Consider the following 57,671-nt stretch of genomic DNA (forward strand, 5'->3'; position numbering starts at 1 on the left):
CACTTTTCATTTGTCATCGACACACCACTGAATACTGACAATGTATCTTTTCCGTATTTACTTTGAAGCTCCGCGAACTTCTTAGCAATTAAGCTGTAGGCTTCATCCCAGCTGGCTTCACGAAAGCCCTCTTTTGTACCCTTAAGTGATGCATCATCGCGGATTAATGGTTTTAAAATCCGATCATCATGGTTGGTTTGCTGGTAAGCTGTAACCCCTTTAGGGCACATTTTTCCGACGTTAACCGGCCAATCATACCGTGGTTCCACACCGATGATTTTATTTGTTTTTGTATTGACACGCAGGTTCATTCCACATTGCATCCCACAGTAGCTGCAGTGAGTTTTTACGAGCGTTTCATTTGGATGACGAAGATTTTCTATTTCTTTGAAAAATTTATCCCTTTGCATTCTGGTTTGCCTCCTTGACCTTAACTTGATGTGTTGCGAAGCCTGAGAATCTTGAGATTCTATATTTTCTGCGGCAAGGCAGACATAGTTCTGCAAGATTAAAACCATCCTGCATATTAAATTCCATTTCATTGACACCTAAAACTTGAATGACATCATTTGATTGTTCAACTGATACAAAATGGTCGCCGCATACTTTACATTCCTTCATATGCTGTTCTCCATAATGTTCACGGTAATTTCTTGCAAATACACTCATTGGACGGAAAGGAATATGAGCAAGTTTTCCGAATGGCAGGTAAATGAGTGTCACAATCACTGAAAATTGATGAATCAGTGACATTTGCGGCTGCATCCAGCCATGCAAGAATACGTTTTGAACTGTTAATAAAAGGCCAGTAACGGAAATAAACAATAATAGATAAAGCGGTAAGAAATCGTACATAAACTTCTGTTCGGCTCTGGCTTGCATGTTTTTTAAGCGGCGGTTTAGAGCCATGCTTACTCCTGCTGTAACCATGATTGCAGCAATATTAAGTGCATTATAGGATAACCAAGCGATGATTCCATCTGCTTTCACGTTCATTACATTCATTCCAAATAACACGATGGTATAGTAGCCATTGTCTTCCATTGTAAAATACATCCAGCTGAACACGAGCGGGAAAGTCACCAAGCACGCAAGGACACATCCCCAACCGATTAAAATGTGCTGCACCCAGCGGTACATTCCACGATTCCGGATGAAATCATAAATAGCCAAATGATTTACAGCAGTTTTAGGTGTACTTTTTCGAAATAATAGTTTTAAGCCTTTTTTGATAAAAATTTTGGTAGGCGGTCTTTCTCCCCAGGCAATAAAGCGGTAGAAAAATCCCCCGATAAATACAATGGTTCCTACCATATATCCATAAAGATTCAAGTCAACATGTGTAAACATTCTTGTACCGATAAACGTTAAGATCGCAAGTCCAACAACCGTCAGAAACATTGATTTAGCAAAATGAGATGCAAATGCATCATTGACTGATCTCTCTTGTTTTTTAGTCATTGAAATATTAGCTTCCATTGGAGTTCCTCCTAAATAAAAATAACACTGCCGTTTTTTCATACTCTAATTGTAAGAAAAAAAGCAGTGTTATATATATCAGGGATTCCCCCTATTATGGGGGAAAAAAACCCCTAGAAACGTTATTTTAGACAAATGTCTGTCACAAATGTCTTAATATCCTCGAAGATACTTTTTTCTCCAAGAATATAAGAGTACACCAAAACCAAAGGTTATTTGCAATGAGAAAAGTAAAGCATCCCAAAATGGAAAAGTGGCAGGGCCTTCTAAAAAACCAGGTAAAACCTTTTTAAAAGCAAACCATAATTGTGGAATATAGAAGATTGCATAGACAGCAAAAGTCAAAATTACTCCAATAAAATAGAAAATGGAATACAAAAGAATAGTCCTTTGCTCTCCCGGGAATACATCATTTTCTGATACATTTGATTTTACAAACCTTAACCTCTTGAATATCAAGTGCTGAGCATTCTCCATTAAGTTATAGCATCCTGATACATTTTCAAAAACATAATACAAATCAGTCTTCATATACACACAGAATTGATAAAACAACCGGATAAATGTGTCCAATACAACAAGATTCATGATCCCCTGAAAGATCCCTAGCCCATCTGATACAAAAAGCTGACTAATCAAGGCAATAGAAAGGACCACTGTATCAAAACAAGTTCCCGCTAAAAATAAAACATTCCGATCTTTTGATGATAATTTCCAAACAGAGGACATATCCGTTTCAAGAACAACTAAAAATAAACGATGGCCTATCTCTAATTTAGTCGGGAGATTATGGGCTCTCATAGCTAAAATATGTCCAAACTCATGAATTAACACTAAACAAAATGTTATACCAAGCCATGCGGGAATATTAAAAACCATATATTTAAAAATAAATAGGTCCTTATATTGAGGAACAAGGCTAGGATGAGATAATAAAAGAGTTAAATTGAGAATGAATACTCCTACATAGAAAAACAACGCGGCCTTATTAAAAAAGAATTTCCCCATCTTAGGTGAAATCCATAAATATCCTAATCTTTCTTTATTCATTTCTTTTGAAGAAACCACTTCACCGTCAATTTCAGCAATCAAATTTAAATCTAGAAGCTGTTCAGCAAAAAGAATTAAATTAACTTCTTCATTAGGATATTTGTCTCTCAGTTGCCTTTCGATTACCTCTAATGACTCTCCATTGTTGAGAAGATGAATTGCAGCAACAGAAACCTCTGGCATCTCAAAAAACTCACCTGTAGTTTTATCTTCAATGATGTAATGTTTTTTATCCTTGCGAATAAAGATTGGAACCAATAATAGTCTTGAGGTGAGGGTAACACTCATTTGAACACCCTTAATCTTGTGAATTTTTATAAAAGAAGGATGCATAGTTTTCCACTAGCATCCCCACTCAATTCTAGATATTTATAAAAACCAGCACCACCAACAAGATCCGGTCGCTTTAACTTTTTTAAGTTTACGAATTTTCATCTTCGTGCCTCCTTTGTATTAGCTTAAAGCCTCATTTATTTTGATATGGCCTATTCCTAGGTCTTGGTTGGATGTATTATGAATTTTACTCCATTTAGGAAATACTTTTTGAAACTCTTTTACAAGGTCCGGATCAAACTGATTTCCTTTACCCTCCAAAATTCGCTTATAAGCTTCATCAATGGTCAATGCCGATCTGTAGGATCTAGTCGAGGTCATTGCATCAAATGCATCAGCTATTGCTGCTATTCTTGCAAGATATGGTATTTCTTCACCCTTTAGTTGATCAGGATACCCTCTACCATCCCACCTTTCATGATGAGAACGAATTACCTCAATACTGTTATCTAACCCAACTACTTTCGAGACTGCTTCTGCACCCACGTTTGTGTGAGACTTGATGATTTCATATTCTTCTTTTGTAAGACTTGTCGGCTTCATCAATATCTGGTCTGGGATATGAATTTTACCAATATCATGCAATAAACAAGCATAGTTAAATGACTTTAACTCTTCGTCTCTAAATTTCCCTGTTTCTTTTGCCAGCACTAATGCATAACTTGCTACTCTTTCACTATGTCCTCGAGTATACGGATCCTTCAACTCAAGAGTAGCAATAACACCCTTAACTATACCTATTAACTGTTGATCATAAGAAGTTTTCACTGCTTTAACATATGATTTGAATCTGTATAGCAAGATAAAAGAAAAAATTGAAAGTATAGCTACCAAAACAATTCCTAATAATACAATAGGTGCTTTAATGATTAAACCTACAGCAACATATTTTATTATCAACCCTATTGAAACAACCTTTACAAATCTTGTGCTTACAAATATAGGTGATAATAAAAGCCAATAGATTTCAACTGCATTACCACTCTGATAATCATTCGGAATACCATAAAATGTAAAAACATCATTAAGAAATGTTAGTGTAGTATAACTAATAAAATAAATATATTTTATCAAATGTTGTTTTTGTTTTTTATTTAAATAAATCGCTGCTGGTATTAAAGCAAACATGAACAGGTATACCCAGAAAAGGAATCTATCTGGCGTATCATTTTTTAATTCGGGAATATAACGCGCAATAGCTTTATAAATAATATCGAAGGAAATTGATATTATATAAAATAATATTAAAAACCATTTTAACGTTCGACTTTCTTCATTTCTTATATTAGGATCAACTAGTTGTTTTTTCATAATTTCTACCTCATACAAAGGATAAATAGCTTCTTTTTCGACAACATATTCGAAATTTTATAAAGGACCGCCAATTATTCCACAAAAAACATCATTTCTTTAATTATAAATCATTTAGTTTAATAGAAATAGATAAAAGAAGAATCATTTATGTATAAAAAAGAAATATTTTTGAAATAAAATGTTGAATGTGATTTACTTTCTTTGTCGATGGATTATTGGTAAAATCACTTCTACCCTAGTCCCTTTTCCTAGTTTACTACTGATATTAAGCTCACCTAAATGCTCGTTGATGATCTGATTGGTGACCATTAAACCTAGACCAGTTCCACTTGATTTCGTAGTAAAAAAAGGTTCGCCTATATTAAGGATGTTTTCATCAGGAATGCCACATCCTTCATCTTTAATTGAAACAGACATTTTTGTTTTTTCTAAAACATTAACTTTTATTTTTATCCTTCCACTTTCATGCATTGATTCAATGGCATTTTTAATTAGATTAATAAATACCTGCTTCAATTGTTTTTCATCGCAATCCAGAGGTGGGAGCGGCCCTGCCATTGTAGTTTCAACAATTACTCCTTGTCTCTCTGCTTGTTGTTGAGTAATAGATAATGTATATGCAATGATTTCCTCAATACTTGCTTTTTCAAAATGGATAACCCGTGGTTTCCCAATGTACATCAAGTCATTAACAATGGAATTAATCCGATCAATTTCCTGAATCATAATTGGGTAATAATCATTTGTGTTTGGGTACCGCTCTTGCTGTAATTGTGTAAATCCACGTAATGAAGATAAAGGATTACGAATTTCATGACCAATTGCTGCAGCCATTTGCCCAATGACAGCAAGCTTCTCTTTCTGACGAAGCTCATCGTAAACCTTTGTTAAAGAATTAATATAAGAATAAAAACGGATTAATAAAATATAGGCTAATCCCGAGATAGTAATATAGATAAGGACTGGCATTAAAACATTTAGGTCGCCTAATATCAGCCCTAATAGTAAATCCTTACCAATCAAACCTATGGTAACTGTCCAAAAGTATCTTTTATTCACAAAAATTGGAGTAAAGAGAATTAATAAAACTTCGACTATATTTCCTGTTGCAAAATGTTCGGTAGACCCCATATACCTCACTAGATTGTCCATAATATCAATAATTAGAAAACTAATAATGTATAAATATTTTACAATATAGATGTTCCCTGCTTTTATATAATAAATAGCTAGAATTAAAACTCCTACTAATAGTAAATACACCCATATTCCTAGCCCACCCCTCAAATCATTAAGAGATGCTCCATTGAAATAAGGACGAAAATAATAATAGAATATATCCCAAGAAAAAAATATTAAATTAAACAACCATAAAAATAGAATAGTTGCCTTCTTTTCTTCAAAAATGAGCTTAGTAGTCTGGATGCCTTCTTTCATGTCGTTTCTCCTTAAATAAGTTCACATCTATTTTATCATCTTTCTATCACTTAATTATCATCAATTTTGTAAAATCGATAAATTTCGACATATTTCGATAGGAACCTCATAAAAAAAGGACTTACTCTTGGTAAGCCCTTCTACTTTTTATCTTTAGCTAACTTTTTTCATTTGTTCTACAGTCTTATTCAAAGTTGAATGTTTACGTCCATATCCAAAATAGACGAATAATCCAATCACAAGCCATACTCCAAAACTAATCCACGTTGTTTTTGGTAACTGAAGCGCTAAGTATCCACAGAATACAAAGGCTAGAATCGGAATATATGGTACAAACGGAACACGGAATCCAGTTTTTGGTGCTTGCTTGTTTTTCCGGAGAAATAGAATTCCTACTGCCACCGTCATAAAGGCAAATAACGTTCCGATGTTTGTTAACTCTGCCAGTTTATTCAATGGAATGAATCCAGCAAAAATCGAAACTAGTAAACAAGTAATCCATGAATTCGCCATTGGTGTCTTCTTCTTCTTATCAACCTTAGAAAATACTTTTGGTAAGAGGCCATCACGGCTGATTGCATAAAATAAACGAGATTGTCCATAAAGCATAACCAATAATACAGTGGTGATACCTGCAATCGCACCTAATGAAATAAAACCTGCTACCCAATCCTGATGAATATAATTAAGGGCAAATGCTACAGGATTTTTCACACCTAATTCTTGATACGGAACAATACCAGTTAAAATTCCAGAAACAATGATATATAACACGGTACAAACTAGTAAGGATGCAATAATTCCGATTGGCATATTCTTTTGCGGATTTTTTACTTCTTCAGCTGCAGTCGCAACAGCATCAAAACCGATATAAGCAAAAAATACAGTTGCTGCACCAGCTGTCACACCTGAGAAACCAAATGGCATAAATGGTGTCCAGTTTGCAGGCTTTACATACCATGCACCTACACCAATAAACAATAACACTACTGCTAGTTTAATAATTACCATTATCGTATTAAATCGTGCGGATTTCTTAACACCCTGTGTAAGTAGTAATGTAAGAATTAGTACGATGAGGATGGCCGGGACATCGATAAATGTCCCGTTTGCCGGATCATACGCACTAGTTAATGCTTTAGGAAAATGAATACCAAACCCTTCGAGCAAACCTTGTAAATAGCCGGACCATCCACTGGCAACCGCAGAGCAAGCTAATCCATATTCTAAGATTAAATCCCATCCCAATATCCAGGCAATGATCTCACCAAATGTTGCATAACTATAGGTATATGCACTTCCCGATACTGGAACCGCAGAAGCAAATTCCGCATAACAAAGGGCGGCAAAGACACAAGCTAGTCCTGATAAGATAAAAGATAAAATAAGTGCTGGCCCTGCATGTTCTGCGGCAGCAACCCCTGTTAGTACAAATATTCCTGTTCCTATAATAGCCCCAATTCCAAGCATGGATAAATCAAATGCCCCTAAATCTTTCTTTAAGACTACATCTTTTTGTCCAGCTTCTTGAATGAGGTCCTGAATTGATTTTTTTCTAAATAAATTCATTAGCTAAACCTCCATATTTTATATCAGAATGTTCTGAAAAAATATTCCGCATAAGATTGTGTATCAAAATATAAAAATTATATATCGAAATAATATAATTAATTTTGTAAAAAAGCAATATTTTTTGAAAAATATAATTATTTGAAAATAATACCATGTGAAATACAACGCTTCCTTCCCTATTTTTATATCAGAGCTAAAAGTTTCTACTATACAGATATAATAAATTAAATTTCCTTCTTCTTTATTTACACAAAAAAACCGATGACTTCGTAATTTTACGAATTCATCGGTTTGATTTTGTTTAAGCAATCTTACTTTCCAGCTTGGTTCGAGGTGAATTCCACATACTAATCCATTTCTTTATAGCCGTGATCATAATAATCATACCCAGCAATAACATAATGATCGACAATACCCCATTTAAAACACTATAACCCGCGGCTGCCTGATTGAGATAAACATTTTTCACCATCCAGTAACCAGCATAGTTTACAGTAACAAAGAGATACGCTAACGGGATTAAGCAAGTAAGCATATAACGGCGTTTATCTGCAATACTCAATATCACTGTCGCACCGACAATTAGACCAATCGATGCCATTAGTTGATTGGAAACACCAAATAATGCCCAAACAGAACCAATATCCCCTGAGAAAAGCAGGTATCCCCACATAAAACAGGCTAACGCACTAGCAAATATAGATCCTGGCAGCCAATCTGTCTTCTTCAGTGGCTTATAGAACTCCCCGAAAAAGTCTTGGATTAAATAACGAGCAACACGAGTTCCTGAGTCGATGGCAGTTAGAATAAATACCGCTTCGAACATAATAACAAACTGGAAGAAGTATGATGATAGTTTTGCAAACCACGGAATGCCCGTGAAGATATACGTCATACCTACCGCTAAGGTTACGGCACCACCTGTTCGGCCTTCAAGATTAATCCCAATTTCATCAGCAAGTTTTGGCAGTTCCTGTACCTGCATACCAAGTGTCTTAAATACTTCTGGTGTCGAGTTAATGGCAAAGTAATCTGCCGGCTGAAGAGCTGTTGCCGCAATCAAAGCCATAATACCAACCACACACTCTACTAGCATCGCACCAAAACCAACAACCTTAATATCAGACCAACGATCAAGCATTTTTGGTGTAGTTCCCGAACCTACGAAAGCATGGAAACCAGAGATCGCCCCACAAGCAATTGTGATGGAGATAAACGGCCAAACAGGTCCGCCTAGTACTGGTCCGCCGCCTGATGTAAATTTTGTGAAAGCTGGCATCTCAATTGCGGGATTAATAATAAATACCCCGATGATTAAGGCAATAAATACACCAATTTTCATAAAGCTGCTTAAGTAATCACGTGGTGCCAGTAATAACCATACTGGTAAGGCTGCTGCAAAAAACGCATAAATCGGTAGAATAATAGCTAATGTTTTTGTATCTAACGTCAGCCAATCACCTAATACCGTACCTTGAATGGACGGACCAACAAATACCCCAACCATTACGAGAATAAATCCGACGGTGGATGTTAATTTTAAGTTGCCAGTTTTTTTATAAGCAATTCCTACCAACATCGCAATTGGAATGGTTATTCCCACTGAGAATGTTCCCCATGGATTGTGTTCAAGTGCATGAAGAACAACCATAGAAAGACCTGCCATTGTGATCGTAATGATAAAAAGCATCGCAAGTCCCGTACAAAAACCCGCCACAGGCCCCAGTTCGTCTTTCGCAACTTCAGATAAGGATTTTCCCTTTTTCCTCATCGATGCAAATAGGACAACGGCATCATGGACTGCTCCGCCAATCACTGCCCCAATTAAAAGCCATAATAAACCAGGCAAGTATCCAAATTGTGCTGCAAGGATGGGACCAACAAGTGGTCCTGCTGCAGCGATGGCGGCAAAGTGATGACCAAATGTTACCCACTTATTGGTTGGAACATAGTCCTTTCCGTCGTTTAATTCATGTGCCGGTGTCGGCTTTGAATCATCTAATTTTAATACCTTTGCTGCCATGAATGTTCCGTATAAGCGATAGGCAATCATTAAAATACAAATGGAGCCGATTACAATTGAAACCGCATTCATTTAATTTCATCCCCCTACATCCTTTTTCTCTTATCACCATCATACCGAAAGAAAACGTTAACATATGGTTTTCATCCTAAAATGCAAGTTTTTAAGGCTGAAAAACAAGAATAATAGAATGAAATGCAAAAAACAGCTTCTTAAAAACCAAGAAGCTGCTTTAACTCTTTTGTATAGGTTCTGCTTACTGGAACCTTTTCTCCATCCTTCATAATTAAATTGTAGGTAGAATTAAACCATGGCTCAATCTCGACAATGGCATCGACATTAACTAAATAAGCGCGGTGGACACGAATGATGGATGAATGCTTCAACTTCCTTTCGAAAGTGACCAGCGAATCACTGACAGAGTATTTTGTATTCTCTATTGCAATGACTGTTTTCCCCTCATTTGTACCAATATAGTGTATGTCACTAATGTTTACGATTACAATTTTTTCATCAATTGTAATCGCGAGCTTTTCTGGCCTTTCGTTTCCAAAATTTTGTCTCTGAGTAAAAATAGGAATTGCTTGTTTGTGATTTTCTATTAGCTTATACAACTTCTCAATCGTTTGTAAGACTCTCTTTTCTTCAAAAGGTTTTAAGATATAGTCAACAGCATTTAACTCAAAAGCTTGCAGGGCATATTCGTCAAATGCCGTCGCAAAGACAATGAATGGAGGATGATCAAGTCTATTTATATGGGCAGCAATTTCGATACCACTTTCATCAGCGAGCTGGATATCTAAAAATATCACATCCAGGTCGAGGTTACTTATTTTTTCTAACGCGCTTTCAACACCATCCGATTCCCCAACGATCTCAATTTGTTTACTTCGTTTGAGAAGATAGACCAATTCATCTCTTGCTAACGGTTCATCATCCACAACAAAGGCCTTTAACAACATCCTCACCCCTCTTTTTGTTGTTGTGTTAACGGTAGTGTAATTGATACTTTCGTTCCTAAATTCAAGTTGCTTTCTATTTGAAAGGAAGCAGTTTGACCATAAATTTCTTCGATTCGTTTTTTGATATTCCAAAGTGCTGTTCCTGTTCCAGCCGAAGAATCTACTGTTTGGTTTCCCAGGGTACCAAGCAGTTCTGCTGAGATTCCTTTCCCATTATCTTCAGTAAGCAGGACCATGTTCTCCCCTTCCTGAAAGGCTCGGACCAGTACTGTTCCGTTCTTTGCTTTTGGAAATGCATAACGAATTGCATTTTCCACTAATGGCTGAAGAGTAAATGGTGGAACGAGCACCCTTTTTAATGCTGGTGCAATATCTAATTCAACATGATAACGGTCTGGAAAGCGTGCTTGTTCAATCGTTAGGTAAGCTTCAACATGTTCAAGTTCCTTTTCAAGCGGTATGAGCATTTGCCTAGCCCCCTGAAGATTACTTCGGAAGAAGGTACTAAGTTTGATTAATAAACTCCTGGCTTTATCCGCATCTGTTCGAATTAGGCTTGAAATGGTATTAATGGCGTTAAATAAGAAATGTGGATGGACTTGTGCTTGCAATGCCTTGATTTCCGCATCTTTTAATAATCTTCTCTGTATTTCCAAATCAGCCATTTCTAATTGGACTGAAAATAGGTTGCTCAAACCCTCTGCCAGCTCTTGTTCAACCCGGTCAAGTTTACTAGAATCAGTGAAATACAACTTCAAAGTCCCTACTGTTTTACCATGAACCTTAAGTGGTAATACAATAGCAGCCTGCAAAGGGCAGTGTGGATCAAAACATTGAATTTCGTGCGCAGACTTTGCAATCGTGATTCTACCTTGTTCCAGCACCGTTTTAGTTAATTCCGTCGCCATGTTTCCTGAAGGAATATGATGATCTGAGCCTGTACCCACATGGGCAAGGACATGGGTCTGGTCTGTAATTGAAATGGCATCGGCATTGGTCCAATTAAGAATAATCTCAGCTGCCTTTGTACACGAATCTACATTTAAGCCCTGTCTGAAGAAGGGTAGTGTTTGATTAGCAATATACAATGCTTTATGTGTTTGAAGTGCTCTCATTCGCTCTTGCTCTTGGAGAATCTCCTGTATAATTAGTACAAAAAGAAGGGTCCCGAAGCCATTAATCGCAATCATTGGGAGGGCAATAACCTCAACTAGATTCACAGCCTCGTTAATGGGGCGTGCTATTAAAAGAATAATTCCCATTTGGGCACATTCCATGAATATTCCCATGATTACGGCCTTCCAGGGAGAATTTCCTTCTTGAATCTTAAAACGTTTGCTTAAAAAGCCTGTGACAACTCCCGCCATAAGCGTAGATAAGGCACATGCCTCAGCTGTAAACCCTCCTAAAGTCAAACGATGGATGCCAGCAATTAAGCCGACCCCAATACCAACAATCGGTCCGCCAAGTAATCCACCAATTGTCACTCCCATAATTCTGGTATTAGCAATGGCACTTTCATTATCCATATTTGTCAGCCAGTCCTGGGAGGTAATCGTCCCATGTCCTATCTCTACACCTGTATAGTTGCTTATGACTCCGAAAGCACCGAAAATTGCAATCATCGCTGCTTTAGGGGCAAGTCCATGTTCATTATTTATAATTTGACGGAATGATTTCATCCGTGAGAGAAGAAACGCTACTATGATAAGAATACCAACACGTTCAAGCATGAGAGGCAATAATTCGATCATGGTACCTCACCTTTCATCAATACTTCCCTACTACTATACCAAAAAATAAACCAATCTTCTCTATCGTGTTTTCCCCGTAAAACTCCCATAATAAATATAACATTTTCGATCTTCATCGATCTCTCTTGAATCTAGGTTGAATTCCAACCATTTTCCATCTCTTTGGATGTAAATAAAATCGGAATGAAGAAGAGTCAGCACTTCTTCATGATTCCACACTTCCTTTTGCTCGATAAGAACGGACCCGGTTCTTTGAAGCTCCCTCACCTCAAAACCTATATGTGAATAATTTTTCTCCGTGACATCCGTATAGGCATTTTCTTTTTTTACATAAAGGACAGTCGTTCCATCAGGATCGATGGCAGTGGCTGTCACCAGATACGTTTCACCTTCTTTCACAAAGTATTCACACGACATTCTTGCTACAGCTTCACTCACCGTCAAGTGTTGATAATTCCAAAGGGCAGGAAACTTTTGATATTCGTCATCCTTTCGGTATTCCAACCTCAAATTTCATCACGCTTTCTTTTTCTTTTCATTTTACCATTGTTTTGCCAAGGTTTGCTTTTATAATTAGATTATCAATTAAAAGAGGAGCGTGAAAAAGTGAAGAAAACCCAATGGTTAGTGAACGGTGTCATCACTTCCCTCATAGCCGGCACCCTTTCTGGCTGCTCAAGCGATCGCCCGCCCAAGCCAGACGATAGCACTTGCCGAGACTGGGACTGGGACGATGATCAAGGAGTTTGGGAATGTGATGATACCCATTCGTCCCATTATGGTCATTATTTTTATGGAGGAAGTTATTTTCGCAATAAATCATCACTCTTGAAATCATCTGCGTATAAGTCCTACAAATCCTCATCAAGCTTTAAAGGTGGTTTCGGAAGTGGTTCTAAGGGTGGATTTGGAGGATAAATATGTCGCAGTATTCACTGAAAAGAAGAAGTTTTTATTCGCATTTTCCTACCTTTTGGTCTGATTTATACGAAGGCGAGTACAGCTTATATCACATTTATTCTATTTCTGATGAGACCACGAAGCTTTTACATGAGGCGACGGAGCGAATGGGCCACGTTTATTTCAAAACAGCCCAACTATTACGGCGTCTAACAGATGAACAGCTCCTTGAATTTGGATTTCCTCCGGCCAGTCTCCCATATTTGAGGTTAAAAAATCTCTATCCTGAAACGGTTATTGGCAGATTCGACTTTGTGTTGACCGAGGATGGCTTGAAATTATTGGAATTCAACAGTGATACACCGACGTTTATTGTCGAATGTTTTCATATGAACAGACATGTGTGCAAAGAATTTGGTTACTTAGAGCCAAATGGCGGCGGAGAGCGACTGCTTTCGTCTGGAATTACACGTGCAGTGCTTGAAGCATCGAAAGAAAAACGGAACCCAAACATTGTGTTCACAGCCCATTCCGACCACATCGAGGACTGGAATACCACTCAATATTTAAGCAAATTATGTCAGGTTTCTAATCAGACTATACCATTGTCAGCGCTGCGGATAATGGATGGAATTCTTGTTGATGAGGAGGGGATTCCAATTGATGTGTTGTATCGCCAAACCTATCCACTTGAACATCTGATTAACGATCGGGATCCAAGAACAGGAGATTCAGTTGGAATTGAATTGTTACAATTGGTAAAAAACAGGAAATTATCTTTATTAAATCCTGTTTCTGCCTTTTTGTTGCAGCCCAAGTCAATCCAATGCTTAATTTGGGGGCTAGCAGAACAGGGAGCCTATTTTACACCGGAAGAGCAGGCTTGGATTAAGGAATATATGCTTCCGACGTACTTTGAAGCAGAGGCATTTTTCGGGCAGAGCGCTTATGTTCAAAAACCGACGTTCGGCAGAGAAGGCGACACGGTAACGATATGGGACCAACATGCCAATGTTACTGCTCAAAACTCATTCCAAACCTATAAAGAGGAAGTTTCAGTTTTTCAACAATATGTCCCTCTCCCTACTGTTACTTTGGAAACAGAAAAGGGAATCGAGGAACTTTCATTAGTATTCGGATCTTTTCTAATTGCTGGTAAAGCCAGTTGTATCGGTATTCGGGCTGGCGGAAAAATTACAGGAAATGAATCTTACTTTTTACCAGTAGGAATTCAAAAACAGGGGGAATGTAAATGACAAATTTCTTATTATATTTAGCCGTCTCAATTGGTCTTTTATTCGTAGGACTGATTCTTATGGAAGTAACCACCAAGGTTAAGGAGTTTTCCTTAATGGCAAAGGGAAATAAGGCAGCAAGTTATGTCCTTGGGGGAAGACTTCTTGGGCTTGCTATTGTCTTGTATTCTACTGCTGCTAATTCCATTTCACTTATGGATATGGCGGTATGGGGAGGAATCGGAATTCTGGCCCAGATTGTGGTCTTTTACTTGGCTGAATGGCTGACACCTCGATTTAATGTCAGTCAAAGCATCGAGGATGATAATCAGGCAGTTGGACTTTTCCTCATGCTACTCTCTGTATCGATTGGTATCGTTATTGCTGGATGTCTAACCTATTAATAAAACGCATCTCGAGGATGCGTTTTTCATTATTCCCTTTAACAAAAACAGTTGACAATAACTACATATTACTGTAATATAAATATTTGTGCTTCACATTTATGTAACTTGTAATTTATTTGATAACGCAAAGTAAGAATTTTTTTCTGGCATTCTGCTTATGTTTTTAAATAAAAACTTATTCACACTGGATCGGCTTCGGAGCCGTTAGGATGTAAGAGAGGTAGGGCTTACGTCGTTTAGGTATAAAACCTTCAGGTGGAAAAATAACCGCGGCAAACTTGTTTTTATAAACAATGATTATTATATAAGTTTTTACTTGCGATGTTGACAACATGAAGTGCAACCAATCACAAGTTACGATAAGAATTCTTTAATGAATTCAACAAAGAAGGCAGAGGGATATTCATTCCTCTGCCTTCGACCATTTTAATAAAAAGTCCATGAAAAAAGACCTAATTCCAAATCAGGCCCTTATTTTTTGATAACAATCGCTTGTTTCCCCATTTGCTCCCAAGCTTTAATAAAACTCGTTCGATTTAATTTCTGATTTTTTTCCCCATACGGATTGTTAATATAAATATACTTTTCATCGTATCCCGTAATTACAACACTATGCTCACTAAAGGTTATATTGATTTTCCCCTGCGGAGTATGCCATGTCTGAAAAACAGACACAGGTGCAAAGCTTGATGTCGTGATAATCCAGACTGGTAACCCTTGACCTACTTCTTCTAAAACTTCATCAAATGAATGATTAGTTAAATTAACTGCCCGATCACCAACGTATTTCTGCGCAACGTCAAAAACGGGACCATTATAAACCCCTAGTCCTGGACCATTCGCCATATCGCCGACAAACCCTGCATTAGGATTCCCCTTTTTCCCGTTACTATAAGTTAATGGGACAGTTTTAACCCTATTAGCTAACTCATTTTTTGTCACTTGTATTCCGTGATAGTTAAGAATCATCGCCAAACTGGTTATTTCACAGCCATTATATAGTTTCGGTGCGTCCATTTGATTGATTAACGGCACATCCAGTTGGATACTATCAGGCACTTTCGGAGCCTCTTTGGCAAAGAGTGCTAGTGTCCTTGTTTTTAATGATGCAGCCTGGGTAACTTGTGCTATGGCTGGACGGTCAAACTTTACCTTAAATATCGTTATGCCACTAATCACTATGATGCAGACAACGATTAAAGAAATTACAATTTTTTTCATAAATGAATGTACCATTCCTTGTATTAGTCTTTGCTGGTGATTCTTGTAATATACTATTATATTACCTACTAAAATAGTTCAACGCAAGAAAGGAAAACATTTTCCAATTTATGATATCCATTGAATCTTAATTTTTTCTTAAATAAAATCCCCTTTAGTTTATAACTAAAAGGGAATTTATTTAGGCTTTCACCCTATGCTGTCTAAATTTTTTCGTTATTTGATTAATTACCTCAGAGAAAACTAATCCGAAGGCGATTGCCCCTGCAAGCATGAAAACTTTTGCAGCCAATGTAATCGCTGAGTAATAATCATTCTCCACAAAATTCCGCATCGCATCATAAGCCAGACCTCCAGGTACGAGCGGAATAATTCCAGCTACACTAAAAATGATTACTGGCGTTTTATAAAACTTTGCTAATTCCTGACTGAGTACAGCTATAAAAATAGTCGCAGCTAATGTAGCTAAAATGGCGTTATCTGAGTAGTCTTCTAGAAGAAAATAAATTAACCATCCACCCATTCCGATCAGCCCGCACTTTATTAGTGATTCCTTCGGGGCATTAAAAAGAATCCCAAAGGCGCCTGTTGCAATAAAACTGGTGATTGCTTGTGCAAGAACAGCCATGGTAAATTCACCTCACTTCACAAAAAAGATAATACGACGGCAATCCCTGCTCCAATCGCAAACGCGGTCAGAAATGCTTCCGCACCCTTTGATAACCCCGAAACTAGATGACCCGCCATTAAATCTCGGATGGCATTGGTAACTAGGAGACCTGGAACTAATGACATCACAGAGCCGATAATGATTTTATCTAATTGTTGACCAACTCCCAATTGGACAAACAAAAAAGAAAGTAATCCAATCACAAACGATGCTAAAAACTCCGAGAAGAACTTGATCGGGACAAATCGATGAAAATTGACGAAACTAAGGTAACCCATTCCTCCTGAAATCATCGAAGGAATAAAATCATTCCACCCGCCTTCAAACATGATCATAAAACAACCGCTTGCTAATGAGGCGGCAGCCACTTGAATCATAAATGGAAAGGTTACATTGAGAGAATCAACTTCCCTTAACTGCTCCCAAGCTTCTTTCAAATTTATTTCACCACTGCTAATTCTTCTTGATATGCTATTTACTATCGAGACTTTTTTTAAGTCTGTTGACCGCTCAGAGATTCGAATCAACTTGGTTTTCGTCGGTTCAGCCCCCTCTGCTGAAAAAATGATTCCCGTTGGGGTTACATAACTATGCGTATGTTCAATACCAAAGGCAGCCGCCATTCGCATCATAGTATCCTCGACACGATAAGTTTCGGCGCCGCTTTGGAGCATGATTTTCCCCGCCAGTAAACAGACCTCCATAATTTCATATGTTTGTTCTATCTGATTTCCCATTTCCACCACACACACTTTTACATTTTTACTTAGTTTAAATGAAAATAATCGTTTAATCAAAATTAACTGAACCAAACCTTTTAGCTATATAGAACGAAATTATCCAAAACCTTATAAATATGATAAATGTTTCAATTCTCCACTATACACTTAGCATGGATTCATTATATAATATTATATAATGACCTATTTGCTTGAAAGGAATTTTACAAAATGAAATTAAACAACTCTAGTTCAACACCTTTATATGACCAGTTAAAACAAATTCTGAAGGAAGCCATTGATCAAGGGGAATATAAATCAGGAGATAGACTGCCTAATGAATCGGAATTATGCGATTTGTATGGTGTCAGCCGAATTACCGTAAGAAGAGCGATTCAAGATTTAGCTGATGAAGGTTTTTTAGAGCGAAAGCAAGGCAAGGGAACTTTTGTAACAAGAACCAAAATCACAAGGGAATTGGTTTCTATTGATGGATTCACTGATTTCAGTAAACAAATTGGAAAAAATCCATCCAAGCGAATTCTTGCTTGCGAAGAGCTGAAAGCAACTCCGGAAATTGCCAAAGCACTACAAATCAGCATTGATTCTCCTGTTTTAAGGTTGGTCAGGATCATGTCGATTGATCAACAGCCATTTGTACTTGATATAGCTCATTACTCTTTAGAACGCTTTCCAAACTTAATGACACACTTCACTGAACATGAATCAACATATGAAGTTTTGAAAAATATTTACCATATCAATATTAAATCTGGTTCCAGCAAAAAAATTATTACGGTTATACCAGCTTCTGTATTGGAGGCAGAATATCTGGACTGTGAAATCGGGGAGACATTATTCAATATTGATAAGACTGTTTTCGATGAAACTGGAGTCCCGATACATACTTCAAATTTCAAGACTCCAACAAATATGATAGCACTCACAATCACTACCTAAAAAAATTGGCTCTGTTAAACTGGCCTGTTGATTTCTGCTCCAGGCACTTCGCTCCAATCAACAGGGTGCCAAAATAAACAATAAGCTTTAACACAGCTAAAAAATTAAAAGGAATGCTTGGGCTTTAACCAAATCCCAAGCATTCCTTTTTCAGCCTAAAAAGTTAACTGTTTTCCATGTCCAAATGCTCCATTTACTTCACATGTTCTAGCAGCAATTTGTGCAGCTGCCTTTAAGGATTCTTTAATGGACACCCCATTAAAGTAATTAGTTAAAAAACCAGCGATGAACGAATCCCCTGCACCTAATGTATCAATAACATTTGCTTCTTCAATTCCCTGTTGGTAACGTTTGTTATTATGGGACATAATTACACCTTTTGAACCTCTGGTGATTATGATAAACGGGGTTCCCATTCCATGTATTTTAAGAAAGAACTCTTCTAGTTCAACCTCTGTAAAATCACTTCCTGAAATAAATGCAAATTGGATATGCGGGCAAACCTTTTCTAATAATTCATTTGTAAAATGATTAGAGAAATCATAAGAAATAGGTAAATGCAGTTTAAGAAGAGGTAATTCTTCATCTAAATGACTGTATAGACTTGTATGTACTAAATCAAACGATTTAATATATTCATAGTCATCCTCCGCTAAATTCAGCTTGAGTTTAGCTTGTACACCACCTTTATTGGATTTGACAAAGATTCGGTCTCCATCCACATTTAGGTCAACATACGCCTTCCCACTTTCACCAACCGCTCTTCTCACATAACTGGTATCTACTAAGTTCTTGGTTAAAGAATCTAAGATATGGTCACCTTCAACATCCGTTCCAATTATCCCAATATAAGCAGCGGCCTCCGCTCCACTTTGTTTGGCTAAAACGGCAACATTTAAAGCATTTCCACCAGGAAACATTTCGTTCCGATCCTGATAAATGTCAACAACACTATCACCTATTCCAATAATCTTCATTATTTCCTCTCCTCCTTATCCTTTCACACTACCTGATGATAACCCTCGAATAAAATACTTCTGCATGAACATAAATAAGAGAATAATAGGCAAAGCGGAAATCATTAAGCCTGCCATCAGAACTCCCCAATTGGTTTGAAGCGCATCTCGGAATTGCATCAATCCTGCAGGAATGGTTTTCAGCGCATCAGAATCCACAAAAATTAAGACAAACATAAACTCATTCCAGGTATAATACGCGGTTAGCACAACCGCCGTAAGTAGAATTGGCTTATTTAAAGGAACAAAGATTTTTGTGAAAATGGACCATGTATTACATCCATCCAGAAAGGCGGATTCTTCCAGCTCTTTAGGTACCTCAAGAAAAGCAGCACGGATCAGAAGGATCGTAATTGGAATGCGATAGGCTACATAGGGAAAGATCATCGCAAAATACGTATCATGAATTCCTAATAATTGAATGAGTTTGTATAGAGGTACTAAACTTACTTGCGGGGAGAGCATCATTCCGCCCATACAGATCACTAACAGGATATTCTTCCCTTTAAATTCAAACCTCGATAAACTATAAGCGCCAAGTGCACTAATTAATACTGTTAGAAAGCAGGTAGTAGCTGTAACAATTAAACTATTAACAAAATAGCCAGATATCCCTGTGTTCCATGCCTCTGTATAATTAGAAAACATCCATTCCTTAGGTAGTGCCCAACTGCTGGAGAAGATCTCTGAAGTTGATTTAAATGAGTTAATTACCATCCAAAAAAGCGGATAAGCTATAACCACAAAATACAGAATCAGGATTGTAAAGATTGGCAGTCCTTTAACAACATTCTTTTGCTTCCTATATTTAGATGTAATTGGAATCGAATGATGGTAGTCCATTACTTTGCTTGTCTCCACTCTAAACATCCTTTCCTGTTTTGAATACTTTCAACTGAACCAAGGATACAATTAAGGTAATAATCAAAATCACGGTAGCCACAGCCGATGCATAACCCATTTGGTCTTTTCCAAATGCGGAATGATAGAGTAATGTTCCTAAAACTTCACTTGAATTACCAGGTCCACCGCCCGTCAAAATATACGGCTCATTAAACACCGTGAAAGCACCTGTTAACGTAATTAGTGTAGTAACAAAGAACATCTCTTTTACTTGAGGAACAGTAATTGAAAAGAATTTTCTGATTTTACCAGCTCCATCAATATCAGCGGCCTCATACAATTCTTGAGGGATATTTTGAATGGCAACAATAAATAACATCATAATGTAACCAATACTTTGCCATTGAGATACAGCGATCACAGCGAAAATCGCCGTTTCAGATTCTCCCAGCCAAGCTCTTGTTAAATTTTCAAGACCTAACATATTTAATAGCCCATTTAAGATTCCGATATCCGGATTATAAACAAATGTGAACAGTAACGCGATAACCGTCATTGATATGACAACTGGAAGGAAAAATACGGTCCGAAACAATCCACTTACGAGCCGGATCAGTTTATCTTCAAGGATCGCTGCTAGAATCAATCCGCCAAACACTTGAAATATAATAGAAATCAATGCATACCAAAGATTATTTTTTAACGCTATATAAAAAACTTCATCTTTAAAAAGATTAAGGAAATTTTCGAATCCAACAAAAGTCTTTTCTACTGAAAAAGCTGAGAAATCATAGAAACTATAAAAAAAGTTTTCAACAATCGGATAGTAAACAAAAAGGGCCAAAAAGATTAAGCAAGGTGCAATATAAAGGTATGGTAACCACTTGTTTGTATTTTGCATAATAACTCCCCTTTTTTAAAAGGCGTATCTTTGGAAAAAAGGTGGTCAATTTTTCAACCACCTTTCTGGCTTCCTATTATTTTGCAGACGCCTTCACTTCGTTTGCTGCTGCTCTGACATCTTTCATTACATCTTCTGGACTTTTCTTTCCGTCTAACATTAGCTGAGTCCCATTTAAATAAGCATCGACGATTTTAATATCTACTGCTGTATCAAACCATAAATACGTTTGCTCAGCATTAACAATTAAATTGATCGCTTCTTGTTGAAGTTTAGATGCATTCGCTTCAGTTGTTGTTCCTTTCACTGCACTGTATTCACTAACTTCTTTTAATTGTTCTGTACCTTTTTCCTTTGAAGTTAAGAATTTAACAAATTCCATGGCTTCTTTCGGATGCTTTGTTTTAGAAGAAATCATAATTCCTTCTGGTGCTGCTGTGATGGAGTTAGCATTTCCTTCTCCGCCTTCTACGCCTGGTACATTAAATACACCTAAATCTTCTTTTAATGATGGTTCAATTAACCCAATTTCTGCAAGTTGGAAGAATCCAATTGCTGCTTTACCACTATTAAATAACTCACGTGAATATTCATGGTCTACAGAGTTTACTCCTTTATTGAAGTAAGGTTTAAGCTCCATGAACTTTTCTAAAGCCTTTACGTATCCTGGGTGTGAGAAGTCACCCTCAGGATTTTTTGGATCATAATCTTTATCAATAACCTCCTGCGGTACCATTAATTGATTCAATGTTCCAATATAATGGGAAATCGTCCAAGGTGCTTTACTACCAAAAGTGATTGGAGTCAATCCAGCGGCCTTTACCTTTTTAGAGACATCAAGGAGTTTGGACCAAGTTGTCGGAACTTCTAGATTTAAATCTTTGAAAATTTTCTTATTATAAAAGAATGCTTTACCATCAGTGGACCATGGAATCCCATAAATTTTACCATCTAGGGTGAAGGCATTGAACTGGGAAGCGATGATTTGATCCGACCACGCCTTATCCTCATTAACATAGTTAGTTAAATCAAGCGATTGTCCTTGACGTGCAAAGTTATAAGCAAATTCTCCACTCCAAGAAAAGTAAACATCTGGAGGGGTGCTTGATCCTAAAACGACACGAATCTTTTCTTTATAAGAATCGTTTAAAACGGCTTCTGTTTTAATTTTAATGTTTGGATGTGCATTCTCAAACTCTTTTACTGCCTTTTCGAAGTATTGCTTTTTAGGTTGATTCGGCCAGCGGTGGAAGAATTTAAGCTCGACGACATCTTTTCCATTCGTTGAACTAGAACTCTTAGAACAGCCAGCAAAAAAGGATAGAAAAAGGATAGAAATAATACTTAAAATCAATAACTTCTTCATTAAGCTTCCCCTCCAGAAGAGATCCGTTTCTATGATTTATGCAGAATATTTGTTATTTCAATTTGATTAGTATTCAACAGTCCACATATATCTTCTTTTTGATAGCGGATGGTTTCGGGCTTCAGCCAACTGATCCGCATATTTTCTTAAAACATAATTTAAGACTAACGGTGCAATATATCCTTGAACTTCCTCTGCCACTCCTGTGAAATCAAAGTCTTTTGCATCAAGGACAACCAATTTCTTTCCATAACGCTTAGAGAATTCTAGTGCTCTTTCTTCTAATGGTCTTGTTTCATCTAATCCAAGTAAGATAATGAATGGTGTTTCTTCATCAATAATCTCGAATGGTCCATGGAAGTACTCTCCTGCATGGATAGCGTGTGAATGAACCCATTGCATTTCCATCAGGATACAAATCGCATAAGAGTAGGCAACACCGTAGTTTACACCGCTGGCCATTGTATAGATAATTTTTTCATCTTTATAATCTTTTCCAAATGCTTCAGCTTTCGATTGATAGAGAGCTGCCGCTTTTTCATAAACATTCTGTAAATTCTCAAGACTTTCTTCTACTATACTAGCTTTTTCATTATTTTCAACGACTTTTAGTACACCAAATACTAGTTGATATAGTACCGAATAATTAGTGGTAAAAGCGTTTGCTTTTTCGCCCCATTGATACTTCAATACGACATCTGAAGCTTGTGCCAATGGTGATCCTTCCTCATTTGTTAAAGAAACAGCCAATGCCCCTTTTGACCTAGCAAATTTTGCTGCCTCCACTGTTTCTGGTGTGGTACCTGAATGAGAGCACAGGATAACCAAGGAACCGCTTCCAAGTTTCGCATGATTGCGATGGATGAATTCATTTGCACTATACAGGTGGGAATCAAGAACTTTCGCTTCACGGTCAATGACATACTTGCTTGGATACATGATTGCAGAAGAGCCTCCGCATGCTACAAAAAATACGTTTGTAATCTCTCTTTTTTCCACCTCTGTTAAAGCTTGTTGCACTTGATTTTTAACGTCAACTACTAATTCAGTCGTCATTTTTGTTGCCTCCCTGATAAAATATTTTAGTGAATGAACACCAATAAACTCTTTAAACAACATACAACTTTATATAACGTTATATATTGTTATATATAAATTACTATATCTTCAGACTCTCGTCAATGGAATTTTCAGAAAAATGAAACGACATTTTCCGACAAAAAAAACCCATCCACAATGTGAATAGGCTTCAAATTCTCTATTAGTTATTTTTGCTTATAATAAGTAATCGCTAGTGCAAAGGCCAAGACGGTTCCTTTTACAATGTCCATCGCATAATACGGGACCGACATCATGACGAGTCCATTTTGCAGGATTCCAATTAGGACTGCTCCAACAAATGTTCCAAACGCATTGGCCTTTCCCGCTCCCAGGACAGAAAAGCCGATATATGCGGCAGCCACTGAGTCCATTAAGTAAGGAGCACCAGAGTTAATTTCTGATGTCAACACCCTTGAGGCCAATACAATCCCGCCAATAGCCGCAAACAAAGCCGAAAGTAAATACGCAGCCACTTTATATTTATTGACTGGAATCCCTGATAATCTGGCCGCTTCCTTATTTCCACCAATCACATACATATAGCGGCCATGCTTTGTATAATTCAAAAAGATATGCACAAGAATCACAGTAACAGCCATAATAATGATAATCCATGGAACTTCGCCGATTTTTGTAAAAAATGGACTGATTAGACCTGCCGCCATCGAACCATCAGGCATAACCATATTTTGTGAAACCGTTGCTCCTTTTGTATAGGTCAGTGCCGTCCCTTGGATGATGAACATAGTTGCCAGCGTCATCAGCATGTCTGGAACTCTTAACTTCACAATCATAAATGAGTTTAATGCACCTACAACTAGGGATGCCGCAATTGCAGATATGATTGCTACCAGTGTGTTTTGCGAAAACCAAACAAACATCGAAATAACAATCGCATTTGATAAGGAGGCGACCGATCCTACTGATAAATCAAAACCATCGACTGACAAAGAAATTGTAATCCCGATGGCGATGATCGTTACAATCGAGATGGAACGCAAGATATTGATTATATTGCTGCCTTGAATAAAGGTAGGATTGGCAGCCGAAAAGATAATAATAAGTGCAAGAATCGTAATAATCGTTCCATACTTATATAAAAATTGAAATATCTCAAATACTTTTTTGGCAGGGGCTTCCTGCTTCTTTGCTGCGATATTTGCTTCCATTCTATCTGCCCCCTGTTGAATAAAATAATAATTCTTCTTCGTTGGTTAGATTTGTTTCAACTTCCTTAACAGACTTTCCGTCATATAAAACATACACTCGATCGGTAATCCCAATAATCTCCGAAAGTTCGGAAGAAGCATAAATAATCGCTTTGCCTCTGTTGGCCAACTCGTTAATTAACTCAAAGATATCCTTCTTTGCTCCCACATCGACACCTTTAGTGGGTTCATCAAAAATATACACATCAGCCTCAGCTACTAGCCATTTTCCAATTGCCACCTTCTGCTGGTTACCTCCGGAGAGATTCTGAACTTTTGTTTCTTCTGATGGTGTTTTAATACCTAGCCGGCGGACCAATTGCTTAGCTATCTCTTTTTCCTTTTTACGATTTAAAAAGCTAAACACCTTTGTGAAATCACCTAAATTCGCCGCAGTTAAATTGGTTTCAACAGATTCCAGTACAAGAATTCCTTCTTTTCTCCGTTCTTCCGGAACTAGAGCAATACCCTTCTTGACTGCATCATAGGGGCTTTTTAATTTTAATGTGTGCCCATTAAGAATGACCTCTCCTGCCGTAAGTTTTTCGGAACCAAATAACGCTTTGCACAATTCTGTTTTTCCAGCACCGACCAGCCCAGCAATTCCAATGATTTCTCCTGCTTTTACATGAATATGTAAATCCTTTATTTTTCCATGGTCAGATAAGCCTTTTACTTCTAGGATCGTGTTTCCAATCTGATTGTTCTTAACCGGGAACTGTTCCTCCAATTTTTGGCCCAACATATACTCCACCACTTTATCAGAGGTGGTATCTACAATCTTCTTTTTTGCAACCAATTCACCGTTCCTCATGACGGTCACTTCATCACAGATTTCAAAAATCTCTGGCAAGCGATGGGAAATAAAGATCACACCAACATCTTTTTCCTTTAAATCTCGAACAATCCTAAATAATTCGGTCGTTTCGGTATGACTCAAGGGTGCAGTCGGTTCATCTAGGATAAGAAACTTACATTGATTTGAAACAGCCCTTGCGATTAATATCATTTGTTTTTCCGCTAGTGATAACTCACTGACAAGAGTCTTCGTTGAAAGGGAAATATTCATACTCGCTAATATTTCCGCTGCTTTTTGATGAAGGTTCTTCCATTTCATCCATTGCTTTTTCCCCATGTTGTGGACGGTATCGAGCAGTAAAATATTTTCAGCAACTGTTAAATAAGGAATGAGTGCAGTATCTACCTCTTGATAAACGATTTGTATTCCCGCGTCCTGTGCATTTTTCGGAGAGCGAATCTTTAGATCTCGCCCATCTAATTGGACTTCACCAGTATAGTGGTCATATGCACCGGAGAGAACCTTCATTAATGTTGATTTCCCTGCGCCATTTGCCCCAATCAAGGCTTGGATTTCTCCAGTTTTCATTGAAAAATCAACTTGATTCAGTGCCTTCACTCCCGGGAATTCTATCGAGATGTTCTTCATCTCCAATGTTGCGCTCATTAAATTCCACCTCCGTAAGCAAACACTCTCTTCATCTATTGAAAAAGAGAGTGTGTCTAGTTGTTAACCGAGAATTATTTATAATGGTTCTTTAAAGTCTTAATCCAATCCTCTTCAAATGCAGTCGATTGCCCCCAGCCTGGGATAATTTTTGCAAGGTTTACCATGTTTACAGGATCTTTAGACTTTTGAAGGGTATCTTGTGAAACTAGTGATGCTTCTAAGTCAAAGGTCTGAGGTGTTTCTTCACCTGCAAGTTTCTTCGCAAGGATTCTCATATCCACAGCACCAATTAGTTTAGGATCGACCGCTGCTGTACTGGTCCATGCACTGCCTTTTCTTTGTATTTCTTGAAGATCCGCATTGGAAACATCAATTCCATAGATTTTTACCTCTTCACGGCCAGCTTCTTTCAGCGCACGCGCTGCACCAATTGCGAAAGCATCCCACGTAGCAAAAATGGCATCCAGTTTTCCTTTAGGATATTTATTTAACATCGCTGCAACCGCATTCTGCGTTTGAACACTAGTATCTGCAGCTGCTACACCAAAGCGTTCCACTTCTTTAATTCCAGGGTTTTTTGAAAGCACATCTTGATAAACCTTGTTACGTCTAACCATTGCAGGAAAACCGTCAACCCATAGGTAGGCAATATTCGCTTTACCATTTGTATTCTTTACAAGTTGGTCGAGGGCCAATGTTGCTAACGCTTCATCATCCTGGGAAGTTAGTGTTACTCCTTCGACATTCGCAATATTCGGATTGGAATCAAATGTAACAACACTTTTTCCTTTTTCAACAATCTTTTTTACATCATTAACAGTCGCTTCATCATCACCATGAGAAATGATAAATCCATCATAATCTTGGTCTAACGCTTGATTAATGGCATCATGGAACTTTGCCGTGTCACCATTTGCTGTAAACACATCCACTTTAAAGCCTAGGGCTTCTCCCTCTTCTTTAGCACCAGCTAAGAATTGAGCAGTATGATCGTCTCCGCCAATTTTACGAATTACCTTAATTTTTAGTTGATCCCCATTCGTAAACTTTTCTGGTACACCTTCAAGCGTAACCTTTTTACCGCTAGCTTGTTTGGTTTCTTCCCCTGAAGCACAGCCAGTCAGTAAAAGGGTGGCAGCCAAAGCTGATACAAGCGTACTTTTTAAGATATTTCTTTTCATTTTAAAAACTCCCCCTTTTTGATTCTTATCAATAATCTATTACTCCTATTGGAGAAGTTGGTTTTTATTAAAATAAAAAAACCTCTCCAGAAAAGAGAGGTTTCATCACAAATTAAAGGACTACTCCTCTCTTATCTTTCAAAACAAAAAATTGTTTTGCAGGATTTAGCACCAATTCCATATGGAACGGTTGCTGGGCGTCATCGGGCCAGTCCCTCTGCCACTCTTGATAAGAGAACGTATTATTCTGTTAAGTAATAAATTTGATTTTAGTCTCCTATTACCAAGTTGTCAATAGTGTTTTGAATATTTTTAATAAAGTTATTTTTCTCTATCTGGCAAGGTCACTGAATATTAGCAATGATTTTTCCCAACTTAATTGATAGGATATTCCTTTATCATTATCAGAAATTTCGGTATGATAATATTTAGAAAACCGAAATATATTTCAGAAAGAAGTGTTATTTATAATGACTCAAGAGAAACGTGCAAAACGTAATTTAATCATCATGTGGTTTGCCAACTTCTTTGTTGCCGGTAGTATGACGATGGTTATGCCGTTTATCTCGTTGTACATTGAGACATTTGGAGACTTTTCAGAAAAATATGTTCAACATTGGTCAGGAATCACATTCGCGATTACGTTTGTTTCCGCCTTCGCCTTCTCGCCAATTTGGGGTCGAATAGGTGATCGCTATGGACGAAAAAAAATCCTTATCATTTGCGGATTAGGGATGGGATTATCGATTTTTCTCATGGGCTATGTCCATTCTGTTTGGCAGCTGCTGCTTCTCCGTTTTTGCATGGGGTTCTTTTCGGGTTTTATTCCGATGTCGCAGGCTTTTATTTCTACGCAAACACCACAGGAGATTGCTGGACGAGTGCTTGGAACCTTACAAACAGGCAGTATTACCGGATCCTTATTAGGACCGATGCTGGGTGGAATACTTGCAGATTCACTTGGCTATTCTACTACCTTTAAATGGACGTCCATTTCCATTTTCATTTCTGCTCTGCTTGTCATTACCACAAAGGAATTTATGATGGAAGCTAAAAAAGGAACAAAGGCCCATTATTCAAGCAGAGAAGTGGCTAATCATATTATTCGTAATCCAGTTTTATTAACCGTATTGCTTATCTCTGCCCTTGTCCAGGTCGCCCATTTCAGCATCCAGCCAATTTTATCGTTATTCGTTAGCGACCTGCACGGACCGGCAAATGTTGCCTTTTATTCAGGAATTGCCTTTTCTGCTGCTGGACTTGGCAATTTATTAATGTCACGTAATTGGGGAAAGATTGCCGATAAGTATGGCTATATTAAAATCCTAATCATTCTTCTTTTTCTAGCAGGGATCGTCTACCTGCCAGGTGCAGCGGTCACTAATTTTTGGCAACTTGTTATCATCCGCATTGCGCTTGGTGTCACGATTGGTGGAATTATTCCTGTCAGGGTTGCCTACATTCGCCAGGAAGCACCGCTTACCATGCAAGGCGAAGTTCTCGGCTACAATACGAGTTTAAGATTTCTAGGAAATATCATCGGACCAATGCTGGGTGGATTTATCTCTGGATACTTTGGATTCTCAGCAGTTTTTATCTGCACCAGTGCATTATTGATACTAAGTGGGATCATCCTGTTTGTTTCCATGCATCGCCATCCGAAACTAGTCAAACACACGATTTAGTCCTATGACTAAATGTACAAAAGGCCCTTGTCCAGGGCCTTTTGTACGCTATAACATCCGCTCGTAAACTTTTAAATTAGCATAGATTGCTTCTAATACAGGAACAACAATTCCTTCGTTACGTGCAATTTCTAGTAAATAGCCATGCAAATGATCGGCTTCAACTGAGAGTTTTTTTTCCATGTCTCTCTGCATGGAAGATTTCATTTGATAGCCCAAATTTTCAATCTGTTTCATTTGAATGGTTTCAATTTCATCAGCAATTGGCGCATTTATTCTTTTCATAATAGACACTAACTCTTTTAATACCTGCGTTATGACCCCACGTCCATTTTCATCATCTCGGATAGGACCAATTGGCGCTCTCATTAATGTCGTAATCCCTGACATCGTCGAGATAAATAAATATTTATGCCATAACTCTTGATTTATATTATCACTTAATCGAATGTCTGCTTTCGTTCCAGAAAAGCAATCCTCCATTTTTAATATTCGCTCGGATCTTTCTCCAGATCGTTCACCAAACAATAACCTCTGGGCTTGACTTGACTGAATAACATGTCCATCACGGTCCAATGTGGATTCAATAAAACATAAACCACCAATGATGTTCTCTTCATCGAACTCTTCTGCTAATTTATTAAAATGAACAATTCCGTTTAACAATGGCAGTATGAGTGTTTCTTTACCAACGTATGGACGAAAACTATCTATCGCTCCTTCCAAATGATAAGCTTTTGTTGAAAGCAGGATGACATCAAAGGGACCGGCTTCTTCACCTGTTATAATTGTTTTCGGATGAAGAGTGACGTTGCCATGAATGCTCTCAATTACAAGTCCCATTTCGTCTAGCTGCTTTTTTCTTCCTTCTCGCACTAAAAACGTAACATCTTCGCCTTTTTCTAACAGCCTTCCACCAAAATACCCGCCTACTGCACCAGCACCCACTACTAAAATTTTCATGAAAATCCCCCCAAATGCAAATATCAATAAATTTAGTATAAGGGAAATTTTAATGGAATAAAATTACTTTTAATAGATTTATCAATAAAAAAAAAAGAACCGTAAAGGCAAATGACTTTACAATCCTTTTTTTAGTTTCTTATATTTTATTTTTTTGAATGGTGAAGTCTACCTCTTGATAATAACTATTCTTCACCAAAATATTGGGACCAAGACATTTGACCGCTGGGCAATGACAACTTAATTCCTTGGCTACAGAGGATTCTTGCCATACTTGATAAGCATTTAATAGATTGGTAGTTTGGATATTGCCTAATGGCGGGGTATCACCGAAATCTGTCACAATAATATCACCGTTAAAAATATTCACATTCAATCGCGAACGACCATCCGGGTCATTTCTGACGGTAACATTTTTACTTTTATACAAACGTTGTAAAAGAGCTTGATCCTCTTGAATATCGCTGCAAGCATAAAATGGAAGCGTCCCAAACAACATCCAGACCTTCTCATCTCTTACATCCAGTAAGTGATGTATTGCTTCTCGAATTTCACTTAGTGATAAGGTTTCAAGATTGCTAGCAAAGTCACTTGGGTACATGGAAAGTAATGAATCTTGCATCCCGGATGATGCAGTCATACCAGCAAATCCACTGTCATACATAGGGTGAATCTCATGCCTTTTGCATCCCATCTCCTCAACAACCTGCTTATGTATTTTTTCTATGTGAGGTACTGTCCTGTTATTTAACATTGTCTCAGCAGATACTAAAACTCCCATATCAGATAGAGCCTTTGAGTTACTTATCATCCTGTCAAACAATGCTTTCCTCTGTTCCCTAGTAGGCTTTCTTTCCATCATAGCAAAGCCTGTATCTATAAACTCATCTTCTGTTACCCAATTATGAGAGATATGTAATACATCTAAATAAGGAGCTATGAGCTTATATCTGTCTAAGTCTAATGTTAGGTTAGAGTTTATCTGAGTATAAATGCCTCTCTCATTAGCATATTTTAATAAAGGCAGTACATAGTTTTCTACTGACTTTAAGGACATCATAGGCTCTCCACCTGTAATGCTCATAGTCCTCAATGTAGAAACCTCATCTAATCTTTGTAGTAAAAGCTCTAGAGGTAATGCCTCAGAGTCCTTAGTTACAAGAGTATGCCCCACAGCACAGTGAGCACATCTCATATTACAGAGATGAGTGGTAGTAAATTCTATACTTGATAGAGTTGTTTTTCCATACTTCTCTACATCTAGATAAGCCTCCCATGCATCATTTTGGGGAGTGCTTTTAGGTTTGGTTACTTGTCTATTCATATCAATTACTCCTATCTTATTCATAACTTATTATTATGAGCAGTTAGAATAACTTATGTCAATACAAAACATCTTTATACACAGATTGTAATAAATCTCTCATCCTTTTAGACAATAAGGAAGCAATAGCTTTATATAGATATCCCTTGATATTGAAGAAAAAGGAAGTGTAAGTAATACTCAAAAGAGGTGAAAGCGTGGTAAAAAAATGCAGTTTTTAGATATAAATTTACATTTATCTTTGTTAGGTTTGTTGGGAAATGGGCCGATAGAGTACATGTTTTATACTATTAAAGTGGGGGTATTCTCTTTATATAGTCGTCTTTGTTCGTTTATATCCTTGTCTTCTCCTACGCATAATTATTATATTGTTATCAGTTGTTTCACGTGTCATCAATAAAGCATGCATTAGCTGACTATTCTTTTAATTCTATTAGTATCTCGAAAGACTTCTCGCCGTTACTGTCACTGCGCTCCTTCCAGTAATAAACCTTGTGGATAACTTCGTGAAGTAGTTTATTTGTCTTAACTAGGTCTGTAGTATCCATCGAAAGTATCTGCTCTATTTTGCGCTTGGTCTGTTTCTTACGGTCTACTTCGGCTTTTACACTTGCTCCCTCCATGTTTCTTAGCTCTTGCGTTACTAATAACTGCTTAACTCTAATAGCTTTAATTTCGCTTATAGCTTCATAGTCCGAATAGATCCCCATTCTATGCCCGTTCTGTACACACTTCTTTTGCTCTTCTAGCTGCGCAAATCGGTTATCTAGTACTTGTTGCTTCGATTCTACTGAGTCTATGAACCTATTAGCTCCGGAAAGTACTACTTCTATTTCCTCGTCTATCTTTTCTAACTGTATCCGTAGCTGTTGAAAGAGTGCGTCTTCTATCCTACTGGCTTTTACGCCGTTATTAGAGCAGCGTACAGCAGTCTCGCTCTTAGTTTTCTGTGACTTGGACGCATAGCAATTTAATACGTATAGCTCTCGCTCGGCCTTATTGAGCGTATTTCTAGCTGAGCGCTTATTATACTTCATACAAAAAGATAGTGTCTGTCCGCATTTAGGACACACAAGCAGCCCCGAGAGAGCATATACGCCCCTATGTAAAGTCTGTGGCACTTTCCTATTTTGCTCTCTTATTACCTGCGCTTTATTAAATGTATTCTCGTCTATAATAGCTGCATGTGCGTCTATTACGTGAATAGGCTCTACGCCTTCAAGCTCATAGTGAACGATACCTCTGTACGCTACGTTACCTAGGATTAGCGATATAGCTCTAATTGTGAAAGGGCGGTCCTCTTTCTTCCCTTGCTTTCTCGTCATTTGTCCAATTAAAGTTAACTGTTCGCAAATCTCGGCTTGGTTCATGCCCTTATTTACGTACATATCGAAAATTGATTTTACAACATTGGATTCTTTCGTATTAGGTACGAGCTTCTTAGTAGTAGAGTCTTTGTTGTATCCGTACGGAGCTATACCAAACCAAACGCCCGTTTTTATTGCTTGTATACGTCCTCTACGTAGTTTACGCTTGGTCATAAGCAAAAAGTGATTATCCATTTCCGATTGTATGCCCGATAAGAAAAGGTCGTCGTCATTTAAGAAATTATAGGCCTTGTTTAGCGTAAATAACATTAAGCCCTCAGCCCTCATAAAGCGTACGAATATCCCGAAGTCTGTTCTATCTCTCGTGAGTCGGTCTTGGTCGGTAACTAGCACTCCGTCGTATATGTTACACTTTAGCTCTCGTAGCATGCGCTGTAATTCGGGTCTGTTCCAATCCTCTGAGCTTCCTTCCTCGGAAAATACTTCATAGTCCATATTGTTTGCTGCTGCATAATTGGTTAATAGCTCGGTCTGTTTTTCAATCTCGATAGCGGCTGCATCTTTTAACCTTGATTTCCTAACATAGATTGCTACTAGTTTTTTTGGAGTCTCAGTTTTCACTTTGCGTTCCCCCTCTATACCTTATATACGTAATTATAACAGTATTTTGGTAAGGAGTAAGATTTATAACTTTAGATACGTGGAGTGAATTTCATATCTCTGACATAGTATTTCATTGACAGTCTTACGATGGATTTTTTCTAATTTTAGAAGTTTGCGTTGGTAAGCATCGTTTCAGCAGATACCATCACCCCTGCTAGTACCATTTCCCAGCTATTATCTATTCCTATTGATCGAAAAATAGGCTTCCCATGGATCATATGAAGGGGTAATTTTTTTCAATGTCGACATAATATCTCCTTAAAATCAGTCTTCAAAAAACCTCTCTATTATAGCTGATTTCCGGATGTTTTTGCTATTTTCAACCATTGCAAAAGTTTATGAATAAAAAAATATAATTATTCTAAGCTTGTTTGATGAAAAATTTCCCTATAAATACATAACTCCCCCCTTTTCGATAAAAAATAAACGGATATTATTTAATCGGATTGGTGGGAATATCAATATGGAAATGCAGCCTTTAGGAGAAGCAGAGAAACTTGCCCTTAAAAAGATGAAAATCTTTCGGCAAAGCATACTTCGCTATATTTTACGTGCGATGCTTGCAAGTATGTTTATTGGTTTTGGTGTCATTGTAGCCTTTAAAACAGGAAACTTCTTCTATATTGTGGATAACCCTCTCGCTTATCCGATGGCAGCACTAACCTTTGGGGCAGCGATCATTTTAATTGCCTATGGCGGTGGAGATTTGTTTACAGGAAATACCTTTTATTACACCTATGCCGCGCTTCGTAAGAAGATGAACTGGACAGATGTCTTTAAGCTTTGGTTTTGCAGTTACGGAGGAAATATTCTTGGAGCTGCCGTGTTTGCTTTCATTATTTTTACAACAGGACTTTATGAAAGTTCAGAAGTTAACGGCTTTTTACTTCATGTTGTCGAGATAAAAATGCAGGTCCCAACGACGGAGTTATTTTTTCGGGCGATTCTCTGTAATTGGCTTGTCTGTATGGCCTTCTTTCTGCCTATGGGCTTGAAGGGGGATGGACCGAAGATGTTTACGATGATGCTGTTTGTCTTTTGTTTCTTTATTTCTGGATATGAACACAGCATCGCTAATATGTGTACGTTTGCAATTGCCTTAGTTTTAAATCATCCTGGAACTATTTCTTGGGGCGGTGTCATCCACAATTTAGTACCTGTCACGATTGGGAATATGATTGGAGGCGCTGTTTTTATGGCCATGATGTACTATTATGCAAACAAGCCATTTTTAGATGATTACGACAAAGAACAGGGCAGCTAAGCTTCAATAAGCCCTGTTCGCTTTATTTTAAGATGGATATCGACAAATTCCCGGGGAAATATCAACAAGATCAGAGAGTAATCGACAACTATTATGAATATTCTAAAAATAAAAACAATTGTAATCACCATCTTAATAAGTACATCTTAAGCACATTTAAAAAGCACACATCAGGTGAAATTCATTGATGTGTGCCTTTTCTTATTTCTTTTTGCTAATAAAATATACATAGGCTTTAATCATAAAATAACTTACTTCCTCTGGAAGCAGGTCCTTGATCGGTTTTAAGCGTTCTCGGCCGGCTTCTGCCAATGCCTTTTCCAAAAGCGGCATATATTCGGGAGGTATATACTTCGTAAAATCAACCTCTAAACCATGTTGTGCACTTTGAAGCAGATGATTTTCTACCGTGCTTACCGCTAAATCACGCTTCTCGGCAATCTTCTCAATTGATAAATTTTCCTGATGCAGTTTTAATGTTTCCAAATGCGAATCAGTTACCCCAGTTTTCTTGGCAGGTTTCTTTGGGGCTTTTTCAACATTTGCCAATTCACTCTGATAGTCTGAATTGGTTTCGGAGAAGGACCGGATCGCTTGAATAAATTCTAGACCATATTTTTTTAACTTCAGTTCCCCTACGCCGCTCACCTGTAAAAATTCTTCCGTCGTTTTTGGCAGCCTCGCACACATATCCTTTAAGGAAGCATCAGAAAAAATCACGAACGGCGGTACTTTCTCAGTTTCCGCAATTTGCTTCCGTACCTCTCTTAATACCTCAAATAATGGGTCATCTTTGGCTACCTGTTTCACTTGAACAGTTTCGCGGCGATGGACCTGCTGCTTACCTAAGAGGATATCTTTTCCTTTTGGTGAGACGAACAAGGTTGGAAATTGCCCTTGTTCGATTGCTATTAACTCCTGTGATATCAAAAATTCAATGAAGTCACTGACATCCTTTGAGCTTCTATCCTTCATGATTCCATAGGTTGGCAGCCTGTCGAAATTCATCTCAGTTACCTTTTTATTTTTCGACCCCGTTAATACTTGGGCCGTGATTGTCTTTCCAAAACGCTGCCCCATACGAATCACGCAGGACATCACCATTTGTGCTTCCTTCGTTACATCGATGCTTGTCCTAGTATCTAGGCAGTTTCCGCATCTGCCGCAAGGCTCTGTCTCTGTTTCACCAAAGTACTTTAAAATAAATTCCTGCAGGCAGTTTTCTGTATGGCAATAATCAACCATTAGCTGAAGTTTTTCTAATTCTTGAGTCATTCGGCTTCGATCACTGGACTGATCAATCAAAAAACGTTGTATTTGCACATCTTGTGAGGAATGGAGAAGAATACATTCGCTCTTCAATCCATCCCTGCCGGCACGGCCTGCTTCTTGATAATAACTCTCCATGTTTTTGGGCTGCTGGAAGTGGATCACATAGCGGATATTGGATTTGTCGATCCCCATACCAAATGCAGAGGTCGCAACCATCACCGTTGCATCATCTGCTAAGAAACGTTCCTGCTCCCGGTTCCGCTCCACATCACCCATCCCAGCATGATAACGTGCAGCTTTTATATTCGCTTTTATAAGTCGTTCATAGAGTTGATCGACATTCTTGCGGGTGGCTGCATAGATAATGCCTGCTTCTTTATCATTCCTTTTTAGATAGTCTTTAATAAACTTATCCCGATCTTGACCCTTAATAACCGTAAAAGATAAATTTTCCCGCTCAAATCCTGTAATAATCGTATTCTCTTCATTAATGCCTAATAAATCGCAAATATCTTCTCGAACCTTTGGTGTGGCTGTAGCAGTAAGAGCTAATACTATGGGTCTTTGTGGAAGGCTATTAATTAACTCTTGAATATGGCGGTAGCTTGGACGGAAATCATGGCCCCATTGCGAGATACAGTGGGCCTCGTCCACTGCAACCAATGGTATATCCATGCTGTATAGGTCTTCAAGGAAATCATGTGATTCCAATCGTTCAGGTGCGAGATATAATAGCTTGTATCTTCCTTGAACGGCTTCTTGCATGCGCTTATTTGCTTCTCCGTAACTTAAAGAGCTATTGATAAATGTCGCGGGAATACCAACTTGAATGAGGGCATCTACCTGGTCCTTCATTAAAGAAATTAGTGGGGAAATAACAATCGTGGTACCCGGTAAAACAAGTGCAGGAATCTGATAACAAATGGATTTCCCACCACCGGTTGGCATGACAGTAATTGTATTATTGCCAGATAAAACGGACCGAATGGCCTGCTCTTGGCCTGTCCTAAAGGAGCTATAACCGAAGTGGGACTCTAGTAAAGGCAGTGCTTTTTCAAACAAACTTGTTCCTCCTTTCATTTATTAATCTAACTCTATTATACTGCTAGCTTTCCGATTTTCAAAAAGCAATTATCCATAAAAATAACGCTTAAGTACATTTATACCAGTATTATACATTACTATTTTTATATTGTATTGACTATTAACACTATTAACAAGAAAGACTGCCAAAATTCCCCTTGTCAGTCTACCCTTTTTAAATCAAGGTATTATTCAAAATTTCTTCGTTATGTTCGGTCTTTTGCGGTGGTCAGGCAATGGATTCCTGCTCTAGTAAGGACCCTCTTTTACGAATTTGTAGTGCCTGGAGTATAAAGCTCCTCCAAATGTTTTCTTAAAACAAATTTCATTATCTTACCACTGGCATTTCGCGGCAACTCCTCACAAAATACATATTTTCGCGGACGTTTATAATTCGCGAGCTGGTCTGAGTTTTTGCAGTATTCATCCAGTTCCTGCTCCGTGACCTTTGGATCTTTTTTGACAACAAACGCCGTAACCGTCTCGCCCCAGCGGTTATTCGGATGGCCAACAATTGCCACATCCAGGACACCAGTGTGGGCATGTAAAACGTCCTCCACTTCCCTTGGATATATATTTTCACCGCCGCTTATAATCATGTCATCGACACGGTCATTGACATAAAGATACCCTTCGTCATCAAGAAAACCGATATCTCCGGAATGGTACCATCCTTTATACAATGCTTTCTCCGTCGCTTCTTCCCTGTTAAAATACCCCGCCATCATACATGGTCCTTGCACAATAATCTCACCGGTTTCACCGACTGGTACAACATCATCAGGATCGGATGGACCGTCTTCTCTTGTTCGAACTACCCGAATGTCATGGCTTAAGGCTGCTTGCCCTGCTGAACCTGCTTTCCTCAGTTGATCAGTCTCCGATAGGAAGGTGATAGCGGGGCCCATTTCAGTCATTCCATAGGCTTGAATCAATGAGATTCCTAGATTGTCATGGAGCGCATGAACAAGTGCTGGTGCCATGGGTGCGGCACCATATAATCCAAGCTGGAGACTGGACAGGTCATACTGACTTAGGTCCTCTTGAAGGAGCATATTCCACATGGTTGGTGCTGCAAAGAATTTTGTGATTTTTTCTCTTTCAATTAATGGGAGGATTGCTTTTGGGTTGAATTGATGCAGAATGACATTGCTTGCTCCTGCATGAATCCTTGGCAGAAAGGCACAATGTAGTTCAGCACAGTGGAACATCGGTGCAGTAACAAGACCTACATCTTCTGCTCTAAGTTTGCATGATGCAATACAGAATACACTTTGGTCGACCATATTACGGTGGGTATGCATGACTCCTTTTGGCCTTCCCGTTGTCCCGCTCGTATAAATAAAGGCATAAAGATCGGTTTCTTTCACTTCCGCATGAATGTCTTCGGATGAAGAGGCGGCCAGTTTTTCCTGGTAGCTTTGTGCGTACTTTGGTGCTTGTTCATCAATAAACCAAAAGGAGGTTTTCTCAAAGCGATTGGCAATCGCTGATATGACAGGCTCTAAGGCCTTTTCAAAAATAACTGCCTTTGGAGTAGCATCTGAAAGAATATAGGCAACTTCTTCTGACGGTAAGCGGAAATTAATCGGATTGAAGATAGCACCGATTTTTGCACAAGCGAAAAAAGCTGTCCCTAATTCTTCGGTATTAAACATGAAGGTAGAGACACGTTCGCCTTTTTGCACCCCTTCTTTTAAGAGGGCATTCGCGAGTCGATTCACCTGCTCGCTCCATTCCCTATACGTATAGCGGACATTTTTCCTAACATCGTAAATAGCTTGTTTGTTCGGATACTTTTTCACCGTCAAATCAAAGATTTTACCAATCGTTGTCGTCATTGAATTGCCTCCGTTACCGAATTTATTTTGGTTTTTCAGCTATTTTACTGGTCAATCAGCGAATCTTGCTGGTCTATCAGCGAATCTTGCTGGTCTATCAGCGAATTTTGCTGGTCAATCGGCGAATTTTCCTGGTCTATCAGCGAATTTTCCTGGTCAATCGGCGAATTTTCCTCTCCAATCGGCGAATTCCCCTGTTCTATCAGCGAATCTGCATAAAGCTTAAACTAAACGCTCAATAATCGTGGCATTGGCCATCCCATGACCTTCACACATAGTTTGCAATCCGTAGCGCCCGCCAGTTCGCTCCAATTCATGCATCATCGTCACCATTAGACGTGCACCGCTACCTCCTAATGGATGTCCGAGGGCTATCGCACCGCCATTGGGATTTAGTTTCGCAGGGTCTGCACCTGTCTCTGTCAGCCAAGCAAGTGGAACAGGGGCGAAAGCTTCATTAACTTCAAACACATCAATATCATCAATGGATAAGCCGGACTTTTCTAGTGCCTTTTGTGTAGCTGGAATCGGTCCTGTCAGCATCAAAGTGGGATCTGAACCGACCACCACGCGTGTGTGAACACGAAAGCGCGGTTTCAATCCAAGTTCGTCTGCTTTCTCACGAGACATGAGCAGTACCGCCGCTGCCCCGTCACTTATTTGGCTTGAATTACCTGCATGAATCACGCCATCTTCTTTAAAAGAGGTACGAAGTCCAGCCAACGCCTCTAAAGATGTTCCTTTTCTCGGACCAGAATCATCCTTGATAACGGTGGAGGTCCCATCTGGAAGCTTTACCTCAATCGGGAAAATCTCCCTTGAAAAGTACCCCTCTTTCTGTGCCTTTAGTGCTTTTTGATGGCTTTTGAGGGAAAATTGATCAAGTACCTCACGAGTAAACCCATATTTTTCTGATATCCGCTCTGCTGATAGTCCTTGATGGATCATTTCATACTTCGACCTTAAATAAGGACTAAAAGGCTCCTCAGCCCCTTTGTAGTTGGAACCCATTGGAACACGCGACATGCTTTCCACACCCCCGGCTATCACCACGTCCATATCACCGGCCAAGATTGCTTGTGCAGCAAAATGTACGGCCTGTTGACTTGAGCCACATTGACGGTCAATGGTTGTTCCCGGGACTTCAATTGGGAAGCCGGCGATTAACGCGGCCACTCTGGCAATGTCACCTGCTTGCTCGCCCGCTTGGGTCACACATCCCCAAATGACATCATCTACAAGCGCTGGGTCGATCCCCGCTCGATTAACTAGTTCCTTTAATGTCAACCCTGACAAATCATCCGGACGGATATCTTTTAGGACGCCATTTCTTCTTCCAACTGGTGTACGGACACCTTCCACAATTACTACTTCACGCATCTTAATCTCCCTCTCTATAATCCTAGATTTTTGGCAATGATGGTTTTCATTATTTCGTTAGTTCCAGCGTAAATGCTAGAAACGGGTATATCACGGAATCTTCTCGCAATCTCGTATTCTTCCATATATCCATAACCGCCATGAAGCTGCATGCATTCTGCGGCAACTCTTTTTGCGATGTCGGTTAGTTTCCATTTAGCCATTGAGACTTTGGTAACAACGTTTTTCCCTGCAATATGCTCAGCTATTAACTGATCCAAAAAGGCTCTGCCCATTTCAATTTCTGTAGCCATTTCCACAATTTTAAATTGGGTGTTTTGGAATTGGCTGACCGGTTTTCCAAACGCTTCCCTGCTTTTTACATAGTCAATCGTCATTTTCAGCATTACTTCCGACGCCGTTTGCGCTCCAATCGCGACAAGGAGTCTTTCCTGTTGGAGTTTTTCCATTAAATAAAGAAAGCCTTTGCCTTCCTCTCCGAGAAGGTTTTCCTTCGGGACACGGCAATCTTCAAAGATTAATTCCGCTGTATCCTGGGAGTGGAGACCGACTTTGTTTAACTTTCTCCCTCGTGAAAATCCAGGTGAACCTCTTTCAATGACGAGGAGACTAACCCCTTTATGCATTGGCACTGCATTTAGGTCCGTTTTAACGGCGACAACAATGAGATCAGATTGGATTCCATTGGTAATGAACGTCTTTTGGCCATTCACAATATAATGGTCACCGTCAAGTTTGGCCGATGTTTTGATGTTTGCTAGATCAGAGCCTGTGCCTGGTTCCGTCATGGCAATCGCGGTAATGACTTCACCTGTCACACATTTCGGGAGCCAGCGCTGCTTTTGTTCTTCTGTCCCATAAGAAGTAATGTAGGGGACGACAATATCATTATGGAGTCCTATTCCAACTAACCCTGATCCGACCCGTTCCAGCTCTTCATTAATGACCACCGCGAATCCCCAGTCGACCTCACTGCCGCCGTACTTTTCATCGATATCGGGGCAAAGAAACCCCTGTTCGCCCATCTTCTTCCAGAAAGAGCGCGGAATCATCCGGTCCTCCTCCCACTTCTGATACATGGGATATGCTTCTTTGTCCAAAAACTTTCGCAATGACTTACGAAATATTTCATGATCTTCATTTAAGTAGGGATGTTTCATATAAAAATACCTCTCTTTCCGATTGATAGCGTTTACACTTTTATAAAAAGTACTCCGGGTTTATTGAGGAAATTACTATATTTTTACGTAAACTTAGACTTTTTTACAAAATTACGCTTTATTAGACGTAATCGCTCCTATGACTTTTCCATCCTCTATGATAGGTATTCGATGGACCATATATTTAATGCCATTAATCTCTAGAAAACCACTCGCGTCTATAACTGGCAGCAGGCTCCACTTCTTGTTGCTAAATGGACAGCTTCAGATAGTGTCATATCCTCGGTAACCATGCAGTCGACTGGCGTTATCAACACATTAAATTGGACCATATCGTCCCCCCTTTTTTTCATATCATTATTGTAACAAAAGCGAGAGATATTTTTGAATATTTCAACAATATCTATTTTTTATGGAATCTTTTAGTCCGTTTAATCGTAAATAAAAAGAGGGAAATATTCGAGGAGTGAGATTATGAGTGAAAAGGGCTGTATTAAATGTGGAAGTAGAGATACAGGAACGAAAGATGTAGCCATGACTGGAACGGGTCTATCCAAAATGTTTGACCTTCAACATAACACATTCACGGTTGTTTTCTGCAAAAAATGCGGATACTCTGAGTTTTATAATAAAAAAACATCCACCGCTTCAAATATCATTGACCTATTCTTTGGAGGGTGATGAATGAAAGGGGATTCCGATTGGAATTCTTTATTTAGAAGAAAAGAGAATCTATAAAAATAATAAAAGGTCAGTCCTCATTAAAATGAGGTCCTGACCTTTTTCTTTGCCACAACGTCCTCTCGTAAGCCAGATTGCTTCTTTCTTTCCATGAATATAACTAAGACGATGGCCGCTAGGAGAAAAAGACTCGCAATCCGAAAAATGGATGCTGTACTAACAAATTGGGCTGTCACACCAAAAATAATCCCGCTTAAACCCAAGCCCAAATCAATGGATGAGAAAATCATCCCGTTCGCCACACCTCGTCGATGAGATGGGGTCATGAGTAATGCCCAAGATTGCAGTGTAGGTATCAAGCAGCCAAAACCTAAACCAAATAAGGCACCCGAGATGGCGATAAGCAAGTTGGAATGGGCAAATGAAAGGACCCACATCCCAACAAACGTAGAGAAAGTACAGAACAAAACAAGACCGATGGGACCTTTTTCATCAAACCATCTCCCGGCAAATGGTCTTCCCAATGTTGCCAATATCGCGTTGAAAATATAAAACAAAAAGATTTGTTCAATACCGCGCTCTACACCAAAAATAACAATAAAAGTTACAACTGAACCATATCCTAAATTGATAATAATGGTGATAAAGGCTGGAAACAAGCTTGATTTTTCAACTGAAGAACCGATATATGAAAACTTCAAATCTTCTTTACGTGTATTTATCACTGCTTGAGGAGTTTGATAGCGTACAGCTGTAAGCAGGATAATTGAAACAGCCCCTAATATCGCCGATATAAAAATAAGATTTCCAAAAGTAGTCAAATTGTAAATGAAGATTCCTAGACTAGGAGCAATAATGTATGCAATGGTCATGGAGAGCCCGAAGTAACCCATCCCTTCCCCCAGCCGCGAATTGGGGATTGCATCTACCGCTGCGGTTCCATTAACTGTTGTTGACCACCCCCATGCAAGACCATGGAAGAAGCGGAATAACAGAAAAACCACAACAATCTGTGAAATAGGATAAAGAATTGTGACCAGGAAGAGCATCAAGGCTCCTATTATAACAAGCGACTTTCTTGGCTTATATTCAAGCAAAAAGCCGATAAATGGCCGGCTTATCACCGCGCCAATTGAAAATAATCCTGTCACTAAGCCAATCTCTAGCCCTGAAGCCCCTATTGATTTTATATATGGCGGCAGAGTAGGAATGAGCATTTGAAATGACAAAAATACAAAAAGATTTCCCACCATGAGCATGATAAACGACTTCGTCCACAAACGCTCTTTCAAACCGTCCCCTCCCTTCGTCCCAACAAGTTAATTCACATAATTATATTTACTTCGCATTACTAAATAATAGCACAGATACTGGAAAAAGAATACGAGCTTTCTGGAAAAACATTGAAACAAAAATCTTATCATTTATTTTGATTTCCGTTATCATTAACTAGAGTAAACATTGTCGAAATGGAGGTATTCTCATTGATGAAAAAAATGGTTATCACTCGTAATATTGATTCAGCTCATATTTCGCAAATCAAAGATCTCATTCCAGATTGGGAATTGATTGTTGGCAAGGATAAGCAAATTTGGCAGGAACATGTTAAAGATGCGGAAATTATCGCTGGCTGGAGTAAGGGGTTGGATGAATACTGTCTGGACCCACAATCAAAACTTAAGTGGCTGCAATCATGGAGTGCTGGTATTGATTATTTACCTCTTGAAGAATTAAATTCTAGAAATTTCTTCTTAACTAGTGCCAATGGCGTTCATGCCTATCCCATCTCCGAAACAATTTTTGCATTGATGCTGGGATTAACACGCAAAATCCATACATACGTCAAAAATCAACAGATAAAAACTTGGCATCATGCAAATATGGGCCAAGAAATCCACGAAAAAACAATCGGGATCATTGGAGTAGGAACCATTGGGGGAGAAACAGCAAAAATAGCGAAAGCCTTCGGCATGAAGGTACTTGGTGTCAGGCACTCGGGAATGCCTGCGCACAATGTCGATGAAATGTATACTCCAAATCAATTAGGTGAATTGCTTCCTACTTGTGATTATGTAGTGGTTACGTCGCCTCTCACAAAGGATACTTATCAAATGTTTGGTAGGGAACAATTTAAGCAAATGAAGGCTTCAGCATTTTTTATTAATATCGGCCGGGGTGAGATTGTGGTAGAAAATGACCTGATTCAAGCTCTAACTGAAGGAACAATTGCAGGAGCTGGACTTGATGTGTTTGAAACAGAACCATTAAGCAATGAAAGTCCATTATGGGAGATGGAAAATGTGATTATTACCCCACACACATCTGGTTCAACCGAACATTATAATCAGCGGGTGATTGAAAATATCCTAATTCCTAACTTAAAGGCCTATCTTTCTGGTAAGGTTCCACCAATTAATCTTGTAGATTTTTCGAAAGGTTATTAACATGTAAAGACTCCCTTTTTCCCTCATTATCCATTAAAAAATTAGGGCGCCTCAACCTTGAGGCCCCCTTTCTTGTTCCATTAATTTTTATATTTTCCAGGTGTGTACTTTTCACTGGCTTTAAAGTTATAGACTGGTTTAATAAAGCTGGCTATCTCCACGGTTTCTTCAACCTTTTCTAAAATTTCATTCATGGGCTTATAGGCCATTGGCGCCTCATCTAAGGTTTCCTCTGAAACAGACGTTGTCCAGACGCCCTCCATGGTTTTATGAAAATCATCCATATTGAGAGTTTTCATCGCTTTTGTCCGGCTCAAAACGCGGCCTGCTCCATGCGGTGCCGAGCAATTCCAGTCATCATTCCCTTTACCAACTGCCAAAATCGACCCGTCTCTCATATTAATTGGAATGATAAGACGCTCCCCTTTTTGTGCAGAAACTGCCCCTTTTCGTAAAATTAGGTTCTCGGTGTCAATATAATTGTGTACGGTATCGAAACGGTCCTGTTCCTCAAATCCCATGTTCTCCGTAATCGCTCTCGCAATCTCTTCGCGGTTTGCTTTTGCAAAAGCCTGCGCTAGCTTCATGTCATGCATATAGTTATGAAAATCCTCACCTTCCAAATACGCTAAATCATTTGGAATAACTGGATTCTTTTCTTTATAACCCTGGATCATGGCTTGGATTTCTTTTTGGCGTCCTTCCGCCTTTAATTGGTCAATAAGTCCCGAAAGATCCTGTTGACGAAGTTTTGAGATAGCTACCTTTTGATAGTAGGTGGCTATCTTCGATCCTACATAACGGCTTCCAGTATGAATCGTTAAATAGTGGTATCCATCGGCATCAACAGAAACTTCTATAAAATGATTGCCGCCCCCTAGTGTCCCTAAGCTATAACGGCTTCGATTTTCACTTAAGATGTGCTCTGCACGGAATTCTTGAATGGCGGGAAAACTCGTGTTAATAAACCCGACAGTTTCATCTGAATGAATCTCCTGTCCACTTGGGACAAAGGTGCGGATTACTTGATCTAGTCTATTAAAATCCATCTTTTTATCCTGAAGCTTGACGGTTAATACGCCGCAGCCGACATCCACACCAACTAGATTAGGAACAACCTTATCCTTTAGTTGAATGGTCGTTCCAATGACACAGCCTTTTCCCGCATGATAATCTGGCATAATACTAATCTTTGTATCCTTTAAAAACACTTGATTACAAAGCTCTTGGATTTGCTCTAGGGCTGTTTCTTGGGGATAGTTTGAAAATACCTTTGCTTCTGTTTGTGTACCGGTTACCTTAATCACTTGTTTTCCCTCCTTTAAAGCAGATTACCAATAGGCTACCATCTAATGGGCATTCGGGCAACCGATTTTCGTACGACATTTTTTTCTATATAAATAAAGGAAGATGCCCTTTGACATCTTCCTTCTTCAAATTATTAATAAACAGTTTGCATGCCTTTTCCGGCAACGGTCATCCACTCAAACTGACGCAATCTAACCTCAAACAGGGTTAATGGATCACGGAACATCTCTGGGTTGGCATTCATATTCGAAAGCATTTCTTGGTTCGCCTGTATTCCAGCTTGCGCCTCTTCTGCTGATTGACTTAACAACTGCATTGGACTCTTGAAAAACAGGGTTACATCGCGCTCAAGTGACTTTTCAAACAGTTCAAATTGCTGGAAAAACTGTTGATTCACTGCAGAGATAGCTTCACCATAATCTTCATTTTCCACAAATGCTTTGTACTTATTAAAAAGCAGCGCTTTATTTTGTGATATCGCCCCAAATAATTTCCCAGCGCTTTTCAGTATAAATTGCGATGGGGTTCTACGCAGCAGGATGTTAACAGTTTCCAACTGAAAGCGGCTTGTCATCCGGTCGGTGTCTCGGTGCCAATCGTCAATTACCTTAAAATCACAATCAAGCATGAGACGGTCTTCTCCATACATACGATTAAAACTTTCGCCAATTTCATTTAGAAAATCCTGACTCTGCACAAACTCCTCTTTGCACTCATCAATCCATTCTTGCAATAAGCGGTAATATTTAGGCAGCACTGTCTGGTCTAAATACTCTTCTAGTTTTTTGTTCATCACTTCATTAAGCTCGATATGAATCTTGCTAAAATTACTATCTTCTTTGATGAAGGCAGAACACTCTTGAAGCATTTTAGGAACCGCCTCTGAAATGTCTTTTGCAACCGTATTTTTGATGGCACGGTAAGACTGTACCACAGCTTTTGATTTTTGAACTTCTGTATCCTTCAGTTGATTGATTGCACCCGTTAATTTCTGGAGCATTTCTTCATTCCAGCGGACTGATTCGATCAATTGATTTTCGACATCCACCCGTTTTTGCATCAGGCTGGCAATTGTTGTGCGAATATAGAACAATAGCTTTGCCAAACGTTTATCTTCCATATTTCTTGTATTTTTAATAGAATGGATAAACTCCTGTAAGTCCTTTAACTGCTTGTGATTCTCATATTGCGATGAAAAGGCAAACACGGATGCATCCGGAATATACGATTGAATCCTCGCCCTTGTTTCATCAAAGACACTGATTGCATCTTGCTCATTTGCAATCGCGTCCATCTTACTGAGTAGAAAATGCACGGGAATGTCAGGTGCTAACTCTTGAATTTTTGCAAGAACAGACCGTTCTTTATCTGTAAAAGGTGCATTTGCATCAAGTACGAAGAGAACCGTATCAGCCAATTGCAGATTCTTCAACACCTCATAAGAATCATTATAGTTTCCTTTTAATCCTGGAGTATCGATAAGTGTGACCTTATTTTCCTGCAGGAAGGCATTTGGACGCTTAAATTCAATGATAGATTCCATCGCGTTACGGCGGCGATCCATTCGTTCTTTGAAATCAGAAAGTCCGGATAAACTAGTAATCTCACGATCCGTAATTTCCGTGATTTCTTCATCTTCGGAGTCTTTAAACAAAACCAGTGAAGAAGTCGGGCTATCCTGCAGGTCTTCACCAAGAATTGCATTAACAAACGTCGATTTTCCGCTGCCGCTTAACCCGGTAATAAGAAGATGCTGTGTGTCAAAATTCACTAATTGCTGAACAATCCATTTTACCCGATTATTCTCACCCATCTCATTGGCTTGGGCCCAATTCGTAATAGCATCAAAGAGTGTCAGGCACTCTTCAAGTTCATCCATATCTGTTTCGGTAATACTAATTAGTTTCTCAGCCTCATTAACAATTGACATACTTAAACTCGCCGGAAACAGTTCATTCCATGAAAGAACGGCTGCCGCTGAAAGGACAACATTCTTAGTGTCAGCGAGACGCAGCCAATTCGTTAGAAAATCTGGAATAAAATCCTGGAGACTTTTTATGAAATACCTGCCATCGATAAAGCTGAAAAACGCTTCTTTATGAAGGCCTGAAAGCTCGGCCAAGTTGTCATCCCGATGAATATCGAGGCTTAATAACAAATGATTCATTTCCCTAATCCAAGTAAAATAGGTTTCTTCATTGTCATAGCTGTCCCAAAGAGTGGAAATAAGCTGCTCGAATTTTCGTTGATCTAGACTAAACAGAAAATGGACAGCTTGGGAAAAATAACTCGGCGCATGATTTCGAGTTACACCCTTCTCCACATACGAAATGATGATATCAAACCACTCTAATGACCCGGTCCGAATGGCCTCGTTTACGGCCAGCTCAATGGCATGATTCCAATCTCGCTGTTCTTCAAAAAAGTTACGAGCTATTTCCGTCACGTTTGGATAATCTGGATTTGTATCAATGGTTTTTTTTATCACTGCTAGTGCGAGGTCTAACTTATCTCGCTCGATATACAACGAAAATAACTGTAAGGCAACTTCAGTCGTTAACGTAAGATTGTCACTTGTGATCGCACAATAAAGATCTTCTGCAGTTGATAACAGGCCTAACTGATAGTAAGCATCCGCTGTATTTTTCTTTGCCCATGGTTCTAGCTCATTGATAATATTTTCCCATTTAAAAATGGCTGCTTCATAATCTTTGTGATGAAAATACACTTCTCCCTGAGCAAAGCGAATCGATGATAGATTCGGTAAATCCTTAGATGCTTCCTCTTGAAACAGTTCACCAAGGACCTCAATCGGATGAATATTTTCATGTTCATTGATGAACATTTTATAATACGTTTTCAGTTTTAATTGCGTATCTAATGTCATATCTTTCCCTCCAATTACAACACTCTCTGTCATTCATATGGAAAAGAGCCATAATTATTCTCTATACTATTCGACGGATTATCTGATTTTAAGTCTCAATTATTACGATTCTACCAGAGCAATTTATTAAAAGGATTTCAGTTGTGTTTCATTTTGGAGACAAAGTAGAACTTATTACATATTTTTCAGGACATACCGACCTTAACTGGATAATAATTGAAAATCGCGAAAATTTCATGATACTTATTACATATTTTTAGGAAGTTATTACATATTTCTGGACTCTTATTACATATTTAACGAAATTTACGACATTTACTGGATAATAATAGGAGATAGCCGGATAAATGAAGCAAAAAATAAGCCTGCCAAAGATGAATGGCAGGCTTACTAGAAGTCATTCTCATCCAACAGACACAGTCTTCTCACTCTTTGCATTCAAGACAATCTCAGAAAAATAATTCACTGTTTTCATTTCTGCATTGAACAAGTAGGAGGATTTCCATGTTTCCTCTAGAAAAATCTCCATTACCTTGACTGAGCGCGGATCACCGCTTGCTGCCTGCTCAAGCGCCACGATACTTTCAAAAATTTTCACCATAAGTTCGGCCGCCTTTTTCGAATGAAAAGTCTTTTGATCAGCCGATGCCGTCCGTAAAGATTTTGATAAGTTCTGTAACTGAATCAACTTATTTTCTACTAAATACGTCCATTCAGATGGCAAATGGGCGACACCTCGTAGACGCTGGCTCATCTCATCTAAAAACAGTTCATCCGCTTTGAACTTCTCCATTAAACGCAGAACCTCTAACCCGAGAATATTGGCCGTCCCTTCCCAGACAGTTAGGACTTGGGCATCTCGTAACAATCTTGGAGTCACAAAATCTTCGATATAGCCATTGCCTCCGTGCATTTCGATTGCTTCATGCGAAAAGTGAATCGCTTGTTCTGCCGTTTCTTTTTTCAATAAAGCAATATAGAGGCGATGAAGAATGGCTTCTTTCTGACTAGCTTGATTGTTCAGGACCCGTTCAAATAAAGGAAGATACGTGAAAACGGTGCGTGTTTCAATTTCCAACTTTACAGTGAGCCTTGTCAGTGTATCCTTAACCATTGGATAGGTAGCGAGTTTACTGCCGAACGCATCCCTTCTAAGAGCATATTCCTTAGCTTCATGATAGGCCCTCCTCATAATTCCTAATGAGGCAACGGCATTGCACACTCTTGAGAGATTAAGAGCTTCCATCATATAGTAGAAACCCTTCGAAGGATCTCCCACCACAAAAGCATTGGCACCATCGAATTCCACTTCAGCCGAAGGGACAGCTCTGACTCCGAGTTTATCCTTTAAGCGGCGAATCCGGATTCCATTTAGCCTGCCATCCTGATCCCGCCATGGTACGGCAAATAAAGTCAGCCCTTTCGTCCCAGATGGCGCGCCTTCTTTTCGTGCTAAGACCATCGCCACTCCGCACATACCGGCATTGGAGGCAAAGTACTTTTCACCATAAAGCTTGAAATGCTCTCCATGTTCCACAGCTCTCGTCTCATTCGCTCCGACATCTGAGCCCCCCTGACGCTCTGTAAGGAATGTCGCTCCCTCATAGAGTGGAACTTCTCCTGTTGAGAGGACATGCGGCAAAAACCGTTCCTTCATTTCTTCAGATGCATACTGGTTTAGTAAATAAGCGGTGGCCATCGACAATGTGACTGGACAGTAAAACCCTGGTTCTGTTTGTGAGAGCAGATAGCCTTGGGCATAGGAATAAATATAATTCCCCTTCTCACCGAGTGAGGGGATTTCTTTATGAACAAAGCCGACAATTCCGGTATTATAGGTATCCTCCACCGTTCTACGATAACCTTCATTCACCCATACTTCAGAAATATCTTCACCATAAGCATCGTATTTATTTAAGCGCGGCTGTCCTTCCCGGTCCGTAAACCTAGCCCGTGAATCAATATCTGTGGCACATTTCTCACCGAAGGCAGTCAACTCCTTGTCTGCATACTCGAAAAAGGATGGATCGAGTAACTCTTTAAGCAAGACTTGAAACGCCAAATCCTCTTTATAAAAATTCAACTTGGATAACACCCTCTTTTTCAGAATAATCAATAAATTTAGTATATCACTTTCTTATCCTGATAAAAATAAATTTTGGTTATTTTTAGACGTCTTTCCTTTTTATCTAAATACAACGTATAATTAGTTCAAATACATTAAGGGGAAATCTTCATTGGAAAAAGAACAAGCAAGACTGTTAGCTGACTTTATGGAGAACTCAGCTTCCGCGGTCTATGAAATACAAAAACTTGAAACTTCGGGCGGCCGTTTGCTGAAGTTTCATCAATGGACAAACGGGAAGCCTACACTCGCCGCTTTTGAGATTACAAAGCCGGATAGTGATACTGGCTATTACTTTGTATTCATTGATTGGCATCAAAATGACAACTATTATTTAGTCGTTTATGCACATGATCGTTCAACGACCTGTGCAGAGATACGGCAAATTCAAGAAATAGACGGAGCACCACATCTCATCTGGACATATAAGCCTTTTAAACGGGACGGAAAAAATGATCAAAGAAAAGCTTATTTCAAGCAAATGTTTGGCTCAACAACCATACAAATTAAACTGCCCTCCTCGGCCCTTGAGGTGGAAAAATTTCTAGGACAAGTATTTAAACTGTGCCAAAACCGGCTAATGGCGGACCGGATTGTTGAAAAATTTAAGCTTGAATAAACGAAGAAAAAGGAGGCCTCAGCCTCCTTATATGTTATAAAACTTTACTTAAAAAAGCCTTTGTCCGTTCTTCTTTCGGATGATCAAATAATTCACTTGGAATATTCTCTTCGATAACTAACCCGCCATCCATAAAAATAACGCGGTCGCCTACTTCTTTCGCGAAGCCCATTTCATGAGTCACGACTACCATCGTCATCCCTTCTTTTGCAAGGTCCTTCATAACCTCTAGTACCTCACCGACCATTTCAGGGTCCAGCGCTGACGTCGGTTCATCAAAAAGCATGATTTTCGGCTCCATTGCCAGCGCCCTTGCAATCGCAACCCGCTGCTTTTGTCCGCCTGATAAGGAATCAGGAAAGGCTTCGGCCTTATCCTCTAAACCGACTTTACGTAAAAGCTCTAACCCCTTAGCTTTGGCCTGATCCTTAGGAATATTTCTTACTTTCATCGGTGCAAGCATAATATTTTCAATCACGGTTTTATGCGGGAATAGATTGAATTGCTGAAAAACCATTCCCACTTCTGTCCGTACTTTATTAATATCGGTATTCTTGTCAGTCAAGTCGACACCTTCAATATAAACATGCCCCCCAGTAATGGTTTCTAGCATGTTAATGCAGCGAAGGAATGTCGATTTCCCGGAACCTGAAGGACCAATGACCACAACTACCTCTTTATTTTTAACTGTAACGTTAATGTCCTTGAGAACCTCATTTTTACCAAAGGATTTTTTTAAATTCTTTACCTGGATCATTCAGTCGCCAACCTCCGTTCAAGACGAGTAAGCAGGAAGCTTAAAGAAAGTGTTAACACGAGATAAATAACTGCTGCCGCAAGATACGGTTCCCATACACGGAAATATTGTCCTTGCATAGCTCGTCCCCAATACATTAATTCAGGGGCTGCAATGAGAGCCGCTAATGATGACTCTTTAATTAGAACGATAAATTCATTGCCAAGCGGCGGAATCATTCGCTTAAACGCTTGCGGCAGAATGACAAAACGCATGGATTGTACATGGTTCATCCCTAATGAACGGGCAGCCTCCATTTGCCCGCGATCAATCGATTGAATCCCCGCACGAAAGATTTCAGCTATATAGGCGGCAGCATTTAATGATAGAGTAAGAATAGCAGCTAAAACGGGACTGGTTTCATCAAGAAAAAGAGGAACAACAGCAAAATGGATTAATAATATCTGAACAAGTAAAGGTGTCCCGCGAAAAAAAGTAATGTAAATCGTAAACGGCCAAGCGAGGAGCCTATTTTTCATCATTTTTCCTAATCCGATAAATAAGCCAAGAACAGTACCAATCAAAATACTTGCGATGGAAAGCCCAATAGTTAGAAGTGTTCCTTTTAGGAAAAATGGAGCGTATTCAACTAATATATCCCAACGAAAATCCATAAAATAAATCCCCCTATTAAACGACAAGCTAATTATTCTATTCTAACTAGCAAAAATTGCGTAACTGCTTGGTTAAGAGTTACGCAATTCATTCAGCGATGTTTACTTCTGTTGATCTTTTAAGATTTGTGTATCTGGTTCTACTTTAAACCACTTTTTGTATACTTCTGAATAGGTCCCGTTATCAATTACTGCTTTTACTGCCTTATCAAAGTCTGCTTTAATCTTGCTGCCTTTAGGGAACATAAGTCCATAAAATTCTTTTGCAAATGCGGCTGAATCTTCAATAACAACAAAATTATCTTTAGGATTGTTTTTTGCATATTCTTCGATAACTGTGTTATCTGCGACTACAGCATCTGCCCCACCGCTTTTCAATTCCAAGATTGCTAGATTATTATTTTCAAATTTTTTGATTTTATCACTATTTTTTCCTAATAGACCTTCAACAGCTTCTTGTCCAGTTGTAGCATTCTGAACGGCAATCGTTTTATTATTCTTTAGATCAGCTGCGCTCTTAATGTCACTATCTTTTGGAACGAGGATTTTGTTGGTTGATAAAAAGTATGGCACTGAAAAATCATAGGATTGTTTTCTTTCATCATTAATCGTGATGGCAGAAATACCAATGTCAGCAATTTTTTTATCTAATTCAACAAAGATTGGATCCCAGCCGACATGTTCAACCTTCACTTTATAGCCTGCTTCTTTTGCCACTGCATTGATAAAATCGATATCAAAACCGACAACTTCTCCCTTATCCTGGTATTCAAACGGTGCATAGGCAGCATCTGTTACCACGCGCAGTGTTTTCTTTTCAGTGTCTCCTCCTTCTTTTGTTCCCGTGCTTGTACTTTTACTAGTACCACAAGCTGACAAAACTAAAAGAAGTGCAACCATTAAAAATGTTGAAAATAATTTAAAATTCTTCATTTTTCAGACCCCCAATGTTTTTTTTGAAAAGTATTTTTTAAAAATTTTAATAATATTTTGAATATAAATGATTATAACCCGATTTTATTATATATTCAATATTTAAATAATTTACTATTTTAATACTGTAATTAACTAAAGTATTAACATTGTAGAATAATTTCTTTGGTTGATTTCCGACTTAATCGTTGGATGATTTTGAGATGACTCCGGTTATCTTATTTTTATTCATAGGGCTAAATATCTAAAATGACATTCCCTGTCTATGGGCATTCGCCGTTACTCCTTACCCATACCTACATAATCTATAGGGTATTTACAACATAAGGAGAGATGCCTAAATGAATCCGTATGGTCTTTATCAAACCCCTCAAATGCCGATGGAATATAATACCTATGTTCAACCTGAACCAATGAATTACTATGTACAACCAGAACAAGTGAATTACTATGAACAACCAGAACCATTTAATCCCTATCTACCAGAACAATATGACCCGGCAAGACAGCCACAACAAGTTGAGCGCAGACTGAATCAATTGGAGCGGCAAAATGAACGGCAAGAAAGAGAGATCAATCAACTACAACGTCAAGTAGCACAACTCGACCGCAGACTTCAACGAGTAAATCAACGTCTTCGTGCTGTTGAAAGAAGATTCAACTTCCCATTCACTCCATTTGATGGAGAATATTAAAAAGACTTTCACAGAACCGGGCACATGTCCGGTTCTTTTACATACTGAAGGAAAAATTGGAAGGTTTTTTACCAATTTGAAGGACGATGTTAAAATCCTGTTAGGATATCTTACAAATCCACTGACAGGGAGCGAAAATTCAGTTAACTTTTCTATATAAACCTCAAGAGAAAGGAAGATTTCAAATGTATCGAAGAAATGATATTAAGCTCGCTGAAAGAATCCTTCAATTAGATAAATTAAGGGATGAGTTGTATGAAGAACTCATGAAAACAATGGGCTCCCAAGCGAACGAACTTTTAAGGAGATTACAAAATTACTAATTTCTATTTGAAAAGGGGGAAGAAGGTTGACAACACGCTTAAGGAAAGGACTCGAGCGCCTTAGACAGTTTTATCTAAGAAAGTTGCTAGAATCAGGAACCACTGATTTTACACATCAAGAACTACACTCCCTTACCTTCTCAGAATTAGAAAGATTGTACAACAAAACATTCTCCTCAGCTGATTTAAAATAATTTTCATTATTACTTATTTTGACAAACAAGCAAAATAGTATGATAACCTAGTCCTATGTTAGAAAATATAACATAATATAATACTATGAAAAGGATTTATAACTAATTGTATACAATAGGGTGTGGTGAGCGACAAAAATGGGAAAAGAAATCTCTTATAAAGATAAAAAAGTAATAACTATAGGCATCGTCAGAGATCTCACTGGTCTATCCGAACGGCAAATCCGATACTATGAAGAACGAAAGTTAATTTTCCCCGAAAGGTCTGCGGGTGGAAGCCGTAAGTTTTCTTTTTCAGACGTGGAATTGTTGATGGAGATTGCTAATAAAATCGAAGATGGCATTCAAACACACGATATTAGGAAGGAAATGCTTCGTGAACAAAAGAAACACAACGAAGAACAGATTCGCAGGCAAATGATCCAAGGGCAACTAAATGCCCAATTCGGTTTACGAAAAAAGTCATGAAGAAACCATTATGATCCCATTCCTTCAATAAAGGAATGGGATTTTTCATCCTTTCTCGGTACATCAATCTGTCTATAACTTAAGGCAAATGACCATTTTTCAAAATCCATGTTAGATAATCTCCCAAACTTATAGAAACCATTCTAAAATCATGTAAGAATACTAACATACCAAATGTTAAGAATATTAACATCATTTTAAAGGGGGAGAAAAATGGATACTACATTCTTAATGAATAGCCTTTGGGTAATGGTGGGAGCAGTACTTGTTATCTTAATGATCGGAGGTTTTATCCTCTTAGAAACAGGGTCAACTCGAATGAAAAATGCAGGACATATTGCAGGGAAAACAATTCTAACCTTCGGAATTGGCTCGATCGTATTTTGGGCAGTAGGATATGGACTAATTTTCGGTAAAGGTAATCCGCTGATTGGTTTCTCCGATTTCTTTTATTCAGGCTATGACGTTGATGGATTGCCACTTTCTGGTGCCGTATTCTTTTTATTCCAATTAGCTTTTTCAGGGATTTCGTTAACGATTGCGTTCGGCGGTTTTGCAGAACGAGCTAAATTAGGTGCATACCTTGTATTTGCTTTACTTTTCTCAGTCATTGTCTATCCGCCAATTGCTCACTGGATTTGGGGCGGCGGCTGGTTAGCAGAGCACGGGAAACAAGATTTCGCCGGTTCTACTGTGGTTCACTTAACAGGGGCCATGGCAGCTTTTGCAGCTACGATTCTATTAAAACCACGTATTGGGAAATTCAACAAAGATGGCTCAGCTAATAATCTAGCTGGTCATAACCAAGTATTCACAGCACTAAGCGTATTGCTATTATGGGTTGGCTGGTTTGGTTTTAACGCAGGCAGTACATTATCTGTTGATAAAGCGTTCTTTGGATTTGTTGCTGTTAATACGAACCTAGCCGCAGCGGCCGGAACGGTAGCAGCGATGATTGTCTCTTGGATAGTACTCGGAAAAGCTGATGTTCCAATGATGTTAAACGGAGCCTTGGCAGGGCTAGTTGCTATTACTGCTTCTTGTGCTTTTGTAGATACATGGGCCGCCGTCTTAATTGGTTTTATCGCAGGAATTCTTGTTTTTTACAGCATTCGCTTTTTTGAAAACAGAGGCATTGATGATCCTATCGCTGCTCTTTCAGTACATGGTACTGCCGGCGTCTGGGGAACGTTATCGACTGGTTTCTTCGCTACAAAAGAATTAGCAACAGTCGGAAAGCCAGGATTATTTTACGGGGGCGGTTTACACCAGCTCGGTATTCAAGCACTCGGAGTATTCACATGTGCCGCATTTGCCTTTATTGTCTCCTACATCCTCCTTGCCCTTATGAAAAAGTTTATGAATGGCTTGCGTGTTACAGAAGAAGAAGAGATTATTGGATTAGATATGAGTGAACACGGAAGCTATGGTTATCCAGAATTAGTGAAGGCAGAACAAACAAAAGCTTTTTAAATATTTATGAAAAGTGCAAGTCCTTTCTGGCTTGCACCTTTCTACACTTTTTAAGTGGAGGTGAACAAACATGAAGTGCGATACCTATTCTGCGATTGCTGAATACAAGAATACCCAGATGAAAGAAGCTGCCAAGGATCACTTCCAATTGAACCAGCTTCACGACAACATAATCAAAAAGGTCTTAGAAATCTCAATGAAGGAAATTCAAATACGGAATGGACCTCTTCCATGCCCCTTCTCGTTCTTTGTCATGGGGAGCGCCGGCCGCTTTGAACAATCGGTTTGGAGTGACCAAGACCACGGCATTATTTACCTTGATTCATCCTCAGATGCAAAAGCATATTTTTTGTCATTAGGAAAGGAAATATCAAAAGGTTTGTATCAGGCTGGTTATCCTTATTGCGATGGCGGTGTGATGTCAGGCAATCCATTCTGGTGCAAATCACAAGCTGAATGGGAAAAACAAATTCTGAACTGGGCCGCCGACGCGTCATGGGAATCGTTACGGTATCTTTTAATTTTTATCGACGGACGCTCTATTTATGGTCACCATCGCCTAATAGAACAACTAAAATCATATACTTATTTAACCATTCAAAAAGAACAGATTCTTCCAAGGTTTTATCATAATACTCTTCATTTTAAAAAAGGGATTGGTGTCTTAGGACAGCTTTTAGTGGAGACTCACGGAATTCATGCCGGATCCTTAAATATAAAGGAAACTGCCTTCTTCCCTTACATCAATGCAGCCCGTCTATTGGCAATGAAAGATCATGTCTTAGAAACCACTACCCTCTCAAGACTCGACAAACTCCGAATTCATGACAAGAAGATCTATCAAGACATGTTTTTAAAACTGTTAACCTATCGCCTTCAATTTTCTACCCATTCTGACTATGAATCTGGACACTATGTACCGGTTGATAAACTAAGAAAAGATCAAAAAAATGAACTAAAAGAAATCATCAAGAATGGTGTCGCACTGAACCAACACGCCGGAAAACTTATCGAAAAGGAGGGATAAA

Annotated in this window: 50 protein-coding genes and 1 riboswitch (1 of these 51 cut by a window edge); of the genes, 15 read left to right on the plus strand and 35 right to left on the minus strand. The window is 38.8% G+C overall.

The features are described 5' to 3' along the window. From COJ96_RS20970 to COJ96_RS21015, 10 genes are all read right to left on the minus strand, one after another. On the minus strand, window positions 1-410 hold the 5' end (the start) of the coding sequence (locus tag COJ96_RS20970) for a molybdopterin oxidoreductase family protein (RefSeq protein ID WP_098575737.1). 1,759 nt of this gene lie to the left of the window's left edge; 410 of the gene's 2,169 nt are visible here — the first part of the coding sequence; its start codon is at window positions 408-410; its stop codon lies off the left edge, out of view. After that, window positions 397-1,479 carry a hypothetical protein gene (locus COJ96_RS20975; RefSeq protein WP_098575738.1) on the minus strand — a complete coding sequence of 361 codons (1,083 nt, stop codon included), beginning with the start codon at window positions 1,477-1,479 and terminating at the stop codon, window positions 397-399. Before COJ96_RS20975 ends, COJ96_RS20970 begins: the two co-directional genes overlap by 14 nt. 153 nt (window positions 1,480-1,632) lie before the next feature. Further along, on the minus strand, window positions 1,633-2,817 hold the full coding sequence (locus COJ96_RS20980; RefSeq protein WP_098576139.1) for a hypothetical protein: 1,185 nt from the start codon (window positions 2,815-2,817) through the stop codon (window positions 1,633-1,635). 165 nt (window positions 2,818-2,982) lie between these two features. Beyond that, window positions 2,983-4,173, minus strand: a complete 1,191-nt coding sequence (locus tag COJ96_RS20985) for an HD-GYP domain-containing protein (RefSeq protein WP_098575739.1) — start codon at window positions 4,171-4,173, stop codon at window positions 2,983-2,985. 195 nt (window positions 4,174-4,368) lie between these two features. Continuing rightward, on the minus strand, window positions 4,369-5,613 hold the full coding sequence (locus tag COJ96_RS20990) for an ATP-binding protein (protein ID WP_098575740.1): 1,245 nt from the start codon (window positions 5,611-5,613) through the stop codon (window positions 4,369-4,371). Between the two features lie 153 nt (window positions 5,614-5,766). After that, window positions 5,767-7,182 carry a branched-chain amino acid transporter BcaP gene (gene bcaP, locus COJ96_RS20995; protein WP_098575741.1) on the minus strand — a complete coding sequence of 472 codons (1,416 nt, stop codon included), beginning with the start codon at window positions 7,180-7,182 and terminating at the stop codon, window positions 5,767-5,769. A 304-nt stretch (window positions 7,183-7,486) separates the two neighbouring features. Next, window positions 7,487-9,280 carry a carbon starvation protein CstA gene (gene cstA / locus COJ96_RS21000; RefSeq protein WP_098575742.1) on the minus strand — a complete coding sequence of 598 codons (1,794 nt, stop codon included), beginning with the start codon at window positions 9,278-9,280 and terminating at the stop codon, window positions 7,487-7,489. A 140-nt stretch (window positions 9,281-9,420) separates the two neighbouring features. Further along, window positions 9,421-10,167, minus strand: coding sequence for a LytR/AlgR family response regulator transcription factor (locus COJ96_RS21005; protein ID WP_098576140.1), 747 nt, complete (start codon window positions 10,165-10,167; stop codon window positions 9,421-9,423). Between the two features lie 5 nt (window positions 10,168-10,172). Beyond that, window positions 10,173-11,924 (minus strand): sensor histidine kinase, encoded by a 1,752-nt coding sequence (locus COJ96_RS21010; protein ID WP_098575743.1) that lies wholly within the window; start codon window positions 11,922-11,924, stop codon window positions 10,173-10,175. 60 nt (window positions 11,925-11,984) lie between these two features. Further along, window positions 11,985-12,434, minus strand: a complete 450-nt coding sequence (locus COJ96_RS21015; RefSeq protein WP_098575744.1) for a hypothetical protein — start codon at window positions 12,432-12,434, stop codon at window positions 11,985-11,987. Between the two features lie 96 nt (window positions 12,435-12,530). Here COJ96_RS21015 and COJ96_RS21020 point away from each other — a divergent pair, with 96 nt between their 5' ends. The 3 genes from COJ96_RS21020 to COJ96_RS21030 are packed head-to-tail and all read left to right on the plus strand — an operon-like array spanning window position 12,531 to window position 14,463. Continuing rightward, on the plus strand, window positions 12,531-12,842 hold the full coding sequence (locus COJ96_RS21020) for a hypothetical protein (protein WP_098575745.1): 312 nt from the start codon (window positions 12,531-12,533) through the stop codon (window positions 12,840-12,842). A 2-nt stretch (window positions 12,843-12,844) separates the two neighbouring features. Beyond that, complete coding sequence (locus COJ96_RS21025) at window positions 12,845-14,080, plus strand: glutathionylspermidine synthase family protein (RefSeq protein ID WP_098575746.1); 1,236 nt, start codon at window positions 12,845-12,847, stop codon at window positions 14,078-14,080. Further along, the gene (locus COJ96_RS21030) at window positions 14,077-14,463 is read left to right on the plus strand and encodes a DUF350 domain-containing protein (RefSeq protein ID WP_098575747.1); all 387 of its coding nucleotides are present in this window, start codon (window positions 14,077-14,079) and stop codon (window positions 14,461-14,463) included. Before COJ96_RS21025 ends, COJ96_RS21030 begins: the two co-directional genes overlap by 4 nt. Before the next feature lie 474 nt (window positions 14,464-14,937). Here the strand turns inward: COJ96_RS21030 and COJ96_RS21035 are convergent, their stop codons facing one another. From COJ96_RS21035 to COJ96_RS21045, 3 genes are all read right to left on the minus strand, one after another. Further along, window positions 14,938-15,687 carry a C39 family peptidase gene (locus tag COJ96_RS21035; RefSeq protein ID WP_098575748.1) on the minus strand — a complete coding sequence of 250 codons (750 nt, stop codon included), beginning with the start codon at window positions 15,685-15,687 and terminating at the stop codon, window positions 14,938-14,940. A 181-nt stretch (window positions 15,688-15,868) separates the two neighbouring features. Next, window positions 15,869-16,315, minus strand: coding sequence for a threonine/serine exporter family protein (locus COJ96_RS21040; RefSeq protein WP_098575749.1), 447 nt, complete (start codon window positions 16,313-16,315; stop codon window positions 15,869-15,871). 17 nt (window positions 16,316-16,332) lie between these two features. Beyond that, the gene (locus COJ96_RS21045; protein WP_098575750.1) at window positions 16,333-17,094 is read right to left on the minus strand and encodes a threonine/serine exporter family protein; all 762 of its coding nucleotides are present in this window, start codon (window positions 17,092-17,094) and stop codon (window positions 16,333-16,335) included. A gap of 213 nt (window positions 17,095-17,307) precedes the next feature. Here COJ96_RS21045 and COJ96_RS21050 point away from each other — a divergent pair, with 213 nt between their 5' ends. Beyond that, window positions 17,308-18,036: a GntR family transcriptional regulator gene (locus tag COJ96_RS21050; RefSeq protein WP_098575751.1), complete on the plus strand. Its 729-nt coding sequence runs from the start codon at window positions 17,308-17,310 to the stop codon at window positions 18,034-18,036. 155 nt (window positions 18,037-18,191) lie between these two features. Here the strand turns inward: COJ96_RS21050 and COJ96_RS21055 are convergent, their stop codons facing one another. The 8 genes from COJ96_RS21055 to COJ96_RS21090 all read right to left on the minus strand — a co-directional run bounded on the left by COJ96_RS21055 (window position 18,192) and on the right by COJ96_RS21090 (window position 27,120). After that, a complete protein-coding gene (locus tag COJ96_RS21055) occupies window positions 18,192-19,013 on the minus strand; it encodes a PfkB family carbohydrate kinase (protein WP_098575752.1) in 822 nt (273 codons plus the stop codon). A gap of 15 nt (window positions 19,014-19,028) precedes the next feature. Then, on the minus strand, window positions 19,029-19,922 hold the full coding sequence (locus tag COJ96_RS21060) for a carbohydrate ABC transporter permease (RefSeq protein WP_373561731.1): 894 nt from the start codon (window positions 19,920-19,922) through the stop codon (window positions 19,029-19,031). Further along, the gene (locus COJ96_RS21065) at window positions 19,915-20,796 is read right to left on the minus strand and encodes a carbohydrate ABC transporter permease (RefSeq protein WP_098575753.1); all 882 of its coding nucleotides are present in this window, start codon (window positions 20,794-20,796) and stop codon (window positions 19,915-19,917) included. The genes COJ96_RS21060 and COJ96_RS21065 overlap by 8 nt, the downstream gene beginning before the upstream one ends. 76 nt (window positions 20,797-20,872) lie before the next feature. Beyond that, the gene (locus COJ96_RS21070) at window positions 20,873-22,162 is read right to left on the minus strand and encodes an ABC transporter substrate-binding protein (protein WP_098575754.1); all 1,290 of its coding nucleotides are present in this window, start codon (window positions 22,160-22,162) and stop codon (window positions 20,873-20,875) included. Window positions 22,163-22,228: 66 nt separating this feature from the next. Next, window positions 22,229-23,218 (minus strand): SIS domain-containing protein, encoded by a 990-nt coding sequence (locus tag COJ96_RS21075; protein ID WP_098575755.1) that lies wholly within the window; start codon window positions 23,216-23,218, stop codon window positions 22,229-22,231. Between the two features lie 209 nt (window positions 23,219-23,427). Continuing rightward, window positions 23,428-24,432 (minus strand): ABC transporter permease, encoded by a 1,005-nt coding sequence (locus tag COJ96_RS21080; protein WP_098575756.1) that lies wholly within the window; start codon window positions 24,430-24,432, stop codon window positions 23,428-23,430. Between the two features lies 1 nt (window position 24,433). Beyond that, on the minus strand, window positions 24,434-25,936 hold the full coding sequence (locus COJ96_RS21085; protein WP_098575757.1) for a sugar ABC transporter ATP-binding protein: 1,503 nt from the start codon (window positions 25,934-25,936) through the stop codon (window positions 24,434-24,436). A 74-nt stretch (window positions 25,937-26,010) separates the two neighbouring features. Continuing rightward, on the minus strand, window positions 26,011-27,120 hold the full coding sequence (locus COJ96_RS21090) for a sugar ABC transporter substrate-binding protein (RefSeq protein WP_098575758.1): 1,110 nt from the start codon (window positions 27,118-27,120) through the stop codon (window positions 26,011-26,013). Window positions 27,121-27,248: 128 nt separating this feature from the next. Further along, a riboswitch (SAM riboswitch) is annotated at window positions 27,249-27,356 on the minus strand. A gap of 234 nt (window positions 27,357-27,590) precedes the next feature. On the opposite strand from COJ96_RS21090, the gene COJ96_RS21095 reads away from it, so the two are divergent. Further along, window positions 27,591-28,805: an MFS transporter gene (locus COJ96_RS21095; protein WP_098575759.1), complete on the plus strand. Its 1,215-nt coding sequence runs from the start codon at window positions 27,591-27,593 to the stop codon at window positions 28,803-28,805. 48 nt (window positions 28,806-28,853) lie between these two features. Here the strand turns inward: COJ96_RS21095 and COJ96_RS21100 are convergent, their stop codons facing one another. The 3 genes from COJ96_RS21100 to COJ96_RS21110 all read right to left on the minus strand — a co-directional run bounded on the left by COJ96_RS21100 (window position 28,854) and on the right by COJ96_RS21110 (window position 33,041). After that, entirely contained in the window at window positions 28,854-29,768 is a 915-nt protein-coding gene (locus COJ96_RS21100) for a ketopantoate reductase family protein (protein WP_098575760.1), read from the minus strand. A 139-nt stretch (window positions 29,769-29,907) separates the two neighbouring features. After that, entirely contained in the window at window positions 29,908-31,092 is a 1,185-nt protein-coding gene (gene yfkAB, locus COJ96_RS21105; protein ID WP_098575761.1) for a radical SAM/CxCxxxxC motif protein YfkAB, read from the minus strand. Window positions 31,093-31,508: 416 nt separating this feature from the next. Further along, entirely contained in the window at window positions 31,509-33,041 is a 1,533-nt protein-coding gene (locus COJ96_RS21110) for a recombinase family protein (protein WP_098575762.1), read from the minus strand. A gap of 505 nt (window positions 33,042-33,546) precedes the next feature. On the opposite strand from COJ96_RS21110, the gene COJ96_RS21115 reads away from it, so the two are divergent. Next, window positions 33,547-34,347 carry a formate/nitrite transporter family protein gene (locus COJ96_RS21115; protein WP_098575763.1) on the plus strand — a complete coding sequence of 267 codons (801 nt, stop codon included), beginning with the start codon at window positions 33,547-33,549 and terminating at the stop codon, window positions 34,345-34,347. 201 nt (window positions 34,348-34,548) lie between these two features. On the opposite strand, the gene recQ is transcribed toward COJ96_RS21115, so the two are convergent. The 4 genes from recQ to COJ96_RS21135 form a co-directional block, all read right to left on the minus strand. Next, window positions 34,549-36,681, minus strand: a complete 2,133-nt coding sequence (recQ, locus tag COJ96_RS21120) for a DNA helicase RecQ (RefSeq protein WP_098575764.1) — start codon at window positions 36,679-36,681, stop codon at window positions 34,549-34,551. A gap of 287 nt (window positions 36,682-36,968) precedes the next feature. Next, window positions 36,969-38,543, minus strand: coding sequence for a fatty acid--CoA ligase (locus COJ96_RS21125; protein WP_098575765.1), 1,575 nt, complete (start codon window positions 38,541-38,543; stop codon window positions 36,969-36,971). A 222-nt stretch (window positions 38,544-38,765) separates the two neighbouring features. After that, entirely contained in the window at window positions 38,766-39,923 is a 1,158-nt protein-coding gene (locus COJ96_RS21130; protein ID WP_098575766.1) for a thiolase family protein, read from the minus strand. Window positions 39,924-39,937: 14 nt separating this feature from the next. Beyond that, window positions 39,938-41,083 carry an acyl-CoA dehydrogenase family protein gene (locus tag COJ96_RS21135; protein ID WP_098575767.1) on the minus strand — a complete coding sequence of 382 codons (1,146 nt, stop codon included), beginning with the start codon at window positions 41,081-41,083 and terminating at the stop codon, window positions 39,938-39,940. Window positions 41,084-41,557: 474 nt separating this feature from the next. Between COJ96_RS21135 and COJ96_RS21140 the strand changes: the two genes are divergently transcribed. After that, entirely contained in the window at window positions 41,558-41,764 is a 207-nt protein-coding gene (locus tag COJ96_RS21140; protein ID WP_098575768.1) for a zinc ribbon domain-containing protein, read from the plus strand. Between the two features lie 80 nt (window positions 41,765-41,844). Here the strand turns inward: COJ96_RS21140 and COJ96_RS21145 are convergent, their stop codons facing one another. Next, on the minus strand, window positions 41,845-43,056 hold the full coding sequence (locus tag COJ96_RS21145; protein WP_251459322.1) for an MFS transporter: 1,212 nt from the start codon (window positions 43,054-43,056) through the stop codon (window positions 41,845-41,847). A gap of 195 nt (window positions 43,057-43,251) precedes the next feature. On the opposite strand from COJ96_RS21145, the gene COJ96_RS21150 reads away from it, so the two are divergent. Continuing rightward, window positions 43,252-44,208 carry a D-2-hydroxyacid dehydrogenase gene (locus COJ96_RS21150; protein WP_098575769.1) on the plus strand — a complete coding sequence of 319 codons (957 nt, stop codon included), beginning with the start codon at window positions 43,252-43,254 and terminating at the stop codon, window positions 44,206-44,208. Window positions 44,209-44,288: 80 nt separating this feature from the next. Here COJ96_RS21150 and COJ96_RS21155 read toward each other — a convergent pair whose 3' ends face one another. The 3 genes from COJ96_RS21155 to COJ96_RS21165 all read right to left on the minus strand — a co-directional run bounded on the left by COJ96_RS21155 (window position 44,289) and on the right by COJ96_RS21165 (window position 50,486). After that, window positions 44,289-45,515 (minus strand): RtcB family protein, encoded by a 1,227-nt coding sequence (locus COJ96_RS21155; RefSeq protein WP_098575770.1) that lies wholly within the window; start codon window positions 45,513-45,515, stop codon window positions 44,289-44,291. A gap of 134 nt (window positions 45,516-45,649) precedes the next feature. After that, on the minus strand, window positions 45,650-48,403 hold the full coding sequence (locus COJ96_RS21160; RefSeq protein WP_098575771.1) for a dynamin family protein: 2,754 nt from the start codon (window positions 48,401-48,403) through the stop codon (window positions 45,650-45,652). A gap of 403 nt (window positions 48,404-48,806) precedes the next feature. Further along, window positions 48,807-50,486 (minus strand): acyl-CoA dehydrogenase family protein, encoded by a 1,680-nt coding sequence (locus COJ96_RS21165; protein WP_180230206.1) that lies wholly within the window; start codon window positions 50,484-50,486, stop codon window positions 48,807-48,809. Between the two features lie 154 nt (window positions 50,487-50,640). Here COJ96_RS21165 and COJ96_RS21170 point away from each other — a divergent pair, with 154 nt between their 5' ends. After that, window positions 50,641-51,147, plus strand: coding sequence for a hypothetical protein (locus COJ96_RS21170; RefSeq protein WP_098575773.1), 507 nt, complete (start codon window positions 50,641-50,643; stop codon window positions 51,145-51,147). 34 nt (window positions 51,148-51,181) lie between these two features. Here COJ96_RS21170 and COJ96_RS21175 read toward each other — a convergent pair whose 3' ends face one another. The 3 genes from COJ96_RS21175 to COJ96_RS21185 form a co-directional block, all read right to left on the minus strand. Beyond that, the gene (locus COJ96_RS21175) at window positions 51,182-51,904 is read right to left on the minus strand and encodes an amino acid ABC transporter ATP-binding protein (protein ID WP_098575774.1); all 723 of its coding nucleotides are present in this window, start codon (window positions 51,902-51,904) and stop codon (window positions 51,182-51,184) included. After that, window positions 51,901-52,557, minus strand: a complete 657-nt coding sequence (locus COJ96_RS21180) for an amino acid ABC transporter permease (protein ID WP_098575775.1) — start codon at window positions 52,555-52,557, stop codon at window positions 51,901-51,903. Before COJ96_RS21180 ends, COJ96_RS21175 begins: the two co-directional genes overlap by 4 nt. 102 nt (window positions 52,558-52,659) lie before the next feature. Next, window positions 52,660-53,490, minus strand: coding sequence for a basic amino acid ABC transporter substrate-binding protein (locus COJ96_RS21185; RefSeq protein ID WP_098575776.1), 831 nt, complete (start codon window positions 53,488-53,490; stop codon window positions 52,660-52,662). A 341-nt stretch (window positions 53,491-53,831) separates the two neighbouring features. Here COJ96_RS21185 and COJ96_RS21190 point away from each other — a divergent pair, with 341 nt between their 5' ends. The 6 genes from COJ96_RS21190 to COJ96_RS21205 all read left to right on the plus strand — a co-directional run bounded on the left by COJ96_RS21190 (window position 53,832) and on the right by COJ96_RS21205 (window position 57,670). Beyond that, window positions 53,832-54,185: a hypothetical protein gene (locus tag COJ96_RS21190; RefSeq protein WP_180230207.1), complete on the plus strand. Its 354-nt coding sequence runs from the start codon at window positions 53,832-53,834 to the stop codon at window positions 54,183-54,185. A 185-nt stretch (window positions 54,186-54,370) separates the two neighbouring features. Then, complete coding sequence (locus COJ96_RS28830; RefSeq protein WP_166256179.1) at window positions 54,371-54,508, plus strand: hypothetical protein; 138 nt, start codon at window positions 54,371-54,373, stop codon at window positions 54,506-54,508. A 26-nt stretch (window positions 54,509-54,534) separates the two neighbouring features. Further along, entirely contained in the window at window positions 54,535-54,702 is a 168-nt protein-coding gene (locus COJ96_RS28835) for a hypothetical protein (RefSeq protein WP_180230208.1), read from the plus strand. A 138-nt stretch (window positions 54,703-54,840) separates the two neighbouring features. Next, window positions 54,841-55,170, plus strand: a complete 330-nt coding sequence (locus COJ96_RS21195) for a MerR family transcriptional regulator (RefSeq protein WP_098575777.1) — start codon at window positions 54,841-54,843, stop codon at window positions 55,168-55,170. A gap of 213 nt (window positions 55,171-55,383) precedes the next feature. Next, entirely contained in the window at window positions 55,384-56,643 is a 1,260-nt protein-coding gene (locus tag COJ96_RS21200; RefSeq protein ID WP_098575778.1) for an ammonium transporter, read from the plus strand. A 70-nt stretch (window positions 56,644-56,713) separates the two neighbouring features. After that, a complete protein-coding gene (locus COJ96_RS21205; RefSeq protein ID WP_098575779.1) occupies window positions 56,714-57,670 on the plus strand; it encodes a DUF294 nucleotidyltransferase-like domain-containing protein in 957 nt (318 codons plus the stop codon). The last annotated feature ends 1 nt before the right edge of the window (window position 57,671 follow it).

Origin of the sequence: Bacillus sp. AFS073361, assembly GCF_002567005.1 — a bacterium.
GTDB lineage: Bacteria > Bacillota > Bacilli > Bacillales > Cytobacillaceae > Neobacillus.

Bases quoted from the DNA above. Each gene is read 5' to 3' on its own strand.
- COJ96_RS20975 (WP_098575738.1), bottom strand. From the start codon at position 1,479: ATGGAAGCTAATATTTCAATGACTAAAAAACAAGAGAGATCAGTCAAT.
- COJ96_RS20980 (WP_098576139.1), bottom strand. From the start codon at position 2,817: ATGAGTGTTACCCTCACCTCAAGACTATTATTGGTTCCAATCTTTATT.
- COJ96_RS20985 (WP_098575739.1), bottom strand. From the start codon at position 4,173: ATGAAAAAACAACTAGTTGATCCTAATATAAGAAATGAAGAAAGTCGA.
- COJ96_RS20990 (WP_098575740.1), bottom strand. From the start codon at position 5,613: ATGAAAGAAGGCATCCAGACTACTAAGCTCATTTTTGAAGAAAAGAAG.
- bcaP (WP_098575741.1), bottom strand. From the start codon at position 7,182: ATGAATTTATTTAGAAAAAAATCAATTCAGGACCTCATTCAAGAAGCT.
- cstA (WP_098575742.1), bottom strand. From the start codon at position 9,280: ATGAATGCGGTTTCAATTGTAATCGGCTCCATTTGTATTTTAATGATT.
- COJ96_RS21010 (WP_098575743.1), bottom strand. From the start codon at position 11,924: ATGATCGAATTATTGCCTCTCATGCTTGAACGTGTTGGTATTCTTATC.
- COJ96_RS21025 (WP_098575746.1), top strand. From the start codon at position 12,845: ATGTCGCAGTATTCACTGAAAAGAAGAAGTTTTTATTCGCATTTTCCT.
- COJ96_RS21030 (WP_098575747.1), top strand. From the start codon at position 14,077: ATGACAAATTTCTTATTATATTTAGCCGTCTCAATTGGTCTTTTATTC.
- COJ96_RS21035 (WP_098575748.1), bottom strand. From the start codon at position 15,687: ATGAAAAAAATTGTAATTTCTTTAATCGTTGTCTGCATCATAGTGATT.
- COJ96_RS21040 (WP_098575749.1), bottom strand. From the start codon at position 16,315: ATGGCTGTTCTTGCACAAGCAATCACCAGTTTTATTGCAACAGGCGCC.
- COJ96_RS21045 (WP_098575750.1), bottom strand. From the start codon at position 17,094: ATGGGAAATCAGATAGAACAAACATATGAAATTATGGAGGTCTGTTTA.
- COJ96_RS21050 (WP_098575751.1), top strand. From the start codon at position 17,308: ATGAAATTAAACAACTCTAGTTCAACACCTTTATATGACCAGTTAAAA.
- COJ96_RS21055 (WP_098575752.1), bottom strand. From the start codon at position 19,013: ATGAAGATTATTGGAATAGGTGATAGTGTTGTTGACATTTATCAGGAT.
- COJ96_RS21060 (WP_373561731.1), bottom strand. From the start codon at position 19,922: ATGTTTAGAGTGGAGACAAGCAAAGTAATGGACTACCATCATTCGATT.
- COJ96_RS21065 (WP_098575753.1), bottom strand. From the start codon at position 20,796: ATGCAAAATACAAACAAGTGGTTACCATACCTTTATATTGCACCTTGC.
- COJ96_RS21070 (WP_098575754.1), bottom strand. From the start codon at position 22,162: ATGAAGAAGTTATTGATTTTAAGTATTATTTCTATCCTTTTTCTATCC.
- COJ96_RS21075 (WP_098575755.1), bottom strand. From the start codon at position 23,218: ATGACGACTGAATTAGTAGTTGACGTTAAAAATCAAGTGCAACAAGCT.
- COJ96_RS21080 (WP_098575756.1), bottom strand. From the start codon at position 24,432: ATGGAAGCAAATATCGCAGCAAAGAAGCAGGAAGCCCCTGCCAAAAAA.
- COJ96_RS21085 (WP_098575757.1), bottom strand. From the start codon at position 25,936: ATGAGCGCAACATTGGAGATGAAGAACATCTCGATAGAATTCCCGGGA.
- COJ96_RS21090 (WP_098575758.1), bottom strand. From the start codon at position 27,120: ATGAAAAGAAATATCTTAAAAAGTACGCTTGTATCAGCTTTGGCTGCC.
- COJ96_RS21095 (WP_098575759.1), top strand. From the start codon at position 27,591: ATGACTCAAGAGAAACGTGCAAAACGTAATTTAATCATCATGTGGTTT.
- COJ96_RS21100 (WP_098575760.1), bottom strand. From the start codon at position 29,768: ATGAAAATTTTAGTAGTGGGTGCTGGTGCAGTAGGCGGGTATTTTGGT.
- yfkAB (WP_098575761.1), bottom strand. From the start codon at position 31,092: ATGAATAGACAAGTAACCAAACCTAAAAGCACTCCCCAAAATGATGCA.
- COJ96_RS21115 (WP_098575763.1), top strand. From the start codon at position 33,547: ATGGAAATGCAGCCTTTAGGAGAAGCAGAGAAACTTGCCCTTAAAAAG.
- COJ96_RS21125 (WP_098575765.1), bottom strand. From the start codon at position 38,543: ATGACGACAACGATTGGTAAAATCTTTGATTTGACGGTGAAAAAGTAT.
- COJ96_RS21130 (WP_098575766.1), bottom strand. From the start codon at position 39,923: ATGCGTGAAGTAGTAATTGTGGAAGGTGTCCGTACACCAGTTGGAAGA.
- COJ96_RS21135 (WP_098575767.1), bottom strand. From the start codon at position 41,083: ATGAAACATCCCTACTTAAATGAAGATCATGAAATATTTCGTAAGTCA.
- COJ96_RS21140 (WP_098575768.1), top strand. From the start codon at position 41,558: ATGAGTGAAAAGGGCTGTATTAAATGTGGAAGTAGAGATACAGGAACG.
- COJ96_RS21150 (WP_098575769.1), top strand. From the start codon at position 43,252: ATGAAAAAAATGGTTATCACTCGTAATATTGATTCAGCTCATATTTCG.
- COJ96_RS21160 (WP_098575771.1), bottom strand. From the start codon at position 48,403: ATGACATTAGATACGCAATTAAAACTGAAAACGTATTATAAAATGTTC.
- COJ96_RS21175 (WP_098575774.1), bottom strand. From the start codon at position 51,904: ATGATCCAGGTAAAGAATTTAAAAAAATCCTTTGGTAAAAATGAGGTT.
- COJ96_RS21180 (WP_098575775.1), bottom strand. From the start codon at position 52,557: ATGGATTTTCGTTGGGATATATTAGTTGAATACGCTCCATTTTTCCTA.
- COJ96_RS21185 (WP_098575776.1), bottom strand. From the start codon at position 53,490: ATGAAGAATTTTAAATTATTTTCAACATTTTTAATGGTTGCACTTCTT.
- COJ96_RS21190 (WP_180230207.1), top strand. From the start codon at position 53,832: ATGAATCCGTATGGTCTTTATCAAACCCCTCAAATGCCGATGGAATAT.
- COJ96_RS28830 (WP_166256179.1), top strand. From the start codon at position 54,371: ATGTATCGAAGAAATGATATTAAGCTCGCTGAAAGAATCCTTCAATTA.
- COJ96_RS21195 (WP_098575777.1), top strand. From the start codon at position 54,841: ATGGGAAAAGAAATCTCTTATAAAGATAAAAAAGTAATAACTATAGGC.
- COJ96_RS21200 (WP_098575778.1), top strand. From the start codon at position 55,384: ATGGATACTACATTCTTAATGAATAGCCTTTGGGTAATGGTGGGAGCA.
- COJ96_RS21205 (WP_098575779.1), top strand. From the start codon at position 56,714: ATGAAGTGCGATACCTATTCTGCGATTGCTGAATACAAGAATACCCAG.